This is a genomic window from Shewanella septentrionalis (genome assembly GCF_025370265.1).
Classification (GTDB): domain Bacteria; phylum Pseudomonadota; class Gammaproteobacteria; order Enterobacterales; family Shewanellaceae; genus Shewanella; species Shewanella hafniensis.
In genome coordinates, this window is sequence record NZ_JAMTCC010000032.1 from 1 (window position 1) to 57671 (window position 57671).

The 57671-nt window shown below is 46.5% G+C and carries 56 protein-coding genes and 3 tRNA genes (1 of these 59 running past the window's edge); 34 read left to right on the forward strand and 25 right to left on the reverse strand.

Features of this window, described 5'->3' with window-relative positions:
* Nucleotides 1-246: 246 nt before the first annotated feature.
* The 3 genes from clpB to rluD form a co-directional block, all read right to left on the reverse strand.
* Entirely contained in the window at nucleotides 247-2820 is a 2574-nt protein-coding gene (gene clpB / locus NE536_RS16815) for an ATP-dependent chaperone ClpB (protein WP_006080593.1), read from the reverse strand.
* Nucleotides 2821-3018: 198 nt separating this feature from the next.
* A complete protein-coding gene (gene pgeF, locus NE536_RS16820; protein WP_261273404.1) occupies nucleotides 3019-3753 on the reverse strand; it encodes a peptidoglycan editing factor PgeF in 735 nt (244 codons plus the stop codon).
* Nucleotides 3754-4728, reverse strand: a complete 975-nt coding sequence (gene rluD / locus NE536_RS16825) for a 23S rRNA pseudouridine(1911/1915/1917) synthase RluD (protein WP_006080591.1) — start codon at nucleotides 4726-4728, stop codon at nucleotides 3754-3756.
* Nucleotides 4729-4850: 122 nt separating this feature from the next.
* Here rluD and NE536_RS16830 point away from each other — a divergent pair, with 122 nt between their 5' ends.
* The 6 genes from NE536_RS16830 (at nucleotide 4851) to hmpA (ending at nucleotide 9478) form a co-directional block, all read left to right on the forward strand.
* On the forward strand, nucleotides 4851-5612 hold the full coding sequence (locus tag NE536_RS16830) for an outer membrane protein assembly factor BamD (RefSeq protein WP_006085778.1): 762 nt from the start codon (nucleotides 4851-4853) through the stop codon (nucleotides 5610-5612).
* Between the two features lie 229 nt (nucleotides 5613-5841).
* Nucleotides 5842-5917 (forward strand) — tRNA-Phe (locus NE536_RS16835).
* Between the two features lie 54 nt (nucleotides 5918-5971).
* Nucleotides 5972-6058 (forward strand) — tRNA-Leu (locus tag NE536_RS16840).
* Nucleotides 6059-6144: 86 nt separating this feature from the next.
* Nucleotides 6145-6231: transfer RNA gene (locus NE536_RS16845), tRNA-Leu, on the forward strand.
* Nucleotides 6232-6397: 166 nt separating this feature from the next.
* Nucleotides 6398-8023: a methyl-accepting chemotaxis protein gene (locus NE536_RS16850; RefSeq protein WP_261273405.1), complete on the forward strand. Its 1626-nt coding sequence runs from the start codon at nucleotides 6398-6400 to the stop codon at nucleotides 8021-8023.
* A gap of 261 nt (nucleotides 8024-8284) precedes the next feature.
* Nucleotides 8285-9478 carry an NO-inducible flavohemoprotein gene (gene hmpA / locus NE536_RS16855; RefSeq protein ID WP_261273406.1) on the forward strand — a complete coding sequence of 398 codons (1194 nt, stop codon included), beginning with the start codon at nucleotides 8285-8287 and terminating at the stop codon, nucleotides 9476-9478.
* Between the two features lie 164 nt (nucleotides 9479-9642).
* Here hmpA and NE536_RS16860 read toward each other — a convergent pair whose 3' ends face one another.
* Entirely contained in the window at nucleotides 9643-10350 is a 708-nt protein-coding gene (locus NE536_RS16860; protein ID WP_261273407.1) for a pseudouridine synthase, read from the reverse strand.
* 161 nt (nucleotides 10351-10511) lie between these two features.
* Here NE536_RS16860 and NE536_RS16865 point away from each other — a divergent pair, with 161 nt between their 5' ends.
* On the forward strand, nucleotides 10512-11438 hold the full coding sequence (locus NE536_RS16865; RefSeq protein ID WP_261273408.1) for a tetratricopeptide repeat protein: 927 nt from the start codon (nucleotides 10512-10514) through the stop codon (nucleotides 11436-11438).
* Nucleotides 11439-11544: 106 nt separating this feature from the next.
* On the opposite strand, the gene NE536_RS16870 is transcribed toward NE536_RS16865, so the two are convergent.
* Nucleotides 11545-12168 carry a helix-turn-helix transcriptional regulator gene (locus NE536_RS16870; RefSeq protein WP_261273409.1) on the reverse strand — a complete coding sequence of 208 codons (624 nt, stop codon included), beginning with the start codon at nucleotides 12166-12168 and terminating at the stop codon, nucleotides 11545-11547.
* A gap of 147 nt (nucleotides 12169-12315) precedes the next feature.
* On the opposite strand from NE536_RS16870, the gene NE536_RS16875 reads away from it, so the two are divergent.
* Together NE536_RS16875 and NE536_RS16880 are read left to right on the forward strand one after the other, a co-directional pair.
* Entirely contained in the window at nucleotides 12316-12930 is a 615-nt protein-coding gene (locus NE536_RS16875; protein WP_261273410.1) for an NADPH-dependent FMN reductase, read from the forward strand.
* Nucleotides 12931-12986: 56 nt separating this feature from the next.
* Nucleotides 12987-13403 carry a VOC family protein gene (locus NE536_RS16880; RefSeq protein ID WP_006080581.1) on the forward strand — a complete coding sequence of 139 codons (417 nt, stop codon included), beginning with the start codon at nucleotides 12987-12989 and terminating at the stop codon, nucleotides 13401-13403.
* Nucleotides 13404-13516: 113 nt separating this feature from the next.
* Here NE536_RS16880 and NE536_RS16885 read toward each other — a convergent pair whose 3' ends face one another.
* Nucleotides 13517-13855: a TehB family protein gene (locus NE536_RS16885; protein WP_259567453.1), complete on the reverse strand. Its 339-nt coding sequence runs from the start codon at nucleotides 13853-13855 to the stop codon at nucleotides 13517-13519.
* Nucleotides 13856-14135: 280 nt separating this feature from the next.
* Here NE536_RS16885 and NE536_RS16890 point away from each other — a divergent pair, with 280 nt between their 5' ends.
* Nucleotides 14136-14606: a YcxB family protein gene (locus NE536_RS16890; protein WP_261273411.1), complete on the forward strand. Its 471-nt coding sequence runs from the start codon at nucleotides 14136-14138 to the stop codon at nucleotides 14604-14606.
* A gap of 73 nt (nucleotides 14607-14679) precedes the next feature.
* Here the strand turns inward: NE536_RS16890 and NE536_RS16895 are convergent, their stop codons facing one another.
* Nucleotides 14680-15243 carry an acetate uptake transporter gene (locus tag NE536_RS16895; protein ID WP_063883700.1) on the reverse strand — a complete coding sequence of 188 codons (564 nt, stop codon included), beginning with the start codon at nucleotides 15241-15243 and terminating at the stop codon, nucleotides 14680-14682.
* A gap of 779 nt (nucleotides 15244-16022) precedes the next feature.
* On the opposite strand from NE536_RS16895, the gene NE536_RS16900 reads away from it, so the two are divergent.
* The 5 genes from NE536_RS16900 to NE536_RS16920 all read left to right on the forward strand — a co-directional run bounded on the left by NE536_RS16900 (nucleotide 16023) and on the right by NE536_RS16920 (nucleotide 19896).
* Nucleotides 16023-16259 (forward strand): hypothetical protein, encoded by a 237-nt coding sequence (locus NE536_RS16900; RefSeq protein WP_006080575.1) that lies wholly within the window; start codon nucleotides 16023-16025, stop codon nucleotides 16257-16259.
* A gap of 364 nt (nucleotides 16260-16623) precedes the next feature.
* Nucleotides 16624-17487: a MipA/OmpV family protein gene (locus NE536_RS16905; protein WP_261273412.1), complete on the forward strand. Its 864-nt coding sequence runs from the start codon at nucleotides 16624-16626 to the stop codon at nucleotides 17485-17487.
* A gap of 5 nt (nucleotides 17488-17492) precedes the next feature.
* Complete coding sequence (locus NE536_RS16910; protein ID WP_006085791.1) at nucleotides 17493-17903, forward strand: DUF3019 domain-containing protein; 411 nt, start codon at nucleotides 17493-17495, stop codon at nucleotides 17901-17903.
* On the forward strand, nucleotides 17903-18616 hold the full coding sequence (locus tag NE536_RS16915; protein WP_006080570.1) for a response regulator: 714 nt from the start codon (nucleotides 17903-17905) through the stop codon (nucleotides 18614-18616). Before NE536_RS16910 ends, NE536_RS16915 begins: the two co-directional genes overlap by 1 nt.
* An 11-nt stretch (nucleotides 18617-18627) precedes the next feature.
* On the forward strand, nucleotides 18628-19896 hold the full coding sequence (locus tag NE536_RS16920) for an ATP-binding protein (RefSeq protein ID WP_261273413.1): 1269 nt from the start codon (nucleotides 18628-18630) through the stop codon (nucleotides 19894-19896).
* A gap of 130 nt (nucleotides 19897-20026) precedes the next feature.
* On the opposite strand, the gene NE536_RS16925 is transcribed toward NE536_RS16920, so the two are convergent.
* Complete coding sequence (locus NE536_RS16925; protein ID WP_011846045.1) at nucleotides 20027-20332, reverse strand: DUF1289 domain-containing protein; 306 nt, start codon at nucleotides 20330-20332, stop codon at nucleotides 20027-20029.
* Nucleotides 20333-20537: 205 nt separating this feature from the next.
* Here NE536_RS16925 and NE536_RS16930 point away from each other — a divergent pair, with 205 nt between their 5' ends.
* The gene (locus NE536_RS16930; RefSeq protein ID WP_261273414.1) at nucleotides 20538-21074 is read left to right on the forward strand and encodes a DUF4136 domain-containing protein; all 537 of its coding nucleotides are present in this window, start codon (nucleotides 20538-20540) and stop codon (nucleotides 21072-21074) included.
* Nucleotides 21075-21166: 92 nt separating this feature from the next.
* On the opposite strand, the gene cysM is transcribed toward NE536_RS16930, so the two are convergent.
* On the reverse strand, nucleotides 21167-22045 hold the full coding sequence (gene cysM, locus NE536_RS16935; RefSeq protein WP_261273415.1) for a cysteine synthase CysM: 879 nt from the start codon (nucleotides 22043-22045) through the stop codon (nucleotides 21167-21169).
* 212 nt (nucleotides 22046-22257) lie between these two features.
* Here cysM and cysP point away from each other — a divergent pair, with 212 nt between their 5' ends.
* The 4 genes from cysP to NE536_RS16955 all read left to right on the forward strand — a co-directional run bounded on the left by cysP (nucleotide 22258) and on the right by NE536_RS16955 (nucleotide 26309).
* Nucleotides 22258-23265 (forward strand): thiosulfate ABC transporter substrate-binding protein CysP, encoded by a 1008-nt coding sequence (gene cysP / locus NE536_RS16940; protein ID WP_261273416.1) that lies wholly within the window; start codon nucleotides 22258-22260, stop codon nucleotides 23263-23265.
* 195 nt (nucleotides 23266-23460) lie between these two features.
* Nucleotides 23461-24306, forward strand: coding sequence for a sulfate ABC transporter permease subunit CysT (gene cysT / locus NE536_RS16945; RefSeq protein WP_006080563.1), 846 nt, complete (start codon nucleotides 23461-23463; stop codon nucleotides 24304-24306).
* 9 nt (nucleotides 24307-24315) lie between these two features.
* Nucleotides 24316-25182, forward strand: a complete 867-nt coding sequence (gene cysW / locus NE536_RS16950) for a sulfate ABC transporter permease subunit CysW (protein WP_028759251.1) — start codon at nucleotides 24316-24318, stop codon at nucleotides 25180-25182.
* Nucleotides 25179-26309 carry a sulfate/molybdate ABC transporter ATP-binding protein gene (locus NE536_RS16955; RefSeq protein ID WP_131523841.1) on the forward strand — a complete coding sequence of 377 codons (1131 nt, stop codon included), beginning with the start codon at nucleotides 25179-25181 and terminating at the stop codon, nucleotides 26307-26309. The genes cysW and NE536_RS16955 overlap by 4 nt, the downstream gene beginning before the upstream one ends.
* A gap of 606 nt (nucleotides 26310-26915) precedes the next feature.
* Here the strand turns inward: NE536_RS16955 and NE536_RS16960 are convergent.
* The 3 genes from NE536_RS16960 to NE536_RS16970 form a co-directional block, all read right to left on the reverse strand.
* Complete coding sequence (locus tag NE536_RS16960; protein ID WP_261273417.1) at nucleotides 26916-27551, reverse strand: DUF2625 domain-containing protein; 636 nt, start codon at nucleotides 27549-27551, stop codon at nucleotides 26916-26918.
* Nucleotides 27552-27686: 135 nt separating this feature from the next.
* Nucleotides 27687-29198 (reverse strand): AAA family ATPase, encoded by a 1512-nt coding sequence (locus NE536_RS16965; RefSeq protein ID WP_261273418.1) that lies wholly within the window; start codon nucleotides 29196-29198, stop codon nucleotides 27687-27689.
* A gap of 80 nt (nucleotides 29199-29278) precedes the next feature.
* Nucleotides 29279-29464 carry a hypothetical protein gene (locus tag NE536_RS16970; RefSeq protein WP_261273419.1) on the reverse strand — a complete coding sequence of 62 codons (186 nt, stop codon included), beginning with the start codon at nucleotides 29462-29464 and terminating at the stop codon, nucleotides 29279-29281.
* A gap of 14 nt (nucleotides 29465-29478) precedes the next feature.
* Here NE536_RS16970 and purT point away from each other — a divergent pair, with 14 nt between their 5' ends.
* From purT to NE536_RS16990, 4 genes are all read left to right on the forward strand, one after another.
* Nucleotides 29479-30654 (forward strand): formate-dependent phosphoribosylglycinamide formyltransferase, encoded by a 1176-nt coding sequence (purT, locus tag NE536_RS16975; RefSeq protein WP_006085805.1) that lies wholly within the window; start codon nucleotides 29479-29481, stop codon nucleotides 30652-30654.
* Nucleotides 30655-31009: 355 nt separating this feature from the next.
* Nucleotides 31010-32734 (forward strand): RluA family pseudouridine synthase, encoded by a 1725-nt coding sequence (locus NE536_RS16980; RefSeq protein ID WP_261273420.1) that lies wholly within the window; start codon nucleotides 31010-31012, stop codon nucleotides 32732-32734.
* Between the two features lie 143 nt (nucleotides 32735-32877).
* A complete protein-coding gene (locus tag NE536_RS16985; protein ID WP_261273421.1) occupies nucleotides 32878-34338 on the forward strand; it encodes a DUF3142 domain-containing protein in 1461 nt (486 codons plus the stop codon).
* Nucleotides 34328-36616: a hypothetical protein gene (locus tag NE536_RS16990; RefSeq protein ID WP_261273422.1), complete on the forward strand. Its 2289-nt coding sequence runs from the start codon at nucleotides 34328-34330 to the stop codon at nucleotides 36614-36616. Before NE536_RS16985 ends, NE536_RS16990 begins: the two co-directional genes overlap by 11 nt.
* Nucleotides 36617-36677: 61 nt before the next feature.
* On the opposite strand, the gene NE536_RS16995 is transcribed toward NE536_RS16990, so the two are convergent.
* The 5 genes from NE536_RS16995 to NE536_RS17015 all read right to left on the reverse strand — a co-directional run bounded on the left by NE536_RS16995 (nucleotide 36678) and on the right by NE536_RS17015 (nucleotide 40916).
* On the reverse strand, nucleotides 36678-37631 hold the full coding sequence (locus NE536_RS16995) for a D-2-hydroxyacid dehydrogenase (protein ID WP_261273423.1): 954 nt from the start codon (nucleotides 37629-37631) through the stop codon (nucleotides 36678-36680).
* Nucleotides 37632-37666: 35 nt separating this feature from the next.
* Entirely contained in the window at nucleotides 37667-38299 is a 633-nt protein-coding gene (locus NE536_RS17000; RefSeq protein WP_261273424.1) for a porin family protein, read from the reverse strand.
* A 41-nt stretch (nucleotides 38300-38340) separates the two neighbouring features.
* A complete protein-coding gene (djlA, locus tag NE536_RS17005) occupies nucleotides 38341-39129 on the reverse strand; it encodes a co-chaperone DjlA (protein ID WP_071940196.1) in 789 nt (262 codons plus the stop codon).
* 69 nt (nucleotides 39130-39198) lie between these two features.
* Nucleotides 39199-39876 (reverse strand): N-acetylmuramate alpha-1-phosphate uridylyltransferase MurU, encoded by a 678-nt coding sequence (murU, locus tag NE536_RS17010; RefSeq protein ID WP_071940195.1) that lies wholly within the window; start codon nucleotides 39874-39876, stop codon nucleotides 39199-39201.
* Nucleotides 39873-40916, reverse strand: a complete 1044-nt coding sequence (locus NE536_RS17015; RefSeq protein ID WP_261273425.1) for an aminoglycoside phosphotransferase family protein — start codon at nucleotides 40914-40916, stop codon at nucleotides 39873-39875. The genes murU and NE536_RS17015 overlap by 4 nt, the downstream gene beginning before the upstream one ends.
* Before the next feature lie 159 nt (nucleotides 40917-41075).
* Here NE536_RS17015 and lptD point away from each other — a divergent pair, with 159 nt between their 5' ends.
* The 7 genes from lptD to NE536_RS17050 all read left to right on the forward strand — a co-directional run bounded on the left by lptD (nucleotide 41076) and on the right by NE536_RS17050 (nucleotide 50128).
* Nucleotides 41076-43373, forward strand: coding sequence for an LPS assembly protein LptD (gene lptD, locus NE536_RS17020; protein WP_261273426.1), 2298 nt, complete (start codon nucleotides 41076-41078; stop codon nucleotides 43371-43373).
* A gap of 242 nt (nucleotides 43374-43615) precedes the next feature.
* Entirely contained in the window at nucleotides 43616-44920 is a 1305-nt protein-coding gene (gene surA, locus NE536_RS17025) for a peptidylprolyl isomerase SurA (RefSeq protein ID WP_106649686.1), read from the forward strand.
* 6 nt (nucleotides 44921-44926) lie between these two features.
* Nucleotides 44927-45913 carry a 4-hydroxythreonine-4-phosphate dehydrogenase PdxA gene (gene pdxA, locus NE536_RS17030; protein WP_261273427.1) on the forward strand — a complete coding sequence of 329 codons (987 nt, stop codon included), beginning with the start codon at nucleotides 44927-44929 and terminating at the stop codon, nucleotides 45911-45913.
* A gap of 15 nt (nucleotides 45914-45928) precedes the next feature.
* Nucleotides 45929-46735, forward strand: a complete 807-nt coding sequence (gene rsmA / locus NE536_RS17035; protein WP_106649684.1) for a 16S rRNA (adenine(1518)-N(6)/adenine(1519)-N(6))-dimethyltransferase RsmA — start codon at nucleotides 45929-45931, stop codon at nucleotides 46733-46735.
* A gap of 48 nt (nucleotides 46736-46783) precedes the next feature.
* Entirely contained in the window at nucleotides 46784-47164 is a 381-nt protein-coding gene (gene apaG, locus NE536_RS17040) for a Co2+/Mg2+ efflux protein ApaG (protein WP_006080538.1), read from the forward strand.
* 21 nt (nucleotides 47165-47185) lie between these two features.
* Nucleotides 47186-48010, forward strand: coding sequence for a symmetrical bis(5'-nucleosyl)-tetraphosphatase (locus NE536_RS17045; protein WP_261273428.1), 825 nt, complete (start codon nucleotides 47186-47188; stop codon nucleotides 48008-48010).
* Nucleotides 48011-48106: 96 nt separating this feature from the next.
* Complete coding sequence (locus NE536_RS17050) at nucleotides 48107-50128, forward strand: methyl-accepting chemotaxis protein (RefSeq protein WP_261273429.1); 2022 nt, start codon at nucleotides 48107-48109, stop codon at nucleotides 50126-50128.
* 310 nt (nucleotides 50129-50438) lie between these two features.
* On the opposite strand, the gene NE536_RS17055 is transcribed toward NE536_RS17050, so the two are convergent.
* The 7 genes from NE536_RS17055 to rplU all read right to left on the reverse strand — a co-directional run bounded on the left by NE536_RS17055 (nucleotide 50439) and on the right by rplU (nucleotide 54808).
* Nucleotides 50439-50852 carry a DUF3718 domain-containing protein gene (locus NE536_RS17055; RefSeq protein ID WP_006080534.1) on the reverse strand — a complete coding sequence of 138 codons (414 nt, stop codon included), beginning with the start codon at nucleotides 50850-50852 and terminating at the stop codon, nucleotides 50439-50441.
* Nucleotides 50853-51074: 222 nt separating this feature from the next.
* Nucleotides 51075-51557 carry a type 3 dihydrofolate reductase gene (gene folA, locus NE536_RS17060; RefSeq protein WP_261273430.1) on the reverse strand — a complete coding sequence of 161 codons (483 nt, stop codon included), beginning with the start codon at nucleotides 51555-51557 and terminating at the stop codon, nucleotides 51075-51077.
* Between the two features lie 27 nt (nucleotides 51558-51584).
* Complete coding sequence (locus NE536_RS17065) at nucleotides 51585-52058, reverse strand: threonine/serine exporter family protein (RefSeq protein WP_106649679.1); 474 nt, start codon at nucleotides 52056-52058, stop codon at nucleotides 51585-51587.
* A complete protein-coding gene (locus NE536_RS17070) occupies nucleotides 52055-52816 on the reverse strand; it encodes a threonine/serine exporter family protein (RefSeq protein ID WP_220777047.1) in 762 nt (253 codons plus the stop codon). Before NE536_RS17070 ends, NE536_RS17065 begins: the two co-directional genes overlap by 4 nt.
* 27 nt (nucleotides 52817-52843) lie before the next feature.
* Entirely contained in the window at nucleotides 52844-54013 is a 1170-nt protein-coding gene (gene cgtA / locus NE536_RS17075; protein WP_106649677.1) for an Obg family GTPase CgtA, read from the reverse strand.
* A 214-nt stretch (nucleotides 54014-54227) separates the two neighbouring features.
* Complete coding sequence (rpmA, locus tag NE536_RS17080; RefSeq protein WP_006080527.1) at nucleotides 54228-54482, reverse strand: 50S ribosomal protein L27; 255 nt, start codon at nucleotides 54480-54482, stop codon at nucleotides 54228-54230.
* 14 nt (nucleotides 54483-54496) lie between these two features.
* Complete coding sequence (gene rplU / locus NE536_RS17085) at nucleotides 54497-54808, reverse strand: 50S ribosomal protein L21 (RefSeq protein WP_006080526.1); 312 nt, start codon at nucleotides 54806-54808, stop codon at nucleotides 54497-54499.
* 271 nt (nucleotides 54809-55079) lie between these two features.
* Here rplU and ispB point away from each other — a divergent pair, with 271 nt between their 5' ends.
* Nucleotides 55080-56051 (forward strand): octaprenyl diphosphate synthase, encoded by a 972-nt coding sequence (gene ispB, locus NE536_RS17090; RefSeq protein WP_037391117.1) that lies wholly within the window; start codon nucleotides 55080-55082, stop codon nucleotides 56049-56051.
* A gap of 84 nt (nucleotides 56052-56135) precedes the next feature.
* Here ispB and ung read toward each other — a convergent pair whose 3' ends face one another.
* On the reverse strand, nucleotides 56136-56801 hold the full coding sequence (gene ung, locus NE536_RS17095) for a uracil-DNA glycosylase (protein ID WP_261273431.1): 666 nt from the start codon (nucleotides 56799-56801) through the stop codon (nucleotides 56136-56138).
* Between the two features lie 187 nt (nucleotides 56802-56988).
* On the opposite strand from ung, the gene NE536_RS17100 reads away from it, so the two are divergent.
* A complete protein-coding gene (locus NE536_RS17100) occupies nucleotides 56989-57552 on the forward strand; it encodes a prepilin-type N-terminal cleavage/methylation domain-containing protein (protein WP_107946702.1) in 564 nt (187 codons plus the stop codon).
* Nucleotides 57553-57625: 73 nt separating this feature from the next.
* On the forward strand, nucleotides 57626-57671 hold the 5' portion of the coding sequence (locus NE536_RS17105) for a DUF3144 domain-containing protein (RefSeq protein ID WP_106649673.1). 275 nt of this gene lie beyond the right edge of the window; only the first 46 of its 321 coding nucleotides appear in the window; the start codon lies at nucleotides 57626-57628; the stop codon falls past the right edge of the window.

Sequence of the window (57671 nt, forward strand, 5' to 3'; positions counted from 1 at the left end):
AATGAAGAGCGATTAAGCTGATGCAATAAAAAAGGAGCCGAGTTAAAAACTCGGCTCCTTTCGTTTTAGTACTTGAAGCGGGAGCGATACTGACTAAGAAAGCGCTATCTCTTATTGCAAGATAGTTTATTTCAAGCTCGTTCATTCAAGAACGCTTATTTCAGTTCGCCCATTTCAACCTATCCAACTTCAAGCTTGCTGTTAACGTATCGCATTCAAACAACACACTAAGTGACTAGCGACTGGTTATTGCTCGAACACTAACTCGCCACCCGCACAGCTGACCTTGATCGGTTTACCTGGTAACAAGTCGCCACGCAGTAATTTCTGCGCCAGCGGGTTTTCGACTTCTTGCTGCAATGCCCGTTTCAACGGTCTTGCGCCATACACAGGATCGAAACCAATTTCCGCAATCAGTGATAATGCGTCGTCGGTGATTTCCAATGTATAGTCCTTTTCCGCCAAACGTTGGCGTAAGGAAGCAATCTGTATCGAAGCAATACGCTTGATATTGGCAGCATCCAATGGATGGAACACCACAGATTCATCGATACGGTTTAAAAACTCGGGTCTGAAACTGTGAGTAACCACATTCATTACCGCCGCTTTCATCTCTGCATAGGTCACTTGACCAAATCCTTCTTGGATAATGTCGGAGCCTAAGTTCGAGGTCATGATGATCACTGTATTTCTAAAATCTACAGTACGACCTTGACCATCGGTTAAGCGTCCATCATCAAGCACTTGCAGTAAGATGTTAAACACATCGGGATGCGCTTTCTCGACTTCGTCGAGCAATATCACCGAATACGGTTTACGACGAACGGCTTCCGTTAAGTAACCGCCCTCTTCATAACCTACGTATCCAGGAGGCGCACCCACTAAACGCGATACTGAGTGTTTCTCCATAAACTCAGACATATCAATGCGCACTAAGGCCGATTCGGTATCGAATAAGAACCTCGCCAGTGATTTACACAGCTCAGTTTTACCCACACCCGTTGGGCCTAAAAACAGGAACGAGCCAATCGGGCGATTTGGATCCGCCAGACCCGCGCGGCTACGACGAATCGCATTCGCGACCGCATCGACGGCTTCGTTTTGGCCTATCACCCGCTCGTGCAGCGCCACTTCCATTTGCAGTAATTTTTCGCGCTCGCCTTCAAGCATTTTCGATACGGGTATTCCCGTCGCTTTCGACAAGACTTCGGCGATTTCGAACTCAGTGACCTTGTTACGCAATAACGTCATGTCCTGCATTTCGGCTTGCGATGCCAAATCGAGCTGTTTTTCAAGCTCTGGAATACGACCGTATTGCAGCTCAGACATCCGAGTTAAATCACCCGCACGACGCGCTACTTCTAAATCCATTCGAGCCTGTTCGAGATCGGCTTTAATGTGCTGAGTTCCCGCTAGTGCGGCTTTTTCAGTACGCCAGATTTCGTTCAACTCTGAAGCTTTAGCTTCAACGTCACGTAATTCCTCTTGCAGATGGTCAAGCCTGCGACGACTCGCCTCATCATTTTCTTTGGCTAACGCTTGCTCCTCCAGTTTGAGCTGGATAGCACGACGTTCAAGCCGGTCGAGTGACTCAGGTTTTGAGTCCATCTGCATGCGAATGCTCGATGCCGCTTCGTCGATCAAATCGATCGCTTTATCGGGCAACTTACGGTCCGACACATAACGGTGCGACATAGTCGCCGCCGCCACAATCGCCGGATCGGTAATTTCCACATGGTGATGCAGCTCGTAACGTTCTTTCAGTCCACGCAAAATAGCGATGGTGTCTTCAACGCTTGGCTCATCCACCAGCACTTTTTGGAAACGACGTTCAAGCGCCGCATCTTTTTCAATGTACTGACGATACTCATCAAGCGTGGTAGCACCCACACAGTGCAAATCACCACGCGCTAACGCAGGTTTCAGCATGTTACCCGCATCCATTGCGCCTTCACCTTTACCGGCGCCGACCATAGTATGCAGCTCGTCGATGAAGAGGATCACTTGACCTTCTTCCTGCGCTAACTCATTCAATACCGCTTTTAAACGTTCTTCGAACTCACCGCGATATTTAGCGCCCGCAATCAATGAGCCCATATCGAGGGATAAGACGCGCTTATTTTTAATCCCCTCAGGGACTTCACCATTAACGATACGCTGGGCAAGTCCTTCAACAATCGCCGTTTTACCCACACCTGGTTCACCGATAAGGACGGGGTTGTTTTTACTGCGACGTTGTAATACTTGGATCGTGCGGCGAATTTCATCGTCACGGCCGATCACAGGATCTAACTTGCCTTGCTCGGCTCGCTCGGTTAGATCGATAGTAAACTTCTTCAACGCTTGGCGTTGATCTTCAGCGTTCGGATCATCCACTTTTTGGCCGCCGCGCATTTGTTCAATGGTTTGCTCCATCAACTCTTTGGTCGCGCCGGCTTTTTTCAACGCTTGCGCGAGGGCATCGCCTCCTTCTAACGCAGCTAATACAAATAACTCGCTAGAGATATATTTGTCTTTACGCTTTTGCGCCAATTTATCGCACAGGTTTAATAAACGTATTAAACCTTGGGATAATTGCACATCGCCGCCGGTACCTTCGACTTGAGGTAAGCGTTCCAGCTCTTGGCTCAAAAGCGAGCGCAGCGCACTCACGCGAATGCCAGCTTGGGTCAATAAGGGATGGATTGAACCTGAATCTTGGTTCAACAATGCCATCATCAAATGCAGCGGTTCAATAAACTGATGATCACGCCCGAGTGCGAGAGACTGGGCATCTGAGATGGCAAGCTGAAATTTATTGGTCATACGATCGAGTCGCATACAGCCTCCTAAAACTCACAAAGTAGAGATATGCCAATCCACAAGATATCTTGCCAATTTAGTGGCGTTAAATCAGTACCGCTAATGAAGAGATCTTAATAGGATTGGTATTACATTTCGTTAGTTAAAAGATGGGGGCTATTTAGCCAAATTCAAGCGGATAACGCGGAAATAAATATAAATTGTAGGGGAATTAACTTAAGACTTAAGCCAGATCAACGATGCCATGCGCCCCGTCACCTTATCGCGACGATAAGAGAAGTAATCGGTGTCACTGACAGTGCAGATATCGGCGCTATAAATATGCTTGATGCCGAGTAAACTCAAGCGTAATTTAGCCAAGCCAATAATATCGGCCAGATACTTGTCACCACTGGGAATAAAACACGCTGCCCCCTGTGGATGTAACCCACAAAATGCATGCTTCACTTCGACGCCCACTTCAAATTTTTGCGGACCAATCGCCGGGCCTAGGTAAGCAATCAACTCATCCATAGGAGAACTAAACTGCGCCGCGGTGGCCTCAATCACGCCATCACATAAACCGCGCCAACCGGCATGGGCCGCTGCCACTTCGGTTCCCGCTTGATTACACAGCAATACAGGTAAACAATCGGCGGTCATTACAGCGCAAACTTGGCTCGCAGTTCGGCTATAACTGGCATCGGCAATCGGCGTATCCTCAGCCTGAGCTAAGCTTAGCGTGTCCAAATTGAGCACATGGGTACCATGGACTTGCTCAAGCCAGACAGGTTTGGCAGCTAACGCTAATTGTTTGCAGAGTAATTCACGATTAGCCATAACTTGCTGTACAGCATCACCGACATGCAGTCCAAGATTCAAACTGTCATAGGGATACACGCTCACACCGCCATGACGATTTGTCATAGCGATGCCAACATTAGCAGGAACAGGCCAATCGTGATCAAACACTTAGAGATACTCGATCGGATGCTCTACCGTGTCTTGACGCAGTGCTTTAGTCAAAATCACCATGTCTTCAGGAATTGGCGCTTGCCAGCTCATGATTTCACAACTCACTGGGTGAGCTAATTCTAGACGCACCGCGTGCAGCGCTTGGCGCTTGAAGTTTTTCAGGATATCGAAAAACTCTGGGCTCGCCGCTTTAGGCGGTTTTGGACGACCACCATACACAGGATCGCCCACTAACACGTGGCCTATGTATTCCATGTGCACACGGATCTGGTGAGTACGGCCAGATTCTAGACGTAATCTCAGACGTGTGTGGTTACGGAATTTTTCAGCAACACGATAATGCGTCACCGCAGGTTTACCTGAGTGCAGCACGGCCATGTGAGTACGTTTGGTAAGATGGCGACCAATAGGCTCATCCACTGTACCGCCACCTGTCATAGTCCCCATAACAATCGCTTCGTATTCACGAGTGATTTCACGGGCCTGCAAAGCGGCAACTAAATGCGTTTGCGCTTCAACGGTTTTGGCAACGACCATCAAACCTGTTGTATCTTTGTCCAGACGATGCACAATACCTGCACGTGGCACATGCTCAATATCAGGACAATGGTGCAATAGTGCATTCATCAAAGTGCCATCGGCATTGCCAGCACCTGGGTGAACCACCAATCCAGCTTGCTTGTTGATCACGATAATGTCGTCATCTTCATAGACGATATCCAGATCAATGGCCTGCGCCGCGGCATGGACTTCTTCTTCGAGAGTGGCGTCTATGAGTATCTGTTGCAGCTCATAAACTTTCTCGCGAGGCTTATTAACGACAACGCCGTCAACATGAACTGCATCAGATAGGATCCATTCCTTGATGCGCGTGCGCGAGTAATCTGGGAACAACTCTGCTAGGGCCTGATCTAATCTCAGTCCAGTTTGTGTTGCCGAAATCTCGCTTTTTAGATTAATCTCTTGTGTCATAGGAACCGTATCCCCATTTAGGGGTCAAAAAATGTGTGCTATCTGTTACAATCGGATGTTTTCTATTTTATAGTGAAATGGAAAAATTCTTAACTACAACTTAAAAAGAATTGAATTCAAGTATGTATAAATTTTCCAAAGGCGTTACCTTAGTCCTATTTTCACTAGCGTTATCAGCCTGTAGCAGCAGCCCTGATGATAACGATATTGCCGCCAAAACGTCACCTGATGTGCTTTACACTCAGGCAAGAACCTCTATGGAACTTGGCAATTACTCTAAAGCTGTCCGTTCTTTGGAGGCGTTAGACTCACGCTTCCCCTTCGGACCTCACAAAACTCAAGTCCAGTTAGACCTGATTTATGCTTACTACAAAATGGACGATGTCGCTTCGGGGATTGCGAACATAGACAGATTTATCCGTCTTAATCCTACCCACCCTGATATTGACTATGTGTTCTATATGCGCGGTTTAGTGAACATGCAAGCCGACAACTATTTGTTCCACGATATGCTAAATATCGACCGAACCGATCGTGACCCTAAAAATGCTCAAGATGCTTTCAAAGATTTTGATCGTCTTATCAAAACTTACCCTAACAGCAAATATGCCGCCGATGCGCAAAAACGCATGTTAGCGTTGAAGAATCGCTTAGCAAGATATTCAATCCAAGTTGCCGAATATTATCTTAAGATGAATGCATGGAGCGCCGCAGCAATCCGAGCACAATCTGTAATGGAAACATATCCTGGCACCCCTTCAAATGAACGGGCATTAGAGATAATGATAGAAGCTTATGGCGAATTAGGTCAGAGCAAGCTGAAGCAAAACGTGCTCATGGTAATGCAAGCTAACTATCCAAACAATGAAATCTTATCAAACTAGCCGAGAATGCCCCTTTAATAGGGGCATTTTTTTGCTTTGCTAGCCAAGATAACCCATCACTGGATATTGCTAAGTCCCCAGCGTGGATAGTGGTTTGACTATTTTTAGCTCGCCACTTGCAGCGTAAATGACACTTTCGTGTAAATCTTATCCAACCGAGTCACTTTTTACGTTATTTAGTAAAAATCTATTGACTCAAAACCCGAAAAGCCTTTAAATTGCGCCCGTCGCCCGAATAGCTCAGTCGGTAGAGCAGAGGATTGAAAATCCTCGTGTCCCTGGTTCGATTCCGGGTTCGGGCACCATCTTTAAATTGGTTGCTTCAGCGACTAATGTTAGAGAACTGCAATAGGTACAGTGCAGGTGTGGTGGAATTGGTAGACACGCCAGCTTCAGGTGCTGGTGCTCGCAAGGGCGTGGAGGTTCAAGTCCTCTCACCTGTACCAAATTGCAGTTCAACGAATGAAACAAAGCATTAATAATGTTTCTTCGGTTTTATGATTACTCATTCGATGAAATTTCGGATAGCCATGCAGATGTGGTGGAATTGGTAGACACGCCAGCTTCAGGTGCTGGTGCTCGCAAGGGCGTGGAGGTTCAAGTCCTCTCATCTGTACCAACATTTAAACCTCGCTTAGCGAGGTTTTTTTGTATCTAAAACAAAATAAATCCTCTGTTACTCTCCCCTCTTTCCGCTGATTTGCTATACCTAATGTTACAGACTCATCGTAGGGATAGCTCGAGCTCTGCCTAAAGGACTCTTTAGTTCACTGAGGCTATCCCATATGAACGGTCTACAAATAAAACAAAAAATGTTTATCGGCATTTTGGTCCCCCTTGCAATGTTACTGACGATTGGTTTTCTCGCCATTAATATGATGGGCAACATTGAGTCGGGTGTTGAACGCATCTATAACGACAGAGTGGTGCCGCTGGATGATTTAAAAGTGATTGCCGATAAGTATGCGGTCGATGTTATCGATGCGGTAAATAAGGCGAACGCGGGTGGTTTCAACGCCTCGCAAGCGGCTGAAGCGCTAGACAGTGCCAAATCGACTATTACTCAACATTGGCAAAAATACCTATCTACCGAGCTTACCTCAGAAGAATCCCGACTCGTAAAACAAGCCGAAGTGCTGTTCTCCCCCGCGAATCAACAGATTGATACCCTGATTTCGCGCTTAAGAGGATTAAACGGTGATGTTTCAAGCCAACTCTCAGCCAATATCCTGCCGCTGTACCAAGCAATTGATCCTATCAGTAACCAAATATCTGAACTGATTGCACTGCAAATCCGCGTGGCGGGCGAAGAAAAAGATCGTGTAAATGCCATTTATCAATCTTCAATCACTATTTTTGTGGCATTAGCCTGTGCCGCCATGATCATCAGTATTGTGATTGGACTCTGGGTCAATCGCAGCGTGATGAATCCCATTAATGACATCCTCGGTAAACTGAAAAGGATCCATCAAGACTCAGATCTCACCGTCAGATTCACCACCTTTAATCACGATGAGCTAGGGCAAATATCCACTAGCCTCACCCAAGTAATTGAACACTTACGGGGGATTCTTCATTCCATTGCCGAGGCGGCAACTACGGTCAACAGTTCGGCAAATGAGTTAAGTAGCTTCACCCAAGCCACCAATAAACGAATGCAACAGCAACAAGCCGAAACGGAGCAGACTGCAACGGCCATGAATGAGATGACGGCCACCGTTGCCGAAGTCGCCCAAAGCGCATCTGCCGCAGCGGATTCAGCCAAAGATGCCGATACCTATGCCGCCAACGGCAATAATATTGTGATGCAATCGATTAGCAGTATGTCGCAGCTTTCTGATCAAATTCAAAAAACGGCGCAGGTCATTGGATTCTTATCTAATGAAAGCCAAAACATCGGCCGCGTACTCGACGTGATAAAAAGCATTGCCGAACAAACCAATTTACTGGCACTCAATGCAGCCATTGAAGCCGCGCGTGCGGGAGAGCAAGGTCGCGGTTTTGCGGTCGTGGCCGATGAAGTGCGCACCCTAGCGCAACGCACCCAAAAATCGACTCAAGAAATTGAGGCCATGATTGCCACCCTACAACAAGGGGTTAAAGAAGCCGTCAGCGCCATGGAAATAGGTATCAATCAAGTAGATGATGCCAATGATAAAGCCAATCAGGCGGGTCAAGCACTGAAAGAAATTGTCACCTCAGTAGACAGCATCACCGAGCTGAATACCCACATTGCGACCGCCGCTGAAGAGCAAAGTAGCGTTGCCGAGAGTATAAATCGCAGCATTATTGCCATCAGCGATATCGCCGAACATTCTACGGCTTCAGCGGCCGAATTAAGTGAATCTGTGATTAATTTGACCAAACTCGCCAGCAGCATGCGCAACCAAGTGAGCGCATTTAAGCTCTAATTTAACTCAATCACCCACAAAACGACTGCAACTATTTTTACTGTTGCAGTCAAACTCCCCTCTATTTACATCATCTGTAACCCATTGAAATAGAATATTCGTTTCATCATTTCTCGATTTGCTCTCTCCTTCTATTGAACACTTCAAATGATCTCAGCCTCGTTATCGATAGCACAGATAGCAATAATCTCTATTGATCCAAATCAAATAGATCTTTAAACTCATCAAACACTCATAATATTTACATGTTAAGGATTTTCTATGTTGGACAGCCGTACTATCCAAGTTATCAAGAGCACCATTCCCTTACTCGAATCAGCAGGCCCTGCGCTGACGACCCATTTTTATGAACGCATGTTCAAACATAATCCTGAACTAAAAGATGTATTTAATTTGGCGCACCAACATTCTGGTGGTCAGCCTGTAGCCCTGTTCAATGCCGTCGCAGCCTATGCGAAAAATATCGAAAACTTAGCGGTACTGAGTTCAACGGTCGAACGCATTGCCCAAAAACATACGGTTTTTTTGATCAAACCTGAGCAATATGCGATCGTCGGCAGCCATTTATTGGCAACGCTTAAAGAATTAGGGGGCGATACGGTAACAGAAGAAGTGCTAGAAGCTTGGGCACAGGCCTATGGATTTTTAGCCAACATTTTTATTCAGCGAGAAGCACAGATTTATCAAGCGCATGCAGAACAAGATGGTGGCTGGTTGGGTGAGCGTCAGTTTGTCATTAGCGCGAAAAATACCGAGTCAGCAGTCATCACCTCCTTCATATTGACGCCTGAAGATGGCAAGCCAGTTAAAGATTTTATCCCCGGTCAGTACTTAAGTTTGAAGCTAACACACCCGAATTTGGCATATGAAGAAATCCGCCAATATTCCTTATCCGATGCACCAAATGGCACCAGCTACCGCATCAGTGTGAAACGCGAACTCGGCGGACAAGTGTCGAACCTGCTGCATGATGCGATACAAGTCGGCGACAAAATCGCAGTGATGCCACCCGCGGGAGACTTCACCCTAGAAGTCGCGGCGGACACGCCAGTAGTACTTATTTCAGCTGGTGTAGGCCAAACACCGATGAAAAGTATGCTCAATCAATTACTCAAGCTGCAACATCCAAGTACTATCACTTGGCTGCATGCCTGTGAGCAAGGCGCCGTACACGGGTTCAAACAAGCGATTCACGCCAAGCGCCAACAACATCGTAATCTGACGAGTCATGTTTGGTATCGTGAGCCAGCCCCAACCGATACGTTAGGTGAAGATTATGATTTCGAAGGTCAAATGGAGTTAAGTAAAGTCGCCGAGCTGCTGCCTCCCTACGCACGTTATTATTTCTGCGGCCCCATTGGATTCATGTCCGCCATCAAGCAGCAACTACTCGCTCTGGGTGTCGCGGCTGAAAACATGCACTATGAAGTGTTCGGCCCCCACGCCGATCTTTAATGGCATGGCACGGACTTGAGGGAATTCACGCTCAGGTCCGTTTGAATGCTTAGCTTTGCACTTAGCTTTTGTACTTAGCTTTTATGCTTAGCTTTCATTGTTAGCATGGCAAACAATAACGATAAGAACGATGAATGCTTAATGTACTTTTCTGTTCATCATTTTTAACGGATAGAGGCCACTTCAGCAGCAGTGAGTGAGCGACTTTCACCCGGAGCGAGTTTTTCATCGAGCACAATATCGCCTATCGACAATCGATGCAGGCCAACAACCGGATTGCGGAATCGACCAAACATCCGCTTGATTTGATGATACTTACCTTCATGTAACGTCACTTCAGCCACGTTATCAGCAAGGATAACCAGTTTAGCCGGTTGAGTCGTAATATCTTCAAAGCCAAAGTACATCCCTGCGGCAAATGCAGCGATGTATTCTTCGGTTATGGGATTAGCCAAGGTAACTCGATACACTTTATCGACCTTGTGTGTGGGTGACATCAGTGCATCAGACCAGCGACTGTTATTGGTTAATAACAACAAACCCGAAGAGTTTAAATCTAATCTGCCGGCGATATGCAACTCATCACGGACTTCGCAATCAAGTAAATCAATCACAGTTTTATGCTGAGTATCTTTAGTCGCACTCACGACACCAATCGGCTTATGGAGCATCACATAGACGGGCGCATTGGCCTGCAGTATGTGCTCATCGAGTTGGATGTGGGAAAACTCATCCACTTGCCTATCCATATCTTTCACTATCAATCCATCGACGCACACTCGGCCCGATAATAGCAGTTCACGCACCGCTTTACGGTGAGTGTGTAACTGGGTACAAAGATAACGATCGAGTCGGCCGCGCTTAGATTGCATAACACCACAAATGACGAAATATGAATGGGATAGCTATTCTAGCAGGATGCAAGTTCGGCTCATAGCAAGCCAATGCTGCGACTCTTTACAAAGGCAATTCAGGGCTAAATTGGATCGGACGAGGTAAAATTTGTTAAGCTAGGCGCTCAATTCATCTTACTGTGAGTGGTTACCGCATCAAAAACTTATCCGCAAGTCCCGTTTTAATACGTTCAAACCTGCTATTTTTAGCCTTGTTTTTAGTGACGCTAGCGAGCTCTTTTTTCGCCCAAGCAAACGATGCAGTTAATCACCCAGAAGCGGCTCGCACTTCTGCTATCCATGATAAACCGCTGATCGAGCGTTACGTCCTCGATGAACTTAAATCCCTTCGACACGACCAACAGGATCTCGAGCGTCGCCTCACCATCGACATCACCGACCGGGAACTCGCCGTTGCCGATAAGTCGATGAATTACGCCAATGTCACTGTGACTTACTTCTTCTACATCATCGCGGGTGTCGCCTCGTTAGTCGCCTTTATCGGCTGGCAATCCCTGCGGGAAATCAAAACGCACACCGCCAAACTGGCTGCTAACCAGCTGCAAAGTATTGCCGAACAATACGAAGAAAAGTTCAAAGTACTTGAGCAAGAACTCAAGCGTAAGAGCCGTACTATCACGGACAATAATCGCGAGATTGAGATTATCAATGAGATCCATAACCTCTGGCTACGGGCGCAAAGTGCACAAACGCCAGAGCAGAAAATTGAAGTCTATGATGAAATTCTCACGATTCGACCAGGGGATTTAGAAGCGCTGACCTACAAGGCCGACGCCGCAATGGAAATGCGCGAATTTAACTGGGCACAAAGCCTGTGTAATCGCGTCCTGGAAGTTGATCCAACAAACGCTCACGCTTTTTATCAAAGAGCTTGTGCCTTTGCTTGCTTAGGGGTTGAAGATAGAGCGATTTCTGATTTAGAGCGCGCCATTCATAACAGCGCATCCTTCAAGGAACTGGCCTTAGATGAGGCGGATTTCTCACAACTTAAAGGACATACTCGCTTCGAGACCTTATTGGCCTATCACGAACCTGAAAAGCCCTAAGCGACTAAGTTTTAAGCTCCGCACTAACGCTTGATATATGGCGTTGGCGCTCAGTGGCGTTTTATCTCATAGGTAAAGCGCCATAAATGAAGCGGTTTAAGTCCCACTAGTGAGGAATAGCCTCAATCTTATATGCACAGCGGCGTGCACCTTCGATGATATGTTCTTCGCGGCTCACCACGGCGATATCGGCGAATAATTGCTGGAAAAGTTGTAACTCTGAGCGGCAAAAGTTTAAACACTTAGTTGCTGCGGCGCAGATTGGACAATGATTTTCGAGTAAAAAATACACGCCATCTACCTGTTCCATCGTTGCCACATAACCTTCATTCGAGCGTAATTTCGCAAGGATGGCCAAACGTGTCGGAATATCTGTCGCCCCTTTCATAGCGGCACGATACTGAACTAACGCACTTTGCTCCCTGTAATCAATAAGCTTATCCAAGCCTTGGTCACCAAAGATCATTTTCACCGAATCAATTAGCTGCACCGTCAATTCCTCATGGCGATCGGCAAAGTGACTGCGGCTCTGTTCCGTCAATCCCCAGTAACGCGTTGGGCGACCACGACCTTCAACTCTATCTTCGATGTCCACATCGCCTGCGTCTTCCAAAGCTTGAAGATGTTGACGTACGCCCATAGTCGTTAACGCCAATTCCTCCGCTAAGGTTTTAGCGGTAAGTGGGCCATGTAACTTGAGCAATTGAATAATCTTATCAGTGGTTTTCATCTGAACTCTCCGATGGTAGCCAGCGCATTATCTCCGATCCAGTCCTGCTTTAACAGATTAAATAAACTTTTTTATTTACTTTATTCTTTACAAGATTAAATAAAGTAATTACCTTATAAATAATTTATAAACAAATAGGTTTACTTAATGAAATTACTCATCATCAGCACCAGCCAAAGACCCGACTCCCAAAGTGCTAAAGTCGGTCGTTATATTGCCGAAAGCAGTTTCTCATCTCCCCATGCTATGCGTTACGCCAGCATACATCACTTAGAGTTATGCCAATTTAATCTGCCATTTTGGGATGGAGAGGAAGACAACAAGGGGGAGCACTGGCCCGAAATAGAGCAAAGCGTCGACGAAGCCGATGCGCTGGTACTTATCACCCCTGAATGGGGCGGCATGGCATCGCCACTACTGAAGAACTTTTTATTGATGTGTACTCGCGAAGAAACCGCCCATAAACCAGCACTGCTAATCTCAGTATCGAACGGGATTGGCGGTACCTATCCCATCGTTGAAGTGAAGATGAATGCACTCAAAAACAATAAATTAGTGCCTATTCCCGATCACTTGATCATCCGCAATGTTAGCCATGTACTCAATGCCATACCCGAGGGAGCCCGAGATATCGCACTCAGGGAAAGAGTGCAGTACAGCTTGTATATGCTACATCAATACGCCCAAGCATTAGCGCCCATTCGTCAACAACATGCCGGACAAGCGTACCCAAAGCAGCAGGAATACTGTTACGGTATGTAAGCGGCTTGAGATTTTAACCACCAGCAACAGACTAAAATCATTACAAGGAACGCATTATGATTCATTTAGAGCATATCAACTTAGTCGTAGACGACATCCCCGCAGCACTGCGCTTTTATCAGGCGGCTTTTCCCCACTGGCGTGTACGCGGTGGCGATAAGGGCACTTGGTACGGCAAACCTCGTAATTGGATTCATTTTGGCGATGATTATCAATACATTGCTTTTAGTGATAATGGTGAGGGAGAAAACCGAGATTTAACTGGCCATCAAATTGGACTGGCGCATTTTGCCTTTGTCACCGACAACTTAGATGCTGTGATAGCAAGATTGACCCAAGCAGGATTCCCGATTGCCAAAGATGGCATGGAAGACCCCTATCGACGTAATATTTACTTCTTCGACGCCCATGGTTTTGAAGTGGAATTTGTCGAGTATTTAACTGATATTCCAGCTGAGCGAAATCGCTATTAGCGGTATTAGCGTAAGTCGTTATTAAAAAAGTGGTCAACTGCAGCCGCGAACCGTGCGAATTGGACTGAGTATTAGTTGCTAGATGTTAGGTGCTAGATGTTAGGTGCTAAGCACTATTCACTTCGCTCGGATTGCTGCTGTGCCGCTATGGCGGAATCTTTATGGGCATAAAAGTGGAGTCTGAACTGGGTATCTTCAGTCAGTAGCTCCACTTTGTGCCAATACTCGGGATGAGAAATGGCCGTTTCACCGGCGCGAATGATGATCTCTTTATCTAACTCGCCTCTGCTGCCCGTAAAGCCATAGAACTTTAAGCTACCCGTTAGCACTTGGATCTGCCCATACACGCCAGCCTTAGTATTGTGCATGTGTAACAACATTTTAGGGACGTTGTCACGGCTGAAAACCGGCGTTGATTTGTAATTAACAAAATCTTTAGGGACTAAGGCCATTATGCTTTCGCACTCCTTGAGGAACTCATGGGGATCAAATAACGCTGACGACAAGACTAATATAGCCGTTGCAGCATTTCTGTCCAACTCCCAGTGTTAGCTGCATCGAGGATATCCTTCCAACATTGGCATAGGACGCGACGTCGCACTTACCCATACTCACGCGAGCGACCTTAGCGCTTTATACGCAGCAACTTTATGCATTCGTTACTTTAGTTACTTTTATCACTGTAATCGCTACACTAGCCCGCATTAAGCAGCACCTAAAATAGATGACATTATGCCGACGCCCTATTCTTACTCAACGACCTATATTTTAGATAAAGCCCATTTCGATGAGTGCTATACCCAATCTGTCGTGTCTGATCCCACGCTCAAACCTTACTACAAAGCCATAGGGTTGGCCCTGATAGGTATCGCGCTGATCTTCGCCGACATTAGCCTGTATTTAGCTTACTTCTTCGTTGGACTCGGCGTTATCGAGGCGCTCAATGTGAAGTATCACAAGGCATGGTGGTTGATGCGTCAAATGATGAGTAAAGCGGCCAGCAATGAGGTCACGCTCACCATTGATGAGCAAGGGATTCACACTCAATCTATGTCAGTGACCAGCCAAATTTTATGGACCGACATTTACCGGATTAAGGAAACTGAAAAAGGTTTCTTGATCACCCACAAGGCAGGCACGAGCTATGTTTCCTTGCGTAGCTTAGATGATGCGGCTGCGGCCTATATTAAAACTAAAATCTAGACCCGCTAAAAAAACATCCATAAAAAAGGCTGATCTGCATCAGCCTTTTTCACTACTATCCATCGCTGAATCGTTACTTTTTCAATTCACCAACCGGTAAAATCGTGCGGCCATACTCATTATTGAGCACCTGCGCCATCGCAAAATAAATCGCACTCGCACCGCAGATGATCCCTTCAAAGCCAGCAATAGTGCCAATCAAGGCGCTACCCGTAAAATCACGCGCAGCCAGCAGGAAAAATAAGAGCGTCAAAGAAGCAAATACAAACTGCTTAGCTCGTGGATAACGCAAAGAACCCACAAACATAAATGCAGTGAATATGCCCCAAAGCGTTAAATACCAGCCCATAAAATACGTTGGGCTCGCCGCAATGCCCGTATTAGGCATTAGGATTAATCCCACTAATGTTAACCAAAACAAACCGTAAGAGGTAAATGCCGTCGTACCGAAAGTATCGCCGCGCATAAAACACATAATACCCACAATCACTTGACCAATGCCGCCGTAAAAAATCCCCATGGCTAAGATCATAGAATCAATAGGGAAATATCCCGCGTTATGGATGTTTAACAAAATCGTTGTCATACCAAAGCCCATTAAACCTAATGGCGCTGGATTAGCCAGTTTTGTAGACACAGAGTTCCCCTAGAGAAAAATCAATAATTCAATAAAAATCAACGGCATTAACCGCAAACTTTATGTTCACGCACCTGCGAGAGCCGCGCATTCTAGAGGATAGCTACAACCTTGGCAACGAAATCATTTAAAATGAATAAGTAGCAATAAATATAAAATAAAAACATACACTTAAAATAAAAAACATTAAAAATAAACCGAGTCCTAAGTTTGATTGAAAATTAATTCTTTTCAATTCAATATTCTAGGAAGAAAGTCGGCTACAACCTGCGTCATATCGCATTTTATGCGACTTTTTATAACTGCCGCATAGTTTGGTATTAAGCGCCCTTAAAACCTTAATCAAAATTAGGGCTAAAATAGCAAGAATACTGCACTTAATCGCAAATCAGTGGTTAAGGTGATTTAAGTGGCACTTTTGAAAAAACCAACTCTGTGATGCCAGATTTAGCCTATTTTAGCCTACGAAGCTAATGCAGGAGTTAAGCACGACTCACTCTGCACATAACCTTTGCACAAAGCCGTTTGCGCTGAAGCCAAACTCAACAGGTTCATCTGTTGGGATAATGACTAAAGCTAAGTCTATTGAACAGCACTTAAGCATCAGATTTACTTGAAGCGAATCAAGGGAAAATAAGCTAAAAATCCTCAACGCCAAAAGGTAAAAATTATTTATATCTAAAACAGAATAGCAGTGATAAATTGCAGATGTTGGCGCAGTGGTATTAAGAGAATGCTTCTTAATCTGTAGTTAACAATACATAACTAAAGGAAATAAAATGAATAAGTTATCAGCTGTTTTCACCCTGTTGGCATTAGTGAGCTTCACGACCCTTGCTGACGACTCATCTTTACCGCCTGCACCAGCAGCCGATATCGCTCAGCTGAAAGAAGTGTGCCAGCAGATGGCCTCTGAAGATCAAGTCGAGAATGCAGAGCTAAAACAATATGTGCTTGATTGTGTAAACGATCAACTGACAGAAATGGGCTACAAGTCGGTTACTGAGGTTAATTAATCTTCATTCTAATCCCAACGTTATTACCGCAAAAGCGCGTTCTTCAGCTTCATTCAATGCCATTTACATCTGCGAATGGCATTATTATTTTCAAGCAACACAGCTATTCAGCTCACAATTAATATCATTTCAGTTACAGACGAAACCTATCGAATACAAAATTTAACATCCACAATTAACCGTATGAAAGCCACCAAAATAGGCTTTTAGCATGACTATCAAGGTATTGTGCGATCTACAAATTTACTATTTAATTGATAGCTGTATCATTTTGCATCCCTGCGAATGAAACCACTGTTGAATTGGGCATAAAATGCTAATCTATTTTCCTGTATTATTAACCTTAGCCCTTAATCGTTAAATCATGTATCGCATCCTTTTTGTCCTCATTACAAGTTTAAGTATTTTGCCTTCTGTCGGAATGGCGAAAGAAACCTGCGCATCAGAAAATCAATGCATTGAGATGAACAACTGGGATCTCGGCATCGCCATTGGCTGGGGACAAAAAAGCAATCCACTCAAGGATTTTGACGATATTCCACTATTCTTTATCCCTACAGTGGCCTATTACGGCGAACACTGGTTCTTCGATAATGGTAATTTAGGCTACACCTTAGCCGAGCAAGAAAGCTTCACGTTCAATCTCGTCACCAGTTATAGCTTAGATAGAGCCTATTTCTATCGATGGGACCCATCGAATATCTTTTTGAACCGCGGCACACAAGTCGAAGCCAAAGCCATAACGAGTATGTCTTTGTCGACAGAGCCCGAACGTGAATTTAATTCTTTAGAGACACGGAACTTCACCCTACTTGGCGGTGCCGAAGCATTCATCTATACCCGACTCGGCATTATTCGATTGGCGTACACCCATGATATGTTTAATGTTCATCAAGGTTCAGAAGCACAAATAAAATGGACCTATGGCTGGGATTACGATCGTTTCATTTTTGAATTCGCACTGGTGTTTGATTGGAAGAGCCAAGCAGTGGTCGATTATTATTATGGCGTTAGACCGAGTGAAAACGCCTATTGGAGTGAACAATATCAAGCAAAATCAGGTTGGGATAAAGGTGCGGAAATGACGGCCCGTTATATATTAACTGACAATTGGGATCTACTCTTGGCAGTTCGTTACACTCTAATTGCCGATGAGATTGCCGCCAGTCCCTTGTTAGACCAAGACTATAGCAGCACCTACTTTATCGGCGCAGCCTATAGGTTCTAACGTTAGTGACGCTGCCTCAGTTAAGCTTGCTTTGCTTTCTTGGTCTAAGCCTCGGCTTGATGGGCCCAAGTTCTGCTCAAGCTAAAACTCGCGACGCGGCTCTTAAACTCACACCCGAAATTTGTATTACCAGTTCAGAAACTCAGGCCTGCGACGTCTATATTGAACTGCAGTGGGAGCTCGCCAAAGATGAGCTTATCTGTATTTTGTCCGACAATGCCGCCTATCCAAAATGGTGCAGTGATTCAGTTTCAACCCATACGTTAAGCATGAAAATCCACACTATGACAGATATTCAATTTGTTATGGTGAGTAAAGACAGTAACCAAACTTTGGCTGGTGCCAAACTTAAAATCACTTCTGCATCACAACCTCAGGTTCGCAGACGTTACCGCAACCCTTGGAGTTTATTTTAATGACAAGCCCACAATCGAACCACAGAGTATTATTGGTTGAAGACGACGTTCGCCTAGCAAACTTGATTGTAGATTACCTAAAATCCCATGGTATGCATGTTGAAGTTGAACGCCGTGGCGACACAGTATTAACGCGATTAATCAATTACAAGCCAGATATCATACTGTTAGACATTATGCTGCCGGGCATGGATGGCCTCACCCTGTGTGAGAAACTGCCCGACTATTTTGCAGGCCCAATCCTGCTAATGAGCGCGCTTGGCTCAAGCGAAGATCAAATCAAAGGCTTAGAACTCGGTGCCGATGACTATGTGGTTAAGCCCGTTGATCCTGCTCTGTTAGTTGCGCGGATTAACAACTTACTTCGCCGTCAGAATCAGCCGCCTCAGGCAGAATCCCACTGCTTGACCTTTGGTAAACTGAGTATTGACCCGCATACCCACGCGATTCGCCTCAATGAAACTGAAATCGATCTCACCAGCCACGAATTCGAGTTGCTGTGGTTACTGGCCTCACAAGCTGGCCAAGTGCTCAGCCGTCAGTATATTTATCAGCTGTTACTCAATATTGATTTCGATGGCAAAGATCGCAAAATTGACGTGCGTATCTCTAGATTACGTAAAAAACTCAACGATAATATCGAGACACCGTTCAGAATTAAAACCGTTTGGGGACAAGGTTACCTCTTTGCTCCTGAAGCCTGGAATAACTAAGCACAGATACAGTGAAACGTCTCTTTATCAGTTTATATCTGCTACTCAGTCTCAGCGTGCTTGGGATTGGCTGGACACTCGACAGCCTGTGGCAGAAAAATGTGGATGACAATAACGCCCTCGATGCGCCATTAGTGGCCTTGGCGCAATTGTTAGCGGAACTGCCTCCCGATACCCGCCAAAGGTATCTGGAGGCGATCCCAGCCAATCCTGTGATGCCGTTGCAATTGCTCAGTGCCGATCAAGTCGCGCTGGCAGACAATCAAGCCCTCAGCACCAGTACTGTGTTCACCACCACGACCAATGACGATAACCTACTGCAATTTATCCGAGTCGGCGATCAAGTCTTAATGGCGGGGCCGCTGGACATAGATCCTAGAGGCAACCTTCGCAGCCTGTTCACCCTGTTCTTCTATTTATCACTCGCCCTCGTTGCGCTAATTTGGGTTGGCCCGCTTTCACGGGATTTGAGCATACTACGTAAGGCCACTAAAGAGTTTGGCGAAGCGAAATGGGACACGCGAATTACCCTATCAAATCGTTCCCAAGTTAAACCCTTAGCCAATACCTTTAATGAAATGGCGCGGCATATTAGTGCCTTGATAGAAAACCAAAAACACCTGTCTAATGCGGTATCCCATGAGATCCGCACGCCGCTGGCTAGGCTCAAATTCGCCCTTGCACTCATGCCCATGTATTGTCAGCCTGATTCGGACGAACAAAAGCGCCAAGACTTTCTCGATGAAATGCAGCTCGATATCAAAGAAATGGAAGACTTGCTTCAGGAACTGCTAACCTACGCCAGTTTAGAGTCCCAGCGAGAAGGTATCCAGTTGGATGAATACGATCTAATTAATCTCATCAATCAAAGCATTAAGCGCCTAGAAACCTTAAGTCCAACGCCTATTATCTTAAAGACAGAAGTCGAAAAACTGCCCTTGTTTGGAGAGCCGGCATTGATTGAACGTGCGCTGCAAAATTTACTGACCAATGCCCAACGCTTTGCCCGTACTGAAATCATTATTGAAGTAAAGCAGACACAGCACAGGGTCAATTTAAGTGTGAGTAACGACGGCGAACCTATCCCCGCGGTGGATTTACCCAAAGTGTTCGAGCCTTTTTATCGCAGCCAATCGGTGCAAAATGGCAATAAAGGGCATGGTTTGGGACTTGCGATCATCAAACGGATTATGCAGCGACACCAGGGAAATGTGAGCGTCACCAGCGATGAGCAACATACCCGATTTAATTTAATCTGGCCGAAGAAGCGCAAGCTGTAATAGGGATTGGGATAGGGATTAAACGACTGCGGATCTGTTATTCATCTAACGCGCTAATTCTACAAGCCAGTAAAACAAGTCAGTTAAACAAGACTATTTAACTGGCCGATTTAACTTGCAATTCAAAATATTAGTCTAGCTCGAAGCCACCAAAATCGAGATCGGCTTCGGGCTCAGGCTCAAAATTCAACTGCGGATTTAACGCCGCCCTTTCTTGCTCAATTTGCGCTTGCCGTGCTTTCATCATCGCCAACTGGCGACGGCGTTTACGTTGAGTGCACAGCCGAATGACATCGTACTTTTGCGCATCTGAAAACGTTAACCAATTGAATCTTTCGTCACGGCTTCGCAGGCAACCATTACAGTAACCGCGCGCATCGGTGGCACACACACCGATACAGGGACTGGGGATATCAAAAAAGGCTAACTGTTCCATAACCCGCCGCTATTCCTCTGTCAAAATGAGCTGTTTTCAAATGAAGCATGCTCAGATGAACCATGCTTAAACGCCCCGTGCCCAAAACGAAGCTGCAGAATGGCGTTTAAAGCGATTCAAATACAACACACTTATCTAAAGTACTTGCAGAAACAACCTTAATCAAGGCACATTGAACAGAGTTTGTACAACTTGGAGCACTATCATGGGATACCGTCACTTTGCCAGTCTGCTCGTCGCCGTTGCCTTATTAAGCGCTTGTAGCAGTAAACCGAAAAACGATTACGATCTCAATTACGACTTCAGCACACTGCACAGCTTTACCCTGCTAACACCACAGCCAACGGACGACCCACTCAGCGCCCAACGTATTCAAGTAGAAATCAACAACCAGTTGACTCTAAAAGGCTTTGTCGAAAATACCCAAGCCCCCGACTTTAACGTCGCCTACGCCCTACTGACCCAAGATAAACCTAAGGATTCAGGGCTATCTATTGGATTAGGTACAGGCACATTCGGCCGTTCTGGTGGGATAGGAATAGGTACTAGCGTTGGGGTACCACTTGGCAGTGATACCGCTAAAATTCAAACTATTCAGATAGATATTGTCAACCCTAAAACCAAAGCACTCATTTGGCGTGGTAGCGACAGTTATGATTTCGATGCAGGCGGCAATGAGAAAGCACAAGATACCGCCAAAGCCGTCAGTCGGATTTTGGCGCAGTTCCCACCGAAAAAATGATCATGAAGAGTCAATAAAAATGGGCGAATTCCGCCCATTTTTATTAATGAAGAATGCTTGTCGTCAAATAACTTAGGCGAAATATCTTGGACTCAGGAAAAAAGCCCTGATGAAAGGTAACGATCGCCCCTATCACAAACAATCGCCACGACTACTGAATCTGGATATTGTCTGGCTATCTCAAGCGCAGCAAACACTGCACCACCCGAGCTGACGCCGGCACAAATCCCTTCTTCGCGCGCTAAGGCTCTCGCCATGGTTTTTGCGTCTTGCTCTTCAACATCCATGACTAAATCTACACGGGATGCATCGAAAATCCCCGGCAAGTACGCCTGCGGCCAACGCCGAATCCCTGGAATAGCACTGCCATCGGCAGGCTGAAGGCCGACGATAGTGATGTCGGGATTACAGCTTTTAAGGTATTTAGACACCCCCATTATGGTGCCTGTAGTCCCCATGCTAGAGACAAAGTGAGTGATTTTGCCTTGACTCTGTTGCCAGATTTCCGGACCTGTCGTGAGGAAGTGCGCATTCGCATTATCTTGATTATTAAACTGATCCAGCACCTTGCCTTTACCTTCGGTTTGTAACTGCAGTGCCAAATCCCGCGCCGTCTCCATGTTATCCACCAGCATGAGTTCTGCGCCATAAGCTTGCATCGCATCCTTACGCTCTTGGGTCGAGTTTTCGGGCATAATCAGGATCATCTTGTATCCTTTGATCGCCGCCGCCATCGCTAGCGCAATCCCAGTATTGCCACTCGTCGCCTCGATAAGCGTATCACCCTGGCGGATCTCTTGGCGCAGTTCGGCCTGAATGATCATATTGAGTGCTGCACGATCCTTCACTGAACCCGCTGGGTTATTCCCTTCCAACTTTAACAGTACAGTTGAGGTGCCGCAGTTAAGCCGCTGCAAGCGAACCAGCGGAGTTTGCCCAATACAGGCTTCAATTGTCGGAAAGTCAGACACTAGGATTATCCTTTACTTGATAAAAACAACTAAGCAATAGCCTATTCTAAGTGGGTTAGCATGCACAAACACAGTGAAAATGATCTATGGCATACAATAAATCGCTCATACTTATTCAAAAAAGTTCTATTTAACTGACTTCTTATAAATAATTACTTCAACTACTCTATATGTCATAACGCTGACAAAGTTGCCAGTTCAAGGAGTAGCAAATGCAAATAAAAGTGATAAAGGCCCTACTGGGTACGCTCTTTCTGGGAACGTCGCTCAATGTGGCTGCCGCAGATCAAACCCTGCTGAATTCTTCTTACGATATCGCGCGGGAATTATTCAGTGCCTACAACCCCGTTTTCGCCAAACATTGGCAAGAGAAAACAGGTAAAACCGTCGAGATTAAACAATCCCATGCTGGATCATCGGCACAGGCACGCTCAATTCTGCAAGGATTGCCAGCAGATGTGGTGACGTTTAACCAAGTGACAGACGTACAGGTACTCCATGACCGCGGTAAATTGATCCCAGAAAATTGGCAACAATTACTGCCTAACGCCAGTTCACCTTACTATTCCACCATCGCATTTTTGGTACGCAAAGGTAACCCAAAGCAGGTAAGCGATTGGGGCGATTTAGCAAGAGATGACGTTAAACTGGTCTTTCCTAACCCAAAAACCTCTGGTAATGCGCGCTACACCTATTTAGCCGCATTAGGTTATGCCCAAAAAAGCTTTGGTAAGGATAATCAGGCTTCACTGGATCAATTTCTGAAAAAGTTCCTCGGCAACGTAGCCGTGTTTGATACTGGCGGTCGTGGTGCAACCACCTCATTTGTAGAACGTGGTATCGGTGATGTGCTGATTACGTTTGAATCGGAAGTGAACAACATCCGCCAGCAATATGGTGCGGACGATTACCAAGTCATTGTACCTAAAACATCGATTCTGGCTGAATTTCCCGTCGCTGTGGTAGAGAAAAATGCTAAGCGCAACGGCACACAGGAGCTAGCGACTGAGTATTTGAATTATCTCTACAGCGAAGAATCACAACGACTATTGGCCGGCTTCAACTATCGTGTACACAACGAAAAGGTTCAGGCAGAGTTCGCTAAGCAGTTTCCAACGGTTGACCTGCTGACTGTTGAGCAAATCATTGGTGGTTGGGATAATGCCATGAAAACGCAGTTTGCTAACGGTGCAAAACTCGATCAGTTACTCAAGCGCTAATTTCAGCTTGATGCTATAAAAGGTTAACATTGCAACCCGGGCTCAGTCCCGGGTTAAGCAATTTTAGCGCATTGACGAGTGATGATTTTCAAGCAGCGAAGACGAATTCAATAGTCTTTAACTCAGACAGCCGATCGCTGACGGCAAATACAGCGTATTGGATTAACTCAATTAACCTGACCGGGTGATTATTCTGTGATTTTTAATAACGGGCGTTTACGCCATAAGCGGGTTCTTCCAGGTTTTACCATCAGCTTAGGTGTGTCCCTACTGTTTGTCAGCCTGATTTTATTATTGCCAACCACTGGGCTGATTATGCAGACCAGTTCGATGAGCTTGTCTGAATACTGGGGCGTAATCACAGATCCTCGGGTGCTGGCGAGTTACCGAGTCACCATACTATCGGCGCTAGCGGCATCGCTATTTAACTGCCTTTTCGGATTATTACTCGCATGGGTGCTAGTACGTTATGAATTCCCCGGCAAACGCATCTTAGATGCTTTGGTGGATTTACCCTTTGCGTTGCCGACTGCCGTTGCAGGTATCACCTTAGCGACCCTGTATGCGGAAAACGGCCAAATCGGTAGTGTATTGGCAGAACTGGGTATAAAAGTCGCCTACACCCCGCTAGGCATAGTGGTCGCGATGATTTTCACCAGTATTCCCTTTGTGGTGCGTACTGTGCAACCGGTTCTCGAAGAGTTTTCCCACGATGAAGAAGAAGCGGGCATGACCCTTGGCGCCTCAGATCGCGCGGTATTCTGGCGGATCATTTTGCCGTCATTGTGGCCAGCATTGATGGTCGGGACGGCACTGTCTTTTACCCGCAGCCTAGGTGAGTTCGGTGCAGTTATCTTTATCGCGGGCAATATGCCCTATATCAGCGAAATCACATCATTAATGATCTTTGTCCGCCTGCAGGAGTTTGACTTTGCCGGCGCAAGCGCAATTGCCTCAGTGGTGTTGATGACCTCACTACTGCTATTACTGCTAATAAACCTGTGGCAGGCGCGTTATCTGCGCCGCATTCATGGACGATAAGGAGCAAACATGAACTCATTTAAACCCTTAAGAGTCGGTGAAGCGCCTCTGATCAAATGGAGCCTTATTACCCTCGCAGTGCTCTTAGGCTTGCTATTGTTGCTATTGCCGTTGGTGAGTATTTTTCAGCAGGCGTTTGTCGGAGGTTGGGAGCGTTATATTGGGCACCTAACTCAACCGGATTCGCTGCATGCGATTGGTTTAACACTGATGGTGGCAGCACTTACAGTACCGATCAATTTAGTGTTCGGGATCATGCTGGCGTGGAGCGTGACTCGCTTTGAATTCCCCGGTCGCAAGTTACTGATCACGCTAATTGATATTCCATTTGCGGTCTCCCCTGTCGTCGCAGGTTTGCTCTATTTGCTGCTCTATGGCAACAGTGGCTGGCTGGGTGAATGGCTATATGAGCACGATCTGCAGATCATGTTTGCTTGGCCGGGAATACTATTAGTGACCATTTTTGTCACTTGCCCCTTTGTGGCCAGAGAACTGATCCCATTAATGCAACAACAGGGCGCATCGGAAGAAGAAGCCGCAGTGATCCTCGGAGCGTCATGGTGGCAACTCTTTCGCCGCGTGACCCTACCCAACATCAAATGGGCACTGATTTACGGTGTGATCCTCACCAATGCCAGAGCCGTAGGAGAATTTGGTGCCGTTGCTGTCGTGTCTGGCAATATTCGCGGCGAAACCAATACCTTACCTTTACATGTGCAATTATTGTATGAAGATTATCAGGCCGAAGCCGCCTTCGCGAGCGCGTCATTACTGGCCCTGATCGCCCTATTTACCCTAATGCTAAAAGCCGTAGTGGAATGGCGGCAACAACGCAGTTTAACCGCCAATGACAATAAAGAGCAGAGCCAACTATGAGTATTCGTCTTACTAATATTTCCAAGAAATTTGGCCAATTTCAGGCGCTTTCCCCACTTAATCTCGATATTCAAGAAGGGGAAATGATTGGTCTGCTGGGACCATCAGGTTCAGGTAAAACCACACTGCTGCGGATTATTGCCGGTCTTGAAGGAGCCGATAGCGGCCAAATTCAATTCGGCAACCGAGATGTCACCCAAGTGCATGTGCGTGAAAGACGCGTGGGTTTTGTGTTTCAAAACTACGCGCTGTTTCGCCATATGACGGTCGCCGATAACGTCGCCTTTGGACTCGAAGTCATGCCGAAAAAACAAAGGCCTTCGGCGGCAGAAATTCATAAGCGAGTGACACAACTGCTAGAAACAGTACAACTAGGCCATCTCGCACAGCGCTATCCAGAACAACTCTCGGGAGGACAAAAACAGCGCATTGCATTGGCCCGCGCACTGGCGACCCAACCAGAAGTCTTGCTACTGGATGAACCCTTTGGCGCCTTAGATGCTAAAGTGCGTAAAGAACTACGCCGCTGGCTACGCAGCCTGCATGATGAATTGAAATTCACCAGCGTGTTTGTGACCCACGATCAAGATGAAGCGCTTGAGCTCTCAGATAGAGTGGTAGTGATGAGCAATGGTCATATAGAGCAGATTAATACACCTGCTGAGCTATACTCACACCCCAATAGTCGCTTTGTGTTTGATTTTCTTGGTAACGTCAATGTCTTTGAAGCCAGTTGGCAACAAAAACGTTGGGAAAATGGTCAAGCATTTTTAACACCTCCAGAACAGCAAACCCTGCAGCAAGATGGTGTTCTCTATGTACGCAGTCACGAATTAGCGCTGTCAAATAAGCCCAATAGTCAGGCCAATTTGCCGTTCAATATTGTCGCCATGACCCCAATCGGCGCCGAAGTTAGATTGGAATTAGCCCCACATGGCTGGCATAGCGAAGAACTGTGGGAAGCCAAATTTACCCACCATAATCTGCAGGAACTCGGGTTGCAAAAAGGCAGTGTAGTTTACGCTACCCCAAGAACAGCTTACTTCTTTGGTGCGCAGGGTGAGAGTTCACCGACGCGTCTAAGTTGGCCATTCCTGACTCCGGGCAGTCTCGCCTTTGATATCTAACCTGAGCTCGGGATAAGCAGAGCCGCTGAATAGGCATCTTTTCGGGCCTCTCTGCGTTGCTCTGTCTAACCATAGCTCGCTATGGCGTACGACAGAGCGCCTTGATATGCGCATTCAGTCAGAAAATAGATTTTTATTTTCAAACCAATAATTTATATCATTGATTTAATTTGTTAAATTTAGATTTTTCGACACTCATTATCCCGAGTTCAGGTTATCTAATGTCATCATGATAGGAATAAGCAGCATTAGCGGTACCACAGGGAGTGGATATCGCTAAGATTCAAACCATTTAGAGAGATATTGTCACGCCAAACACTAAAGCACTTATTAGGCATTGCCGCGACAACTTTTGGTGATAGCGACAGCTTTGATTTTTGATGCAAGCGGTAACGAGAAAGCCCAAGATACCGTACCGCCAAAAACGTCAGCTAGATCTTGGTGCTGTCCCCTCCGAAGAAGTGATTAATCATGGATGGCATATACAGCCCATCCATGTTGAATCAATAGAGCTGATAAGCAGATTTACATCTAACAATCAATATATTAGATGTTTATAACAAATAATTATTGCAGAAGTACTCATAAAATCAGCGGGTAAACGAATTAACTAACCGAGGTTAATAATTCCAATTTCAGCCTATACATTTCATCAACTGACACCACTTTCACGCTGCTTATTTCAATAGAACCTTCTTTCGCCCATAAAAATGGATAAAAGCTCAGGCATTGATCTGTAGCTATCTGTGAATAGTTTTTTTGAAAGCGATCTTTACCTAAACTCGCATAAAACTCATTGATTCTCTTTGTAGCTGACCATTGAAAAAAATCTGTGAACCCGATTTCTAACCCTTCCCAATGAATTGAGTCTGGCGACCAATAGTATATATTCCCAACATCTGCGCCTAAACCGCCGCCGTTGATAGCAAAAAATCCACCAACTACGTCATTCGCCACTAAAAGATAATGTGCACTTCTATTCCAATCAGTAAGGTTTCTAGACAATCTTTCATGTCCAGAGCCGAAAAAACGAATCCATCCATTGTCGATCAAAATCCCACCGGTTTCGTAGGCAATTGCCCCTAATACCGAACGAGTCGATACCTGAAGTGATTCAAGTACTTCAACCCGATCCTTTGAAGGCGGCAGTATCTCTACACAATGCTCAGCACCAGCAACCATTTCATTGACTACTTTTATGCCAGAGTCTTCGATATCAATCAGTTCATATATACTTTTCAATCTCTTATCCTTGTAACACTAATATCCATTAAAACGACTCATCATTCATAACGGTACCTTGGAAATGTCGAAAATAACTAAGCCAATGTAGCGTTTAAAAATGCTAGTTAGCACTCATGGAATCAAGCAAAAATCTTACTCATGGGCATTCACGGTTCGGCCTGCAGCCCATTGTCGTAGCGCATTGATTTTATCGCTCATGACCACAGATAAAGGCCGTGTCTTACTAAGTTCTTCAAGTAATAGCACTTGGTCGACACTGCACTCGACACTTCTTGCGGTATACATGGCAGCAATAACCGCTTGTTCGATTTCGGCGCCGGAAAATCCTTTGCTGCGAGCCGATAATTGGGCGAGATCTAAGCTCGCCACATCGATTCCACGGCGCTTACAGTGGATTAAGAAGATGGCTTTGCGTATAGCTTCGTCGGGTAAATCGACAAAGAAGATTTCATCCATCCTGCCCTTTCGCATCAACTCTGGCGGCAGAACTTGAATATCATTAGCGGTAGCCACCACAAACACTTCAGATTTACGCTCCGCCATCCAAGTGAGTAAGGTGCCGAGGATCCGCGTCGATGTTCCCTCATCACTGCTACTCCCGCTTAAGCCTTTTTCAATTTCATCTATCCAAAGCACACAGGGCGACATCATGTCAGCCAGATCCAGTGCATTACGCAGGTTCTTCTCGGTTTCACCTATGTATTTGTTATATAAGGCAGCCATATCGAGCCTGAGCAAAGGTCGTTGCCAAACGCCCGCAACGGCCTTAGCTGCGAGGCTCTTACCACTGCCCTGAACGCCGAGCAGTAAAATCCCCTTGGGCGCATCCAGCGCTTTAGCGTGCTGAACTGAAGTCGGCTTATCGCCTTGGTCAATAGTGCTGACTGCAGCTATGGGCGCACGCTGCTTAAGCCATTTTTTAAGGTTATGCAGCCCAGCGACCTGCGAGAAATCACTGGTGTCGTATTCAAATTGCAGCACGCCATTTAAGTCGAGTAACTGAAACTTGGCTTTATTGATAGCATCAATATCAGACAATGTAATAGCACCATCATCGACTATGGCTTTGCGTACCAGACGGCGGGCATCGTCTAAGGTCACGCCCCGTAGATTCTCCGCCAATTTGACCACAGCGGTATCATCGACCAATAACGGCGTGCCTTGGTTACGAATTTTATCGACCTCAAGGTAAATCAGGTTTTGCAATTGCACTGTGCTTGGCAAGGTTAATTGAAAATAGGCGCAATAACGTTTGATTTCGGGCGGGATATCAAAGGCATGGCTCACTAGCACTAATGTGTGTTGCAGCGTTTCGTATTCGAGGGCGATTTCTTTGAGTAAACGGACATTCTTTGGCGCATCAATCACAAAGGGATGAAAGTCGCACAGCACATAAATCCCCTGCTGCGAGGTTGATTTAATTTGTCCAAGCAAATCTGTGGGTTCACTATTAAACTTTTGCGCCGCCATAGGTTTATCGACCCGTGCTAAACCTTGGGTAATGCTCCAAGTAAACACAGGTTGATAAAGCACACTGGAGACCCGTTTAAGTAACTCGACCACGCGATATTCTTCATAGGTTTCAATCACTACGATTGGCGTATTGGAGCGCAGCACTGAGGTTAAATCGCGAATATCTTGCATGTCTTTCAAATCCCTTTTTTATTTGTCTCGCAAAACTCATCTGATCAGCAGCACTAACATACTGCTTCCAATACTAATTATTAATAAAACGCCAAAGCCGTGATCCCAAGCACAGTAGCAGATTTAGCTGGGGCGACTAAGGTCTGTTTGCGGTAAACTGGCTGCATAACAATACCCAAACGAGGCGAAAACATTTCATACGAAAATGTCAGCCAACGCATTGCGGTAAATAATACAGAACAAAATATAACATCACCTACAAACATAAAGGTACCCACACATGATAGGCACTCCCTACACTGAGGGCGCACGTCGCGCCATGTTGCTCGGCTGCGGTGAACTTGGCAAAGAAGTGGCCATTGAACTGCAACGCTTAGGCGTTGAAGTGATTGGCGTTGACCGTTACGCCAACGCCCCCGCCATGCAAGTCGCGCATCGCTCCCATGTGATCAATATGCTCGATGCCAACGCCCTGCGTGCAGTTATCGAGTTAGAAAAACCGCACTTAGTCATCCCAGAGATTGAAGCCATCGCCACCCAAACCTTAGTGGACATGGAAGCCGAAGGGGTAAATATCATCCCGACAGCCCGGGCAACTAAGCTCACTATGGACAGAGAAGGGATTCGTCGCCTCGCCGCTGAGACCTTAGGTTTACCGACTTCTCCGTATTTTTTCTGTGATACTGAAACCGAATTTAATCAAGCGATTAGTGAAATCGGCGTGCCCTGTGTGGTTAAGCCAGTGATGAGCTCATCGGGCAAAGGCCAGAGTGTTATTCGCGATATCGCCCTCAGCCATAAAGCGTGGCAATACGCCCAAGAAGGTGGCCGCGCTGGCGGCGGGCGCGTGATAGTGGAAGGTTTTATTCCCTTCGATTATGAAATCACCCTGTTAACCATTAGCGCAGTCAATGGCATTCATTTTTGTGCGCCGATTGGCCACAGACAAGAAGATGGCGATTACCGTGAGTCATGGCAGCCACAAGCCATGTCCGATGAAGTGCTAGCAAAATCCCAAGCGATTGCGAGCAAAGTCGTCGAAGCCCTTGGCGGTTATGGATTATTTGGCGTAGAGCTGTTTGTTAAAGGCCATGAAGTGTATTTCTCTGAGGTCTCACCAAGGCCACATGACACAGGTCTAGTGACACTCATCAGCCAAGACTTATCGGAATTTGCCCTGCATGTTAGAGCGATTCTGGGTTTGCCGATCCCCAATATCCATCAGCATGGACCAAGCGCCTCGGCGGTGATTTTGGCCGAAGGCACCTCAAGTAATATCCGCTACCAAGGTATTGCCGCTGCATTAGAGGCGGTCAACACTCAACTGAGATTATTCGCCAAACCCGACATTGATGGCCGCCGCCGCTTAGGTGTCGCGCTTGCACGTGATATCGATATCGACAGCGCAGTCAGCAAAGCACTCGATAGCGCCAGTAAAGTGAAGGTCATCTTTTAAACTGTTTTATCGGTTTTAAATTGGCTTCAAGCACAAACTACAAATCTAAGGGAAATGCGCTCCAACGCCATTTCCCTTTTTCAATGCACACAGTACAACATCAAGAACCTTTACCAATAAAAAGTGACCCACCCAAACCGACAGAGTAAACTAGCGCCCTTGCCTTATGGCCTTACTTTGCAAGCAAAGCAAACCTTGTAGTCTAATGCTTTATTTCAGGCGATTTATTCTGAGATCCCGAGCGCTTATTTCAGGCTATGGATGTTAAGCCTGTGACTTAATTCAAACGTGAAATAAGTAAAACCCAACAATAACAAATCATTAGTAATAGAAACCAATAGTAGTAGAAATCCATATGCAGCTTAAGCCTTCTTGCTTTACCTCTTTCACACAAGCCATTGATGCCTATGCCCTGCCGCAGCGTTTTACCTTTCCTTTCTATTACGAACCACATCCGCTGTGCGTGATTGCAGCCAACGAATTACAACAACACCTTGAGACTCAAAGTGATTGGCAACATAACTTTGGCCTAACGGGTGAGTTAACTGGCGCCATTGGCAAGATGTTCGGCGTAATGCTGGTACAAAATCCGCAAGGTGAAGTGGGCTATTTATCGGCATTTTCGGGTAAGTTGGCTGAACAAAACCATTGGCCGCGCTTCGTTCCACCTGTATTTGATATGCTGGCTAAGGACAATTTTTTCCACGCCGAAAATCTGCAAATCAACCAAATTAACGAGCAGCTGTTTGCAGTAGAAAACCATCCCGACATTCCGAGGCTATCAAACGAGCTAGAAACTGAACAAGCTCAAGCGCAAGCCAAACTTGCCGCCCACAGACAAGTGATGATCGATGGCCGCCAATCTCGCAAGGCGCAGCGCAATCAACTCGCAGCCCAATTGGCTGCCAATCCGACTGATGAGACCTTGCGTGAAAACGCAATAACTGAAGCAAAGCTTAGCCAAGAAAGCATCAGTGAAAAGAATCAATTAAGAGATATTAAACGCTATTGGGATGAACGTATTCATACCATCAGCCAAGCGCTAAGCCAACTGACAGATGAGCGCGATGCGTTACGACAACAGCGTAAGCGGCTCTCGGCGGCGCTGCAGCAAAAGCTGTTTGAGCAGTATCAGTTTTTGAATATTAAAGGCACAGAAAAGAGCCTTAACGGCATATTTAACGGTACGGTTGAGTTAACGCCACCCGCAGGCTCGGGCGAATGTGCCGCGCCTAAGTTGTTACATTACGCCTTTAAACATGGTCTTAAGCCATTAGCAATTGCCGAGTTTTGGTGGGGCGCGCCGCCAAAATCAGAAATCCGCCAGCATAAGCAGTTTTATCCCGCCTGTCTGCGAAAATGCCAACCTATTCTAGGACATATGCTCGAAGGACTCGTGGTTGATGACAACCCTCTGCTTACCAACCCCGCCGAAGGCAAAACTTTAACCATCCTCTACCAAGACGATGCGATGGCGATTGTGAACAAACCCGCCGAGTTTTTATCCGTGCCCGGCAAAGAGATTGAAGACTCAGTGTATTCGCGTATCCGCCAAACCTTCCCCCATGCCACAGGGCCGCTTATCGTCCACAGGCTCGATATGTCGACCTCGGGATTAATGGTGATCGCGATGACAAAAGAGGCCCATAAACAGCTGCAAAAACAATTTATCCAGCGCACTGTGACTAAACGTTATGTGGCACTTTTGGCGGGAATTCCTGCGGTAATGGCGAATGAGCAAGCGACGGGTAACATCTCTTTACCCTTGCGTGGTGATTTAGACGATAGACCGAGACAACTCGTTTGCCATGAGTTTGGTAAAGCAGCCGAAACCCATTGGGAATTGAGCCAACTTGATGAAATGGCACGTACAGCCCGCGTGTATCTGTATCCAAAAACAGGCAGAACCCATCAACTCAGGGTTCACTGCGCCCACTCAGAGGGGCTAAATACACCGATTGTCGGTGACGACCTCTACGGCACTCGCGCCAATCGCCTGCATCTGCATGCGGATTTATTGATGCTTCAGCATCCCGTTACCCGTGAGCGGATGCGCTTTCAGGTCGATCCTGATTTTTGAGATCTGAGTTCTGATATTGATTAGCAAGGCACCCAAGGAAGAACCAAGCTTAGGGGGCATTATCAGAAGTTTGACCGCGATGTAAAAGCGGGCTTTTTCGGGCATAGTAATGCCTCACTCAAAACGGAATCGATAGCAGTAGTATGGGCATAGGCAATCTGGTTACAAACATTAGCCGAAATCAATGGTTCTTATTCGCTTTGCTGAGCGCCGCCCTATTCATGAGCGCCTGTCAGCCAGCATCGGAACCGAGTGAACTCCAGACAAACCCAGATGCCAGTCATACAGCAGAAGTCACCTCTGCAACCGAAATGCCTCGTGCTCCACTCACCCAGGAAGTCTATATCTGGCAGCGCCAATGGCGCCCCGCCAATCAAACGGCATTAGTGCAAAGCCAAGGAGCATTCCAAGGATTACGCATTTTAGCGCTGCAAGCACATCCAAAACCCAATGGTGCAGACATTTGGTTTGAAGTCGCGGTCAATCATGCTTGGCTACAGGCAGATCCTAGACCTAAAATCGCTGTGGTTCGTTTAGATGGCCAGTTCGCGCATTTAAATGATAAAGAAGTGATCAATAAAATCAGCCAAGTACTGACAGATTGGCAGGCAAAAGGCACGCATATCGCAGGGGTTGAAATCGATCACGACAGCGCCAGCAGTAAACTGCCCGCCTATCGGGATTTTCTTAAAAAGCTTAAAGCGCAGTTACCAGCAGACCTTAAACTCAGCATTACCGCCCTGCCCGCTTGGCTCAATAGCGCCGATTTCCCCGCATTACTCACTAATATTGATGAACTCGTGCTGCAAATTCACAGCGTGAGCGACCCACGCCTCGGACTATTCGATGCAGCTCAAGGTTGGCAATGGGTGCAGCAACTCTCAAAAATCAGTACTGTGCCTTATCTTATTGCGCTTCCCGCTTACGGCTCGGCGGTCATCAGCACTGCTTCAGGTTATAAAGTGGAGAGTGAAACACCGCTGCGGGGTCAACTCAATGACACCCATGCCGTTGAGGAACTGATGGCCGACCCGCAATTATTGCAAGCTTTTGTGCACAAACTGCAAAGCCGCACTGATGCCAAGATCAAAGGCATTATCTGGTTCAGGCTGCCGCTGGAAGGGGATAAAAGAGTCTGGCCACTCGACACCTTAATCGCCGTTGCGCAGCAAGGTAAACTTGCCGCCAAGATTGAATTAGTGATCTCAAGCGATAACGATACCCAAACGACATTAGCCACTGAAAATAAGACTAAAAACCAAGAAATCCTCAAGCCACAGCTATTCCAACTGAGCTTAATTAATCGCGGTAATATTGCTGGCGAGATTCCCGCGACTTTGTCCCTAGCGGGACAAGCTTGCAGCGGGTATGATGCGCAAAATGGCTATCGCGTAATACAAAAAAATGGGCTGTTAGTCTGGCAGTGGCGAGCTGACAATACCGCCGCGTTGGCGCCGACTGAAACAGCTCCAAGCGCGACGAACATGCCAATGCCGCTACCAAACAAAGACACTCAAAAACACATGCTCAACCCTGGCGGCCAGAAAGTGATAGGCTGGGCACGTTGTGAGTCATTATATTTACAGGGAATTTATGCGCCATAAGCCAAAATCATCATCCACAATGGCAACATCCAATCGGACTTTTATGCTTAAAAAGACCACGCTTATCTGTTTAAGCCTATTTTCGCCAATGCTCTTGGCCTGCGGCCCCGACTTCCCTTTGCAATTGACTCAGGACAGGCAAAGTAATCTCAGCTATTTACCGCAAACCTCCTTTAGCCAGCAGCTTACCGCCCTCGCAAAACCTTTGCCTTGGCAGTATCAAGATGCGCCAGCCGCGCAGGAATATCTGTGGGATGAAGTGCATAGCCGTTATCTGTCACAAACTCGCGCCTTTGAAAACAGCGAGTTAAGTGAAGCCCATTTAATTTTAGTGAACACACTAAGGGATGCGACAGGTCCAATCGAGGCCGAACAAATGGCTGCGAAGTTGGATAAGGATCTGCCCCAAGCGCTGACCTGGTACACCTTAGGCGCCGTGGCGTTTGAGGCAAAAGATTATGATAGAGCGAGTAACTATTTTAGCAAAATCATTAAATTACCAGAAAGCGAACGCGCATCTCGCAGCCTGTGGGCACTCTATTCGCTGTCGCGTATTGAGCTTATCTTAAGTAAAACCTCGGCGGATCCTGAGCACTTTAATCGTGCCAACGCTTACCTGACTCAATTGCAAAACGAAGTCACCCAAGGCGCCGCCGATCCCCTGCGTTTGAGCTTAGCGAGCCTGGGTGAGCAAGCCTATATTCTGCTGCACCAAGGCCAGCCGCTCCCGCAAGTGACTAATCAAGGTGCAGGTGAAACCGAGTCAGAACTGCAAATGACGCTTACCCCTGATGCACTGAATAAGGCGATTGAGCTCTACGCAACCCAATCGGTACAAGGCGATAGCGGCGGTTATGATTCTTTATTGATGTTAAGCCGTACCTTGATGGGGAAAGACATTGCTGAACTAAAACCGTTACTGCAACAGACAAGCGTGCAGCAGTTATTGATTGCCTATTGGCAAAGTAGCACCAATGAATTTGCCTACGATGGCCAGCTTTCGGAAATGGGCTCAAAGGTAGCTGAAATCCTCAAAGTGTTTCCAACCGATGGTTTACAACTCAACCATGGCGATAAGTTAGCCGCGATTTATTACCAGCTTGGCGATTATGCCAGTGCTGAGCGCCTATTGACGCTAGCGAAACCCAGCGGCCTCACTTGGTGGCTCAACGCAAAATTACTGCTACAAAAGGACGATCAAGCAGAAGCGGCCAAGGCCTATGCTCAGGCAGCGCGTCACTTCCCCAAACAGTCTAATGAAACATTGGCCACAGTTGATGCCAAAGAGACTCAGCAGCAAGCCATTAATGCCGATGAAGATACATCCACTTACTGTCGTATTCGCGCAGAGCAAGGGGTGTTATCCCTAGAGCGCGGCGAATATGTCGATGCGCTCAATCACTTACTCGCCAGCGGTGACGAATACTGGCAAGACATCGCCTATGTGGCGGAGCGCGTGCTCACCACGGCTGAACTTAAGTTATTTATCGATGAGCATGTGCCGCTTATCGCCTTCGAATACCCTAAAGATAGCGACTGGTACGATAATATAGAGCCGATTAACAATCGCTTACGCTATTTACTGGGCCGCAGATTATTACGCGAAGGCGCAATCGCCGAAGCGCCCGCTTATTTCCCTAATCCTAACCTTAATGCCAGCGCCCTCACCTATGGCACTGAGCTGAACGCGGCGAAAAGTGCAACAGGCATAGATAGCGCTAAGGCCTATTGGGCTGCGGCCGAACTTGCCCGCCATCAAGGTATGGAAATTTTAGGGTTTGAATTAGCACCGGATTACGCTATCTACCAAGGGGTATTCGATCTAAGCGATTGGAATGAACCGAGCAAATTGGCCGAGAAAGAACAGCTGCGGTTAAGCGCCAGCCAAGCCGTTCCCGATAAACGCTTTCATTATCGCTACACGGCGGCGGAACTGGCCAACAAGGCATCGGATCATGTCCCCCAAAACAGCCAAGCCTATGCCGCGCTACTCTGTCAAGCCACGGGTTGGGTATTGTATCGAGATCAAGAACTTGCCCTACGCTACTACAAAAAATACGTCGCCAACGGCCCCTTTGTGCCTTGGGCCGAAAACTTTGGTATGCAGTGTGAAGCCCCCGATTTTGACGGTGCAGTAAAACGAGCACAGGCCAATGAAATTGCAGAATGGAACGCCCTGTACCACAAGCTGAAAAAGCCCGTTGTATTTGGCGTATTAGTCATCACTGGATTGATTGGTGTGTGGTGGATGCGTAGAAGAAAGACTAAAAATAACTAACCATTCAGGTCTTTCTCTCTTAACGTCGATATGATGAAAAGAGAGAAAGACGCATACCGCTTTACTTGTTCACGCAGTTAATCACTTCCCCCTGCAAATAACCGTGCACATTCGCCACGGCAATATTGAGTAGACTTTGTCTCGCTTCCTTCGTCGCCCACGCGTTGTGGGGACTAATGCTGATATTCGGCGCATGCAACAAGGGATTATCCGCACTGGGCGGCTCGGTCGATAACACATCGACACCGGCAAATAAGCGGTTTTGCGAAAGCGCTGCAGCAAGTGCGGCCTCATCAATTAATCCACCGCGCGCCGTATTAATAAGCAGCGCATTAGGCTTCATCAAGGCTAGTGCTTGCTGATTGATAAATTGCTCAGTCTCAGGGGTAAGCGGGCAATGCAGCGAGATAATATCTGATTCGCTCAGCACAGTATCACGCGGTACCCAAGTGGAACCTTGGGGCAAGTCTTTGATAACAGAGCGGGTATTGACGAGCACTTTCATCCCGAATGCAAGGGCGAGCGTCCCAACCTGCTGGCCGATATCACCATAACCTATTAAACCTAAAGTCTTGCCTTTTAAGGATTGCAGCGGCATTAAGGTGAAACAAAAATCTTGGCAGTTCACCCACAGACCATCAACCACAGCTTGATGATGGGCAGCCACGGCTTGGGTGTGATGCAGTATATGGGCAAAAACCATCTGCGCTACGGCATCGGGCGCATAGGCGGGCACATTCGTTACCACTATACCGCGCGCTTTTGCAGCCGCTATATCAACAACGTTGGTACCCGTTGCCAATACACCTATATATTTAAGTTCCGTAAGTTGCGCCAGAGTCTTAGCATTAAGCGGCGTTTTATTGGTGAGAATGATCTCTGCACCTTGGGCACGCGCGACAATATCGGCGCCAGCGGTGCGGGGGAAACACGCAAACTCGCCTAATTCAGTCAAGGATTGCCAACTGAGATCGCCAGGATTTAAGGTTTCGCCATCGAGTACAACTATCTTCATGCCGCTAAATCTCCTTTTAAGACGATGTGTTAGCGCTAAAAACTGACTTTAAGCCCAAGGTTAGCCTGCGCCTGCCACATCACGTCCGACGTAATGTGCCATAGGCATTCATCTTCATTGCAAAACAGTGAGCTGTCGCTGTCGATAAACGTCGCGTAACCGCGGATATCCGCAAACAGACCAAAGTGTGGCGTCACTTGATACTCTACCCCGCCGCCAACTCCCATAGAGAAACGCGTTTCACTCGACCAAGCGTCGGGCAACATGCGGGTTATCCCCGCACTTGCGGTGACATAGGGTCGAATATCGCCACGGGGGAAATATAAAGTGCCGCCTAAGTGGATGTAATCTAAGTCTAAAGAGGTAAGACGATCGGGCGTAAACAAACCGCCACTTTTGAGTTCAGAGGCTTGGTGACTGTATAAAAGATAAATATTACCGGGATCATTCGTGCCAATGCCCAGCATCAGGCCGTAATGGCTTGATTCCTCGACCTTCACATTTTTCTTGTCGCCCGTTTGATCTGCGTTGACGTCAATTTGATTAACATCAAATTGACCGCCACCCAGACTATAACCGCCAAAAGGTGCGACAAACACCTCAGCCTGCACGGACATAGTCACAGGTAACAAACTCGCCAACAGCAACAGGCTATGCGTGTTTTTCATAATGAATTCCTTATCTTTTATAAAATCCAAAGCAATCAAGACTAACGCATACCACGCTCAGACTTGACTCTGTCATAGGCCGCTTGAATATCCTGTGCCTTACGATTTGCCAACTCCATCATTTCCGGTGGCAGGCCTTTAGCGACTAACTTATCGGGATGATGTTCGTTCATCAACTTACGGTAAGCTCGCTTAACTTCTTGGTCGCTGGCCTCGTTAGTAATCCCCAGCAAACTGTAGGCATCGGTAATCGATGTTTTATTACCACTTGAGGTCTGATGAAAGCGAAACTCCGCTTGCCAGCGCTTCAGTAACTCATCTAACTGCACTCGACCATAACCTAACTCTTGGGCAATCGTCATCAAGATAGCGTGTTCAGCGGGATCCAGTTCACCATCGGACAATGCCGTTTGGATCTGAATTTCAATGAACATCTGCACTAACTCTTTGCGTCCCATGGTAATAACGCGGAAAGCTTGGAGGCTGCTGCGTAGATCAAAATCCGCCGATTTCCCCTCGCGAAACGCCTGCTGCGCTTCTTTACGGGCTTCACCGGTTAAGCGCATTTGATCCATCAACAGGGTCGCGATGCGAATATCGGTTTCAGTCACCTGTCCCGACGCTTTCGCCACATGCCCCATCACCGCAAAGGTGGTATTGAAGAAGATCGCTTGGCGATTCTTAGCCTGCCCTAGAACTTGTCGAAACCCCACGCCAGAAGCTGCGCGCTTATCGTAGAGGTGCCCGAGCCACAAGCCGAGCAAAGCACCAAAGATGCGGCCGAACATAAAGCCAATGATAAACCCAAAAAACTTACCCCAAAAGCGCATCTTATATCCTGATTTCTATAATGTATTTGATGTGCCAGCGCTATCCTATGGATAAGCAAGCACAGATATTTAGGTATTGCTTTGTAATCTGAGTTCGAGCCCTTGCAGGCGTGCAATCGTGCCAACATCGCACCAAAGCCCGTGAAACAGCGCGCCGCTGACTCGGCCTTGGGCCATTTGCTTTCTAAGCAGCGGACCGAGTGCAAACGCGCCCTGCGGCGTGTGATTAAACAGCGACGGCCGATAAATGCCCATGCCAGAGAAAGTGTGCTTAGTCTCACCAAGCTCCTGCACTCGATTGCCACTCAAGGCGAAATCCCCCTGCGGATGCTGCTCAGGATTAGGCACTAGCCAGAGATGGGCGAGCGTATCGGCAGCAAGCTGCGTGATTGGCGGTAAGGCATCGATAAACACATCACCATTAATGACCAAAAAGGGTTCATCGCTTTCCCCCTCACACAATAAAGGCAAAGCCCGTTTAATGCCGCCGCCGGTTTCAAGCGCACTCTCTTCGGCGCTATAGCGAATTCGCACCCCAAAAGCGCTGCCATCGCCCAGCGCCTCGACTAATTTATGCCCTAGCCAAGCATGGTTGATGACGATATCGACTATGCCTAACGCGGCGAGTTTTTCAATATGGTAAACAATCAACGGTTTACCTAATACTGGCACCATAGGTTTAGGCATATTATCCGTTAACGGCCGTAACCTCTCACCTCGTCCGGCGGCCAAGATCATGGCTTTCATTGCTTAACCTCAGATAAAGACTGGCTAGCTGCAAACGCAGGCAACACGCGACGAGTCAACCAGTGTGCAAATGACACGAGTTCGGGATACTGCATGGCAATGTCGACAATATACGTTAATGTCAGTGGAATATCCGCCATATAGGCAGGTTTACTGTCGCGATAATTTAACCGTGCAAAAATCCCCACCGCCTTGATGTGACGCTGCAAGCCCATGAGATCAAACCAAGTTTGGTATTGTTCCAAATTAGTCAGTGCGGGAATAAAGCCTAGCGCGAGTGCTTGCTGATAATGGTATTGCATCAAGTCTGCGACTAACGGCTGCGGCCAGCGAATATAACAATCACGCAATAGCGATACCGCGTCGTAAGTCACAGGGCCGACGACAGCATCCTGAAAATCAATTACGCACAATTTGCCTGCTTGCAGCATAAGATTGCGGCTATGGAAATCCCTGTGCATCCCCACACTAGGCTGAGATAGCGCATTGTCGACAAGCAGATCGAAGCTATCGCTTAGCATTTGCAGCTCTGACTCGTCCAATGACAAATTAAGATGAGTGCCGAGAAGCCACTCAGTAAAGATGTGCAATTCACGGCGAACAAAGGCTTCGTCGTACAGCGGTAAGGGCTCAACTAGGCCACTAACAAAATGCTGACTTGCAACTACAGAGGCCACTTGCGGCAGCAAATCGAGCGCCTGACGATAATAGTCAGCCACGTTTTGCACGTTAAGCACAGATAACAGCTGGACATCACCTAAGTCGCTCATCAGCATAAAACCTTGAGCAGCATCGGCATGGATCACTTTTGGAACTGTCAGTCCCGCGGCGGCATAGGCATTAGATAAGGCGATAAAGGGTGCGATGGGCACCAATTGTGGCGGTGAATCGGCGGCGATAAAGGTGGCATCGGGCGTCGTGATCCGAAAGTAACGTCTAAAACTTGCGTCACCGGAAATCAATACTGGTGTCACCTCATCGGAAAAATAACCATTCAGCCACTGATTTAGGGAAAGAAATCTCGGATCGGATAAAGTCATTTCATGGCTCTTAAAGAAAAATTGCTTTATTATAGCTGGCATATAATTTGGAAACAGCTAAGAAATTGAGAGATTTATTAAGCGACGTTGCGTTTGTAAATTGCAACTTTCCCCATCCATACTTGTCCAGAATAAGAAATCATAATTACTGACCTAAAGATGCAGATCCGATACCTTCTGGCCCTGAGCCTGTTACCGCAAATAGTCCTGGCAGACGACTCTCCAACCGCTTCGGCATCTCAATGCTTAATCGAACCGCCAGTACCCCGTATCGTATCTCAAACCCAAGGGATGAGTGCGGCTGAACTCAACAAAATTCGTATTGTCTCTGATAACTCTGATGCCGAAATGGGCAAACAGGCGATTTTCCGCGGGGATGTGGTTTTTAGCCAAGGCGATAGACACATAGCAGCCGATGAGGCGATTCTAGATCAAGCGACTGAACAGTTTGATGCCAATGGTAATTTAGTTTTTCAAGACAGTAACTTCACTGTTACCGCCGAATCATTACAAGCTCAAATGCGCTCCAATCGTGCCACCCTCAAAGGGGCACAATATTGGCTGCATGGCCAACAGGTCCATGGCGATGCCGAAAAACTGCAGATCACCATCAATAACAATTTAATTTTAACCAATACTAACTTTACCACTTGTCCTCCCGACAATGTGTCTTGGCTGCTCGAAGCCGAAAAAATTAAGATCAACAGTGAAGAAGAATGGGGCGAAATTTGGAATGCCAAATTAAGAGTCGGCGGTGTGCCGGTATTCTACATTCCCTATATGACAGTGCCGGTTTCTGATAAACGTAAGTCGGGTTTCCTCTACCCCAGCTTTAGCACCAGTACTACCAATGGCGTCGAATTTTCAGCGCCCTATTACTGGAATATTGCCCCTGAATATGATTTAACCTTTACACCTAACTATATGTCTAACCGTGGTTTATTCACTAAGACTGAGTTTGGTTATCTAGCCGGTGATGCCCAGAAAGGCCGAGTCAATTTTGAATACCTTGGCAACGATCAATTGATCAGTGGCAGTCCTAATCGCTACCTGTATAACTGGCAACATCAAGGGGCTATCAACAAAAATTGGCGTGTTTTAGCTAATTTTACTGACGTGTCAGACAACAACTATTTCAATGACTTAAAGTCAGATGTGAACCGTGCTACCGACAACCAATTGTCGCGCATAGGTGAAATCAGCTACTTCGAAAGTAACTGGGATATCAGCACTCGGGTCCAAGACATTAAAGTACTCGGTGAAGATGAAAAACCGTATCAGGTAATGCCTCAGGTCAACTTTAACTATCGTGCAGCTGACTTTTGGAATAATTTAGATTTTGGTTTTAATTCGGAGCTGACTAATTTTGCCCATCAGGACAACAATGTTAATACGGCGACGCGTTTACATATGGCACCGAGCGTGACTCTGCCGATTCACGGACCTTCGGGCTCACTCACCAGCCAAGTGAAGTTAATGCAGACCAATTATTGGCAACATAATGAAGACCCAGATCTTGTTGTCGACGACACAGTAAGCCGAACCATTCCACAGGTACGGATTAATGGTCAGATTAATTTCGAGCGTTTTACTGAGCTTTTCGATGAAAACTATCGCCAAACACTCGAGCCACAATTCCAATATCTTTATGTCGGCTACGAAGACCAACGTGGTATAGGTATTTATGATACGGCCCAATTGCAGGATGACTATTTTGGTCTATTCCGTGATCGCCGCTTCTCGGGGTTGGATCGGATCTCCGATGCGAATCAAATTACGCTTGGTTTAACAACTCGCTTGTTCGACGATCACAACCAAGAAGCGACTAAATTTAGCCTAGGGCAAATTTTTTACTTGCAGGACAGTAAAGTCGGTTATGAAGACAATATTTTTGAATCAAATCAATCGACATCAGTACTAGCAGCCGAGTTAGATACACGTTTAACGAATAATTGGTACATGGGGGCGGCAATTCAGTACGACACCAACACCAGCGAAAATAAAAAAACGGAAGTCACTTTAGACTTCAGACCCGAAGCGAACAAATTACTGCAATTTAGTTATCGTTACGTTCCTGATTTATTGAACTCCAATACCAATGATACTGTGAACATCTCCCAAGCGGGTGTTCGTGGCGCTTGGCCCATCAGTGACGATCTCTACTTCGTGGGTAATTGGTATTATGACTTAAACGAAAGCCGCAGCATTGAAACCTACACAGGTATTCAATACGAATCATGTTGTTATGCGGTGCGATTTAGTTATCACTACCGCATTAAAACTAACTATGACGACAACATAGGCTCTTCTGCTATCGACTCCCGTGAGCAGTTTGAAAGCGGCTTCTACCTGAACTTAGTCATTAAAGGACTCGGTGGTTCTGGCCCATTAGGCGTAACCGATATGCTCAATGACGGCCTGTTTAACTACAGAAAACCGCTTTATCTGAGGAATTAGCAAAGAATTGTGATAGATTGCTGAACCTCAACAAGGACTGAGAGTCCAAACAGGTTAATGAGTGCTTTATCGTTTGCCTTTTGCTAACGCTAATAAAAGTGGATCTAAAGGGTTAACCATGCACTCAAATACATCGCCAAAAAATTACATTAGGGCAACTCGCTGTAATTTCGATATAAATGGTAAAGTTATTTCAATTAAGCCGTCGAACCTGACCTTAGAACGTGCCAAGGATTTTGTGGATGAAACCCAGTAAACACCTGATTTTTGCTTTATTTGCACTCGCTATCAGCCAACCTACATTGGCCGCACCTCAGCCGCTCGACCGCGTTGCGGTCCAAATTAACGACGGCATAGTGCTCGAAAGTGAAATCGCTAACATGATTGACACTGTTAAAGCCAATGCTAAAACGGCAAACCAATCGTTACCTTCCGACAGTGCCCTGCGCACTCAGGTGATCGAACGTTTGATCTTGACCCGTTTACAGCTGCAAATGGCAGATCGTATCGGCCTACATATTGGTGACTTACAATTAGACCAAGCGATTGAAAACATCGCGCGCGAACAAAAAATGTCTGTGGCCCAGATGCAACAGAAAATTGAAAGCGAAGGGTTAAGCTTTAGCCAATACCGCGAGCAATTACGCGAAGAAATCACCTTAGGTGAAATTCAACGTATTCAAGTACAACGCCGTATCCAAGTGTCACCACAGGAAATTACCAGCCTAGTCAAACTCATCCAAGAACAAGGGATGAAAGATGTGGAATATCAAATTGGCCACATCCTGATTGACGTGCCAAGTAATCCAACCAGTGAACAACTGGAATCCTCGAGTAAACGTGCCAATATCGTTTTGGAGCGTTTGAAGAGTGGTGAAGATTTCCGCCGTACTGCTATAGCGTCTTCTTCGGGTCCTAAAGCACTCGAAGGTGGTATTTGGGACTACATGAACATCAACGAAATGCCAACCCTGTTTGCCGAAGTGATCAACGGCGCGAAAACAGGCGACATTATCGGTCCAATTAAGAGTGGTGCAGGTTTCCATATCATCAAGATCATGGATGCTCGTGGCCTACAAACCAAAGAAATCGAAGAAGTCAGAGCGCGCCACATTTTGCTTAAGCCATCGCCAATTCTGTCGGAAGACCGTGCTAAAGCTATGCTTGAGCAATTCCTGAAGCAAATTCGTTCAGGTGAAGCTAAGTTTGAGGATCTTGCGCGTCAATATTCTGAAGACCCTGGTTCAGCCACTAAAGGCGGCGAATTAGGTTGGGCAGAACCAAGCATTTACGTGCCTGAGTTTGCTCAAACTCTTAATAGCTTAAAAACCGACCAGATTAGTGAGCCGTTCCGTACCACCCACGGTTGGCATATCACTCAGTTAGAAGAACGCAGAAAAACCGATGCCACAGATCAATTCAACAGCAACCGTGCGCACCAATTGATCTTCCGTCGCAAATTTAACGAAGAACTGCAAAACTGGCTAGACGAAATGCGCTCAGACGCATACATTGAAATCTTCCAGCCAGAGACCAATCGAGGTTAATTCTAATTGAGCACTAAACGTATTGCCGTTACCCCAGGTGAACCCGCAGGTATCGGCCCCGATTTAGTCGTACAACTCGCTCAGCAGGCTTGGCCTGCTGAGTTAGTCGTTTGTGCGGATCCAGAATTATTAGCGAGCCGTGCTAAACAACTCGGTTTGCAAGTGACTTTCCGTCCTTACCAGCCAAATCAAGCGCCTAAACCGCAAGAAGCGGGCACATTAACCATAGCGCCCTTCAAGCTAGTGAGCGAAGCAATTTGTGGTCAACTCGATGAGCAAAACAGCACTTATGTGGTTGAAACCTTGCGTTATGCAGGTGAGAAAAACATGAGCGGCGAGTTCGATGCTGTCGTGACAGGTCCGGTACACAAAGGCATTATCAATCAAGCAGGTATTTCCTTTAGTGGCCATACTGAGTTTTTTGCTCATCAAGCAAATTGCCCCGATGTGGTGATGATGCTGGCAACGCCTGGATTGCAAGTGGCGCTGGTCACGACTCATATCCCGCTGGCCTATGTTGCAAAGGCGATAACACGTCAGCGCCTACAGCATATTATCAAGATTCTCGATGCCGATCTGAAAAGTAAATTTGGCATAATTTCGCCGAAAATTTATGTCTGTGGACTCAATCCACACGCAGGTGAAGACGGTCATTTAGGGCGTGAAGAAATCGACGTGATTATTCCGGCACTCAACGAGTTACGAGAAGAGTTTCAAATGAATATTGTCGGCCCATTACCTGCCGATACCCTGTTCCAACCTAAATATTTACAGGACGCCGATGTCGTCTTGGCCATGTACCATGACCAAGGACTTCCCGTTCTCAAGTCACAAGGATTTGGCAAATCGGTAAACATCACCTTAGGTTTACCTTATATTCGTACCTCGGTTGACCACGGTACGGCGCTCACACTCGCGGGTACAGGCAAAGCCGATATTGGCAGTTTTGTATGTGCTCTGAATAAAGCCATTGAGTTATCCTCAAAGAACTAAACGATTACATTATTAATGAGCAACAAAGTACATTTAGGCCACACGGCCAGAAAGCGTTTCGGACAAAACTTCCTTACCGACGGCAATGTGATTGACCGCATTGTGGGTGCTATTGCCCCCGATAATCACCATGTGATGGTCGAAATCGGCCCTGGCCTAGGCGCCTTAACCGAACCCGTAGCCGATGCTGTGGATAATCTGACCGTCGTCGAACTCGACCGCGATCTGGTTGAACGCTTACATCAACACCCAGTCCTTAAAGATAAACTGACCATTCACCAAGGTGATGCTCTGCAGTTTGATTTTGGCCAATTGAGTGTGCCTGGCAAAAAGATGAAAGTGTTCGGTAACTTACCTTACAACATTTCAACGCCGCTAATGTTCCACCTGTTCGAATTTGCCGAACAGATTGAAACCATGCACTTTATGCTGCAAAAAGAAGTGGTGCTGCGTTTATCGGCAAGCCCTGGCTGTAAAGCCTATGGTCGATTAACGGTAATGGCACAATACTTCTGCCAAGTGGTTCCGGTTCTCGAAGTGCCACCCCACAGCTTTACGCCCGCACCTAAGGTCGACTCAGCAGTCGTACGCTTGCTACCATACGCGGTCAAGCCATACCCTTGCAAAGATGTGACCGTACTACGTCACCTTTGTACTACGGCGTTCAACATGCGTCGTAAGACTCTGCGTAATAACTTAAAGCACATGTTATCTGACGATGAGTTCGAGCAATTAGGGATTGACTCAAGTCAACGCCCAGAGCAGATTAGCGTGCAGCAGTATGTTGCTATGGCTAACATGGTTTGTGATAAAAAAGCATAAATATATCAGGGCACTTAGGTGCCCTTATACCAAAACCTAGGAACAAGAATGAGCGCATTGGACACCTCCATTCGGGTTGAAGTTAAAACTGAATATATAGAGCAGCAGTCCTCGCCCGAGGATGAAAAATACCTCTTCAGCTATACCATCACTATCATCAATTTAGGTGAGCAGGCAGCTAAACTCGAAACCCGACACTGGATAATCACAGATGCCAATGGCAATACCAGTGAAGTCCAAGGCGCCGGAGTTGTCGGTGAAACACCAACCATAGCGCCAAATACCGCCTATCAATACACCAGTGGCACAGTGCTCGATACACCCCTTGGCATAATGCATGGCACTTATGGTATGGTCAGCGAATCGGGTGAGCATTTCCAAGCGACGATCCGTCCCTTCCGTTTAGCGACCCCAGGCTTACTACATTAATATCGTTAGGAAAGGGGTACTGTGGCGCATTATTTTGTTGGTGATATTCAAGGCTGTTTCGCTGAATTACAAAAATTACTCGCTAAGGTCGATTTTAATCCCTCCCGTGATGAACTCTGGGCTGTAGGTGATCTTGTTGCACGTGGACCAAACTCCTTAGCTACGCTGCGCTTTTTTCGTTCTTTAGGTGATTCCGCTAAAACGGTTTTAGGCAATCACGATCTCCACTTAATGGCGTTACACGGCAAGCTCAAACGCGCTAAGCCCAGCGATAATTTAACTGAAATTCTTGAATCGCCCGATATTTCAGCCTCAATTGACTGGCTGAGACAGCAACCCCTAATGCGTGAATTACCCGAACACCAACTCATCATGAGTCATGCGGGTGTGCCACCGCAGTGGTCGCTTGAAGTATTAAGAGAAGAAGCCGCACTCGTCAGTTGCGCACTCAAACAAGATGATTATCTTGAGGCACTGATAGCCCAAATGTATTCAGATACCGCCGAGCAATGGGACCCAAGTGCAATTGGCATAGAACGCTTACGTTACTGCATCAATGCATTAACACGCATGCGCTACCTCTATGTCGATGGCCGACTCGATTTTGATTGTAAACAACCTCCTGAAAACTGTACTAATCCACAACTCAAACCTTGGTTTGAGTTTGCTTCGCCCCTGCGCCAGAGTCACACCTTAGTTTTTGGCCATTGGGCAGCACTGATGGGCAAGGTTGGCGATACTAAATTAAAGGCTTTAGATACAGGTTGTTGTTGGGGTGAACACTTAACACTATGGCATCTTGAAAAAGACCAAAAAATTACCCAAAAAAAGTTAAAAAAGAGTTAAACTAAAACAGCTTAAAGTCGATAACAGACTGAGCCGCCTAACCCTGAAATCGCCCTGTTTTCATTTGGAAAAATATAATAAAAATCGGAGTATCCTATGAAATTTAACGTAGCCACCAGAGTGATTGGCGGATTTGGTATTGTCACGCTTTTGCTCGTGGTGCTGGGATTTACATCCTACCTCACCAACAACAGCCTAAAAGCCAGCTCGGCGATGATGCAAGAATTAAGCTTACCTGCGCTTAAGTCGACCAATCACCTCAGTGAAACCTTGAGCGAGCAGCAAAGACAAATCCTGATTGCTTATCACACCCCTAAATCGGCCAATATTCCCAGTATTCGTAAAGTGTTCGATGATCATGGCACTCAGTTCAAAAACGAAATAGCCAACATCACCCAATTAGTGAAAAGCCAGCCAGAACTCACCACCTTAATCAGCCAACTAAACGGTAGTTTCTCAACCTTTGAGCGAGACAGCCTTGCGATGATCGCCGAACGTGAGGCTTCATTAAGCAAGCAAGAACAATTAATTAATCTAAAGAAAAAACTCGAAAATGCCGCCGATGATGCCTCATCAGAACTGCTCGATATTGTTGATTTAGAAAGCAGTCAAAATCCCGATGAACAGAGCCTGGCCGCGTCAGCCAGCGCGATTGATACTAGCCTCGGGAATATCATCACCACTATTGCAGATTTAGTGACTAATGAAGAAGACAATAAACACGAATTGATCTCTAAAGAACTGGACTACATTATCAGCGAAACTAAGAACAAGCTTGAATATGTAAATCGTCATGGCCAAGGTATCGTCGATGCGGATACCTTAAGTTCAGTCACTAAAGATATCGAAAAAGTTTTAGCACTCGTCACTGGCCCGCAATCTATGTTACAGCTGAAATCGAGCCAACTTTCCCATGCTAAAGAAGCCGTAATCAAACTCGGTATTATCGAAAAAGACGTAAAAGTCATTAATTCCAACATGGAGGACGTGAGCAATAACATCGAACTTGTTGCCGCCAACATGAGCAACGACACCATAGCTAAGATTGACTCTGCTAGCATACAAACCATGGTTGTAGTGTTAATTGCTATTATTGTCGCTGTCATTGTGAGTTTTGCTGTAGTGAACCCGCTCAAACGCTCACTCAGCCAAGTGAACAATGCCCTTAACGTCTTAGCCTCAGGCAACCTTACCCATAAGCTGGATGACTCTGGACACGATGAATTTGCGGAGCTAGCGAAAAACTGCAACCGTCTCGTCGATAGCTTACGCAGTTTGATTATCGGTATCTTGGATAGGTCGAACCAACTGGCCGCGGCAGCTGAACAAACGTCAGCAATCACAGCGCAAACCACCTCAGGTATTCAAGAACAAAAAAGCCAAGTGGACCAAGTGGCCACTGCAACCACAGAACTGAGCTCTAGCGCGCAGCAGGTGTCGTTAAGTGCCGATCAAGCCCTTGAGCAAATCAAACAAGCCGACCAAGAAACTCAGCATATGCGCGCCATTGCCGAAGAGAACAAACTGACTATTTTGGCTTTAGCCGATGAAGTGGCAAAGGCAGGCGTTGTGATCAATAAAGTGCAGTCTGATAGCGCCTCAATTGGCTCAATTTTGGATGTGATCCGTGGCATTGCAGAGCAGACTAACCTACTCGCCCTTAACGCCGCCATTGAAGCTGCTAGAGCCGGTGAACAAGGTCGTGGTTTTGCGGTAGTTGCCGATGAAGTCCGTAGCTTAGCCTCACGTACTCAAGTATCGACCCGAGAGATCCAACAGATGATCGAAGTGTTGCAACAAGGTGCAGAGCAAGCCGTTGCCGCCATGGATATGGGACGTGCTCAGGCAAATGCCTGTGTTGAAAAAACTGAGCAAGCCAACATTGCCCTCGAAACCATTAGCCAGTCTGTGCATAAGGCCTATGACTCAGGCACTCATATCGCCCATGCTGCTCAAGAGCAGAATTTAGTGAGTCAGCAAGTGTCTGAGAAACTGGAGCATATTGCTGCCATTTCAGAAGAAACCGCTATCGGCGCAGATCAAACGGCTCAGTCTAGCCATCAAGTCGCTAAATTAGCCGAAGAGCTTCAAGCCTCAGTCGGCGAATTTAGAGTCTAAATGTTAATTGCTAAAATCTTCTAAACCAAGGGTCGCTTAGCGGCCCTTTCTTTTGAGTCTAATTCACTTCCCCGATCTTACCGAACACTCAGCTTGACCGCCTTTACACAAATTAAGGCCATAAAAAATGCCGAACTTAAGTTCGGCATTTGTTCTGATTCAAGGCAAGATGTTTAATGCAAAGCGCTTAATGCTAGGCTCTTAACGCTAATGGCTTAAACCCATTGCTTAATACTCGTCGCCTAATATAACTAAGCTGCAAATAGAGCTAAAGTGCCGCTAGTTCGGTGCAACGAGTCCAGCTCAGCGATTACTCTTCTTCGCCGCCCGCAGCAGCGCCAAGACGCTCTTTCACTGCAGCAGTGATAGGGCTATCACCATGACCGTTTGCTTCAGCCCAAGCTTGGATAGTCATACCATCCGCTTCAGCGACACTCAGTTCCGTCACCGACAAACGTTTAGCCACAAACTCACCGGCATCGTTAGCACTCGCGCCGTAAGCGGTACGCAATAGACTTGCGCCATCGCAACTGATGCCACTGTAAATCTGACGTAGCTTAACGCGGCTTTCTTTTAATTTTTTACGTAGGCGGTTTTTATCGTTAGCTTTGACGTAATCGCAAATACTCGCGACAAGTGGATCAACGCCCGCAACAGCAGGGGTTGGTACAGTGATATAGCTAAATCCAATTAACGCAGCCAAGGCTACAGGCATAAGACGCATCCGATACTCCTTAATACTTTCTTATAGTTTTATTATCAATTTTGTATGGGCTGCATCTCGTCTCTCAAGGGTATTGACCTCTTGGCTTTAGCTCTCGTTCGAAATCTAGGATAACGAAATCGGCTATCTCTTCTTTCCGTGAAAACTAAATGTCCGATATGATGCAATACGTTAGATAAACTGACGCCCCATACACACAGGGTACACAACAGAGGCTGCAATTTAACATTTTTTCACCAAATTGATAAAGCGATATTCCAAACCATCCGCATTTATACTAGACAAAGATTCCGTTTCTTTCCAAGTTCCGTCATCCCAATGGGGGAAAAATGTATCGCCCTCAACCTCTAGCTTGATTTGCGTCAAATATAAGGTATCTGCGTAAGGTAATAACTCGGCATAAAGCTGACCGCCACCAATCACCACTAACTCTTCACACTCGCCGGCGGCTTGTTTGGCTGCATCAAAAGAGGTCACACAGGTCACGCCCTCAATGACGAGATCCGTTTGACGCGAAATCACTATATTATCTCGGCCAGGAAGGGGTCTACCAATGGACTCAAAGGTCTTACGGCCCATCACCACAGGCTTACCTAGGGTCATGGCTTTAAAGTGACGTAGATCTTCTGGAAGATGCCATGGCATTTTATTCTCTTTTCCGATGACTCGGTTGTTTGCCATCGCGGCTATCATAGCAATGCGCATGCTCACTCCTGTTTTATTGAAATAGAATTATTGAATGACGGGGCGGGTTCTGAAATACAGCAAGCTCGGCATGGCTAGCCCCACAGCTAACGCCCCGAGAATAAAGACGGTTTTGAGGCCATTACTAATCACTTGTGCCGTCAGCTCAGGACTCACCTGCGACTGGGCAGTCAATTGCACTAAGGCTATGACAGTATTAAAAGCATAAGTACCTGGGATCATAGGAATAATGGCGGCGACAGCATACATTAAAGGGGGGGCTAAGTGGCGTTTTCCAAACCCTATGGTAATAATCCCGACGATAGCAGCCGCGGCAAAGGTGGCCCACTCAATTGGTAAACCAAACTGTAGCATTAAGGTGCGCGAGCTATGACCAATGGCTCCCGCTATAGCGCAATAGGGAAGAAATCGTTTAGGAACATTAAACACCATAGCAAATCCTACGGCGGGGATTGCTGAGAAAAAAGCATCGTGCAACAGCGTTATCAGTAATTCCATCATAGGAAAATCCCGCCGATCTGCATCGCGATCGTAATCCCGATGACCGAAGAAACGGTCAACAAGGTCGCATGGCCCCAACGGGAGATGCCAACATTCATATGCCCTTTCACCATATCCGATATAGCATTGATCATCGGAAAACCAGGCACTAGCATTAGCACACTCGCTGCCATTGCTGCCTTAGGGGTTTCGCTTAATTCAAACACATAGCCCGTTTGAGCCAACATACTGGTGACAAAAGCGGTGACGGCAAAGTTAATCAATAAATTAAAATGCCGTTTAGCAATCGCTAAACGTACTGACATACCCACTGCTGCGGCAAAAAAGGTAATCACACACGAGATAAGATCACCATTAAACAGGTGACAAAAACTAGCACAAGACAGGCCAATCATGAAGACAACTAAGCTTGGAGGATAGCTTTTAGGCTCAATCCGCGCTAAACGTTTACGCACTTCATTGGGGCCATACAGCCCTTTTTCAGCTAATAAACAGATGCGTTGCAATTCACAAACTATGGTCATATTAATGCCATGCTCACGGATGCGACGAGTCGTAGTGATGCATCGACCATGAACCAAGCTGGTTAATACGAGGGAATTGGAGGAAATGGAGAGTTCTACGCTGGCAAGGCCTAAAGCCTGACCTAGACGCTGGCTGATTTCTTCAACTAAATCAGATTCTGCGCCGTAGGCCAGTAGCAATTGTGCAGCACGCACAACTTGCCGAGTAATATCATTTTGAGTATCTGCGTACACTGAACTCTCAAAATTAGGACGTTAAGATTATCTCTGGTAAATAACTTCTACGTCGTAGTCGTCATCATCAAAGTCGTCGTCATCATCTTCATCAACATAGTCTTCATTTAATGAATCAAGGTTGGCTTGATGATAATTATCCCACTTGAACTCGACTTCACTATCTGGGTCAACCTCATTGTCTTCTGGTGGCAGGCTCGCAATATAATCGAGGAGTTTTAATGCCAACTCATTAGTGCCGTCGCGGTTGTAGGCAGAAATCGTGTAAACGTCACCTTCCCAACCCATTTCTTTAACGATACGGTCAACCTTTTCTTGCAGCTCTTCTTCGAGCAGCAAATCGGTTTTGTTAAAGACTAACCAACGCGGCTTGCTCGCCAACTTTGGAGAATATTTCTCAAGCTCACCAACAATAGCGCGCGCAGACTCAACCGGATCGGTTCCGTCAATCGGCTCAATATCTATGATGTGCAGTAGAATACGACAACGCTCAAGATGCTTTAAGAAGCGAATACCTAAACCCGCACCATCGGCTGCGCCTTCGATAAGACCTGGAATATCCGCGATCACAAAGCTTTGACCAGGACGTGGATTAACCACACCTAAGTTAGGCACTAGTGTTGTAAACGGATAATCAGCCACTTTCGGCGTTGCACGGGAAACCGCACGAATGAATGTCGACTTACCCGCGTTAGGCATGCCAAGCAAACCAACGTCAGCCAACAGTAACAACTCTAATTTAAGGCTACGAACTTCACCAGGTGTTCCTAACGTCTTTTGACGTGGGGCACGGTTAGTACTGCTCTTAAAACGGGTGTTACCTAAACCATGGAAACCACCTTTGGCAACCAATAGCTTTTGACCGTGGGTCGTTAAATCCCCAAGGACTTCTTCAGTATCATGATCGACCGCGCGAGTACCAACAGGAACTTTTAAGATCAGATCTTTACCGCTGTGACCGGTACAATCACGGCCACGACCATTTTCGCCACGTTCAGCCATGTGAAAACGTTCAAAACGGAACTCGATCAAGGTGTTGAAGTTTTCGTCAGCTTGCAGGAAAACACTGCCGCCGTCGCCACCATCACCACCATCAGGACCACCATCAGGTACATACTTTTCGCGCCTAAAGCTAACACAACCGCTACCGCCGTCGCCTGCTTCGACCCTAATTACTGCCTCATCGACAAACTTCATACTTACTCCTGGCACCACTGAATGAAGCAATTATACCGTCTAACTTCATTGGTCGCCAAAAAACTCGAGATACTTTGCTCCCAATCTTACCTGTCAATGCTCATTCTTGGTAATCATTTACCAACTCAAGCATCTACACGGCGTAAATAGAAGCACAAAAAACAGAAAGCCCCACCAATGGCGGGGCTTTAACAGTATAAGCTAGGTTCGAAAATTAAGCTTCGATGCTAATAAACTTACGGTTATTAGCGCCTTTAACTTCGAATTTCACTTTACCGTCAGTCAGAGCAAACAGAGTATGGTCACGACCAATACCTACGTTTACACCAGCGTGGAATTTAGTACCACGTTGACGAACGATAATGTTACCAGCTAGAACTGATTCACCGCCAAAGCGCTTAACACCTAGACGTTTACTTTCTGAATCGCGGCCGTTACGAGTAGAACCGCCAGCTTTTTTATGTGCCATGAGTTAGACTCCTATTATGCGTTGATAGCAGTAATTTTAACTTCAGTGAACCACTGACGGTGGCCCATTTTCTTGTCGTGATGCTTACGACGACGGAACTTAACGATAGTTACTTTATCGCCACGACCGTGACTTACAACTTCAGCAACTACTTTACCGCCAGCTACTAAAGGAGCACCAACATGCACTGTTTCGCCATCAGCGATCAAAAGAACTTGATCGAATTCGATAGTTTCACCAGTTGCAACTTCTAACTTTTCTAAACGAACAGTGTGGCCTTCGGCTACACGGTGTTGTTTACCACCACTTTGAAAAACAGCGTACATAGCTATTTTACTCCAATTCCTAACACGCGGGCTCATTCTTGGATGAGGCAGGGTGCTATAAAAACTTTATTGACAATGGGCGCGGAGTTTACGCGAAGAATCTAACTCTGGCAAGCCCTAATTAGGAAAGAATAAAAAAAGACCGGATTAACTCTCACATTAGTTGAGCTAGTGCTGTCATATGTCAGAATTTTAGGTAAAATTCATTTCATTATAACACGTGAGCCTAAACAGGGGCCGGTACGTAATGACCCCACAACCAGAGTCTACTATGGATTTAAACGCTATTCGTCAACTGGCTGACACTGATATGCAAGCAGTCAATCAGCTGATATATAAACAGCTTGAATCAGATGTCGCCCTAATTAATCAATTAGGTTTTTACATTATTAATGGTGGTGGTAAACGTCTTCGTCCTCTGCTGTCGGTATTAGCCGCACGTGCGGTGAGCTACGAAGGCGAAGCGCATCTTAAGCTAGCGGCGATTATTGAGTTTATCCATACAGCCTCATTGCTCCACGATGATGTAGTTGATGAATCGACATTGCGCCGCGGACGAGAAACCGCCAACGCACTGTTCGGCAATAGCGCCAGCGTGCTGGTCGGCGATTTTCTTTATACCCGTTCCTTCCAGATGATGACTGAACTCGACAGCATGAAAGTGCTCAGAGTGTTAGCGGATACCACGAACGTATTGGCCGAGGGCGAAGTCTTACAACTGATGAATTGCAACGATCCTGACACCACAGAAGAAAGCTATATGCGGGTCATTTATTGCAAAACCGCTAAGTTATTTGAAGCGGCTACTCTGCTTGCGGGTGTGTTAGCGGGTGCGACGCCAGAGCAAGAAACCGCCTTAGGTAACTATGGTAAGTATCTTGGTACCGCCTTCCAGCTTACCGACGATTTACTCGACTATACCGCCGACAGTGATGAGCTAGGCAAGAACATAGGTGATGACCTTGCTGAAGGTAAACCAACTCTGCCACTCATCTATGCCATTGCCCATGGCACAGACGAAGAGAAACACCTCATACGTCAAGCAATTGAGCAAGGCGATGGTACACAGGCCATAGATAAAATCGTGGCAGCACTGCACCATTGCGGCGCGTTAAACTACACCCAACAAAAAGCAATTGAAGAATCAGAGAAAGCCATCGAGGCATTATCGATTCTGCCCGACAGCGACTACAAGCAAGCCTTAGTTGCGCTTGCTAAAATTTCGGTCGACCGTAATCATTGATCGCTCGCTAGTTCGTGTTTAGCCCAAAGAAAAGGTCTTACTCAGTAAGACCTTTTTTATTGTCTCAAATCCGCAATCCTAAGATTAAACCTGCCAGCGGATCGGCGCTTCGCCCCGCTCAAGTAATAATTGATTCACTTGAGAAAAATGCCCACAGCCAAAGAAACCCCGATAGGCCGATAAAGGTGAAGGATGCGGCCCAGTGAGCACTTGATGTTGCGGTGCGTTAATCACTTGACCTTTTTTGATGGCATGACTGCCCCAAAGCACGAAGATAATCGGCTGAGTCTGGCGATTCAATAATTCCAGCACTGCAGTCGTAAACACTTCCCAGCCCGCTTTGGCATGGGAATGTGCCTTACCTTGCTCAACGGTTAATACCGTATTGAGCATTAAGATCCCCTGCTCCGCCCATGCGGATAAATCCCCGTGGGATGGAATGGTAAAGCCATCAATATCCGTCGCTAATTCCTTGTACATATTGGCTAAGGAAGGCGGCGGTTTAATACCGCGCTTAACCGAAAAGCATAAACCATGGGCTTGATCTGGGCCGTGATAGGGATCTTGACCAATCAATACCACTTTGACCTTTTCAAGCGGAGTCATACTAAAGGCATTAAAAACATCGGCTTCAGGAGGATAAACCACTTTTCCAGCCCTGCGTTCATTGTCTACAAACGCACTTAATTGCTGAAAATAAGGCAAAGCCCTTTGCTCATCGATAAATGTTTGCCATGTCGCCTGAGTCACGATTTTACTTCCTCAATTCTATTATCGGGTTAGCTTAAAAGTCCTACTGTGGAATGGCAAGTTTGAAGGTTATGCTTGTCGATAATTGATAAGACTATGCTTGCTGTGTTTCGCTTTAAGACTTTCAATTTAAAACATTCGAATTTAAATGCTATAGTGCGCCCATTCTCGCACAGTCTAATACGCCATGATGATCCAACATTCTGATAAATTGATGCAACGACATCAAACGGGTTTCACCTTAATAGAGCTTGTGGTGGTCATCATAGTGCTCGGTATTTTAGCGGTAGTGGCCCTGCCAAAATTTATCAATGTGCAGCAAGATGCGCAAATCGCAACAGTCAAAGCCGCAGGCGGTGGCTTTAAGTCAGCTATCAATCTGGCGCGATCCGTTTGGGCGGTAAAAGTGGGTTCAGGTCCAAAAGAAGACTTACCGGTATTTGGCACGGCGCAATCTGAACAAGTGGATTTCAACGCCTTCGGCTGGCCTGCACAACACTATATCTTTGGTAATGAAGCCTCACCGGCGCTCGATAATGTCGAAGACTGTATCTCAGTATGGGAAGTATTATTCCAAAATACCCAACCGAGTGTCTCGCGCTTAAATGTTGATGCGACAGAAACCGACTACAAAGCCAGTTATACCAATCCTGGCAAGTGCACTTATTTCTATCGAACAAACGACAAACTCTCAATCAGTTATGACTCCCAAACCGGAGTCGTCATTACCGACACAGATCCCAATAGTTAATGCCTGACGATTCCTTCTTACGTCAATTAAGTTAGAATCGAACTTTAATCTGTTACTTTTTAGAGTGAACGCCATGACCGACACGAGCAACACCACCATTTACGAACTTGCCGATCAGT

Excerpts from the sequence above, each read along its gene's own strand:
- NE536_RS16885 (WP_259567453.1), bottom strand. The coding sequence starts at position 13,855 with ATGGCCTTAGTCCCTAAAGATTTTGTTAATTACAAATCAACGCCGGTT.
- murU (WP_071940195.1), bottom strand. The coding sequence starts at position 39,876 with ATGAAAGCCATGATCTTGGCCGCCGGACGAGGTGAGAGGTTACGGCCG.
- cysW (WP_028759251.1), top strand. The coding sequence starts at position 24,316 with ATGAACTCATTTAAACCCTTAAGAGTCGGTGAAGCGCCTCTGATCAAA.
- rsmA (WP_106649684.1), top strand. The coding sequence starts at position 45,929 with ATGAGCAACAAAGTACATTTAGGCCACACGGCCAGAAAGCGTTTCGGA.
- apaG (WP_006080538.1), top strand. The coding sequence starts at position 46,784 with ATGAGCGCATTGGACACCTCCATTCGGGTTGAAGTTAAAACTGAATAT.
- NE536_RS16995 (WP_261273423.1), bottom strand. The coding sequence starts at position 37,631 with ATGAAGATAGTTGTACTCGATGGCGAAACCTTAAATCCTGGCGATCTC.
- NE536_RS16915 (WP_006080570.1), top strand. The coding sequence starts at position 17,903 with ATGACAAGCCCACAATCGAACCACAGAGTATTATTGGTTGAAGACGAC.
- cgtA (WP_106649677.1), bottom strand. The coding sequence starts at position 54,013 with ATGAAGTTTGTCGATGAGGCAGTAATTAGGGTCGAAGCAGGCGACGGC.
- djlA (WP_071940196.1), bottom strand. The coding sequence starts at position 39,129 with ATGCGCTTTTGGGGTAAGTTTTTTGGGTTTATCATTGGCTTTATGTTC.
- NE536_RS17100 (WP_107946702.1), top strand. The coding sequence starts at position 56,989 with ATGATGATCCAACATTCTGATAAATTGATGCAACGACATCAAACGGGT.
- NE536_RS16930 (WP_261273414.1), top strand. The coding sequence starts at position 20,538 with ATGGGATACCGTCACTTTGCCAGTCTGCTCGTCGCCGTTGCCTTATTA.
- NE536_RS16880 (WP_006080581.1), top strand. The coding sequence starts at position 12,987 with ATGATTCATTTAGAGCATATCAACTTAGTCGTAGACGACATCCCCGCA.
- NE536_RS17065 (WP_106649679.1), bottom strand. The coding sequence starts at position 52,058 with ATGATGGAATTACTGATAACGCTGTTGCACGATGCTTTTTTCTCAGCA.
- NE536_RS16980 (WP_261273420.1), top strand. The coding sequence starts at position 31,010 with ATGCAGCTTAAGCCTTCTTGCTTTACCTCTTTCACACAAGCCATTGAT.
- NE536_RS16850 (WP_261273405.1), top strand. The coding sequence starts at position 6,398 with ATGAACGGTCTACAAATAAAACAAAAAATGTTTATCGGCATTTTGGTC.
- ispB (WP_037391117.1), top strand. The coding sequence starts at position 55,080 with ATGGATTTAAACGCTATTCGTCAACTGGCTGACACTGATATGCAAGCA.
- NE536_RS16830 (WP_006085778.1), top strand. The coding sequence starts at position 4,851 with ATGTATAAATTTTCCAAAGGCGTTACCTTAGTCCTATTTTCACTAGCG.
- NE536_RS16985 (WP_261273421.1), top strand. The coding sequence starts at position 32,878 with ATGGGCATAGGCAATCTGGTTACAAACATTAGCCGAAATCAATGGTTC.
- rluD (WP_006080591.1), bottom strand. The coding sequence starts at position 4,728 with ATGACACAAGAGATTAATCTAAAAAGCGAGATTTCGGCAACACAAACT.
- clpB (WP_006080593.1), bottom strand. The coding sequence starts at position 2,820 with ATGCGACTCGATCGTATGACCAATAAATTTCAGCTTGCCATCTCAGAT.
- surA (WP_106649686.1), top strand. The coding sequence starts at position 43,616 with ATGAAACCCAGTAAACACCTGATTTTTGCTTTATTTGCACTCGCTATC.
- NE536_RS16875 (WP_261273410.1), top strand. The coding sequence starts at position 12,316 with ATGAAATTACTCATCATCAGCACCAGCCAAAGACCCGACTCCCAAAGT.
- NE536_RS16900 (WP_006080575.1), top strand. The coding sequence starts at position 16,023 with ATGAATAAGTTATCAGCTGTTTTCACCCTGTTGGCATTAGTGAGCTTC.
- NE536_RS17055 (WP_006080534.1), bottom strand. The coding sequence starts at position 50,852 with ATGCGTCTTATGCCTGTAGCCTTGGCTGCGTTAATTGGATTTAGCTAT.
- folA (WP_261273430.1), bottom strand. The coding sequence starts at position 51,557 with ATGCGCATTGCTATGATAGCCGCGATGGCAAACAACCGAGTCATCGGA.
- NE536_RS16890 (WP_261273411.1), top strand. The coding sequence starts at position 14,136 with ATGCCGACGCCCTATTCTTACTCAACGACCTATATTTTAGATAAAGCC.
- NE536_RS17050 (WP_261273429.1), top strand. The coding sequence starts at position 48,107 with ATGAAATTTAACGTAGCCACCAGAGTGATTGGCGGATTTGGTATTGTC.
- NE536_RS17000 (WP_261273424.1), bottom strand. The coding sequence starts at position 38,299 with ATGAAAAACACGCATAGCCTGTTGCTGTTGGCGAGTTTGTTACCTGTG.
- NE536_RS16925 (WP_011846045.1), bottom strand. The coding sequence starts at position 20,332 with ATGGAACAGTTAGCCTTTTTTGATATCCCCAGTCCCTGTATCGGTGTG.
- rpmA (WP_006080527.1), bottom strand. The coding sequence starts at position 54,482 with ATGGCACATAAAAAAGCTGGCGGTTCTACTCGTAACGGCCGCGATTCA.
- NE536_RS16860 (WP_261273407.1), bottom strand. The coding sequence starts at position 10,350 with ATGCAATCTAAGCGCGGCCGACTCGATCGTTATCTTTGTACCCAGTTA.
- hmpA (WP_261273406.1), top strand. The coding sequence starts at position 8,285 with ATGTTGGACAGCCGTACTATCCAAGTTATCAAGAGCACCATTCCCTTA.
- purT (WP_006085805.1), top strand. The coding sequence starts at position 29,479 with ATGATAGGCACTCCCTACACTGAGGGCGCACGTCGCGCCATGTTGCTC.
- NE536_RS16965 (WP_261273418.1), bottom strand. The coding sequence starts at position 29,198 with ATGCAAGATATTCGCGATTTAACCTCAGTGCTGCGCTCCAATACGCCA.
- rplU (WP_006080526.1), bottom strand. The coding sequence starts at position 54,808 with ATGTACGCTGTTTTTCAAAGTGGTGGTAAACAACACCGTGTAGCCGAA.
- NE536_RS16970 (WP_261273419.1), bottom strand. The coding sequence starts at position 29,464 with ATGTTTGTAGGTGATGTTATATTTTGTTCTGTATTATTTACCGCAATG.
- NE536_RS16905 (WP_261273412.1), top strand. The coding sequence starts at position 16,624 with ATGTATCGCATCCTTTTTGTCCTCATTACAAGTTTAAGTATTTTGCCT.
- NE536_RS16990 (WP_261273422.1), top strand. The coding sequence starts at position 34,328 with ATGCGCCATAAGCCAAAATCATCATCCACAATGGCAACATCCAATCGG.
- lptD (WP_261273426.1), top strand. The coding sequence starts at position 41,076 with ATGCAGATCCGATACCTTCTGGCCCTGAGCCTGTTACCGCAAATAGTC.
- NE536_RS16870 (WP_261273409.1), bottom strand. The coding sequence starts at position 12,168 with ATGAAAACCACTGATAAGATTATTCAATTGCTCAAGTTACATGGCCCA.
- NE536_RS17015 (WP_261273425.1), bottom strand. The coding sequence starts at position 40,916 with ATGACTTTATCCGATCCGAGATTTCTTTCCCTAAATCAGTGGCTGAAT.
- cysP (WP_261273416.1), top strand. The coding sequence starts at position 22,258 with ATGCAAATAAAAGTGATAAAGGCCCTACTGGGTACGCTCTTTCTGGGA.
- NE536_RS16955 (WP_131523841.1), top strand. The coding sequence starts at position 25,179 with ATGAGTATTCGTCTTACTAATATTTCCAAGAAATTTGGCCAATTTCAG.